Origin of the sequence: Modicisalibacter sp. MOD 31.J, assembly GCF_020147985.1 — a bacterium.
Lineage (GTDB): Bacteria > Pseudomonadota > Gammaproteobacteria > Pseudomonadales > Halomonadaceae > Modicisalibacter > Modicisalibacter coralii.
This window is the reverse complement of record NZ_JAGXFF010000006.1, coordinates 430,520-487,565: the sequence shown is the minus strand read 5'-3', so window position 1 is coordinate 487,565 and position 57,046 is coordinate 430,520. Positions and strand designations below refer to the sequence as shown.

Here is a 57,046-nt window from a genome sequence, read left to right as displayed (position 1 = left end):
TGATCAACCCCTTGGTCGTGCACGAACGAGACTGGCGCGACCTGCCGGTCCAGGCGCTGGAAACGTCGCCTGCACCAGCAAGGGCGCATCGCCTGCCACAGCTGGTCGCGCTTCAGGACTTGCCTCACGAGGTGTATGACGACCTGATCGCACGCATCCGGCGCTACCGCAAACGTGGCGTCCTGTTCTTCTCGGCGCTGATGAGCACACGCGCCGATCTCAATCGAACGGCCTGGCATCTGCGTCGTCAACTGTTGCAGCGACGTCCGGGCGATCGCCGCTATCACTGGTTTCGCTATTACGATCCACTCGTCTTCCGCCATCTGGCGTGGTTGCTGACACCGACGCAACTGGCCCGACTCCTGGGCCCCCTCGATCGATGGTCCTGGTTCGACGGCCAGGGCCAGTCTTATGTCCTGAAGCGTCCCGAGATCACGACGACCATCGATTGGTTGGAACTGACTCGCGGCCAGTGGTCGAGTATCGATCGCTTTGCGGACCTGAATCGCAGCCTGCGCCGTCTGGCCCTGCTGGCGCCCGACTGGCCGCAGGACACGACCCACTGGCAATGGCTGGATGACACCCTGCGTCATGCGCAGCGCTCAGGCCTATCGCCCGGGGATCAGCCGTTACTGGCAGAGCGCGCGGCCATGCACCTGCCGGGCCTGGCCGGACAGGACCTGGTGGAATCGTTCATGGCGCTGGCGACGCGGCGTTTATCCGACACTGGCGGCCATCTGGATGCATGGCATGACGCCGAATGGAATACCCTCATTTCAGAGTTAAGGAGCGGACATGAGTCGCGCCGATAGTCCTCGCCCCGATTGCAGCTTCTGTGGTGGCGGTGGCCTGCCGATCCTGCCCGTGCGCTATGCCGTGGCGCGTAGCGACGATGTCGGCCTCACCGCCCCCGAGTTGCCGGCGGATCTCGCGGATGATGCCGTCTCGCAGATTGCGCTCTCGGGAGGCCAGCACTACACCCTGAGGCTGCTGCGAGAAGGCTTTCTGTATGTCTTCAACGCGGCCAAGGGCAGCTGGCAGGGTTACAACGTGACCGATGAAGGCTTTCTCAGCCGCTACATCGAGATCACCAATGACGAGTTGCTGGCCCTCGACCCCGACGCGCCAGGACCGCTCGACGCTGACATCAATGCGCCGGTGGAGGATGACGAGTTCCCCTGCCGCGGCAATCCCGAGCATGTCTATCCAGGGCGTTGCATCACGGTACCCTCGGCCAAGGACGCCACGGAGCTGTATATCGCCTTCTCGGATGACCGCTGGACCAAACGCGTGTGGAAAGCACACGCCGCCAATACGGACGGCCGACGTGACGCCATGCGCAAGCTCTCCCTGACACAGTGGAAAGGCGGCGCGGCGGACTATACCCGCCCGCTGAGTGAACTCGGGGAGCTAGTGGCCGAGGCCAACTTCCCCTGGGTGCGTCGCCAATCGAGCGATACGGGCAGCCGCGACGCGAGCCAAAGTCCGGAAGTGAGTGCCCTGAGCCACAGCCTGGCGCCCGCCAACGGGATTCGCGACGATGTCGAGGGATTCATCGCGTGGTCGCAACGCCAGGCCCAGCAGAGTGACGAGCAGAGTGAGATGACACCGGCGCTGTTCGTGCTCGATGATCCGGCTGGCGTGACCAGCGATCTCGCCGCGTTACTCGCCGAGCGAGAAAATGAGTTCAACGAGCAGGAAGCGATCAAGCGCCCGTTCGTGACGGCGGGGGTCGTCAACGCGTTGCGAGACGGCTTTCGGGAGCGGGCGCGGATGCAGCGCGCGAACGAAATCGTCGAAGACCATCTACATGACAAATACTACAATGGCTATGGTCATCCCGGTTTCGAGCATGATTTTAAAGAAAATTTTGAGCGCCGTCAGCGAGAGGAACCTGCTTTTCGGCAAGAGGTAGATGCCTTTCGACGGGAGACGCTTCGAGGTATCAGCGAGGATGAACTCGAGGAGGCCGCCGACGACGCCTGGGACAAATATGGCGACAAGCTCCGCCCCGGCGAGCCCGATCACTGGATGGAAAGCACCTATCGCCCCCAGCTTTCGGCGTACGACAAAGCCAACATGCAGCCACTGGCATCGGCCTACGTGAGCTGGCTGACGGGCAATCCGCTGCTCATCTACCTCAACAGCCGATTCGATGATGCGAACATCGAGTCGGGTATCAATTTCGTTTCCGTGATCTCCTTCGTGCTGCTGGGCACCCAGAGCTACGCGCCCGCATTCAAGCAGTATGTCGAATGGCTGTCGGCGAGCGAGATCGACAATAGCAACCTGCTGCTGAGAGGCATGTGCCTCAATCAGCAAGCCCTGGTCGAACAGGTCATGGCAGCCAGCGATGCCGATTTCGGTGCCGCACCCAATAATCCCGCCGCCCTGCCCTGGGGGCCCTTGATAGCGGCGTATCTGGGGTTGACGGAAGATTATCCCGATGAGGTTGCCTCGCCCGCCAGAATGCTCGGTCATGTGCTCGGGCCGATGCAAAGTACCGTGGCCAACGCGCAGAACCCGGCTCCCCTTCTGCTCACGCTGGGGATGATCTCGGGACGCTCGATTCAGATCACCCAAGGCAGCGTGACGTTCGAGGAAGCCCTCTCCCGAACCCGCGAGCCGCTCAAGCGGATCCAGCCCGACTGGGGCGAGAGTGAGCGGCATCAGTTCCAGCAGAAGGTTCGGGTAGAGACGCGCTCGCTTATTCCCGCCAACGGGCAACCCGCAATCACGTTCGATGTTCGCCAGATCGATTTCGGCCCGCTCGATGACCTGCTTGACGACCCGGCACTCTCCGCACACTTATCCCGTCGCGCTCAACTGGAATTTTCGGCGGGCATCGTCGGGGTGGCGCTGGCCTGGGCCAGTCTGGACAGTCAACTCAAAGGCATGAACAGTATTCTGGAGGCGGGGCTCCGGGCTCAAGGCCGCCTGATGGGCATGAGCTTGATGCTGGCCGGCAGTGCCGCCGAACTGGTGGGCAAGGCGCTGGAGCATGGGCGCAAGGTGTTTGTCGCGTCGGATCATCTGCTGGCCGGGTCCAGCCGGTTTTTCCTGAGATGGGGAGCGAGGTTTGGTTTGGCGGGTGGGTTTATTCTTGGTGCCATGGATCTTTGGGAGGGCGGAGAAAGGTTGGCTGACGGTGAATGGACTCAGAAGCTGCATCCGCCTACTTTCCGGCTCATCCACTATAGGTGCCAGTATTGCTATATTTTCTATTAGTACTGGTTTGACCGGAATATTTTCAACCATTGCCCTGTGGTGGATAGCTGGGATTCTTGGCATTTTTGCCATTGCGGCAGCTATCGCCATTTTGTGGTTCACGGAAAACGATTTGCAAGAATGGCTGGCCGAATGGGCTTTTGGAGAACGCGGTGCGCCAAGTCCAGGCAATGCTGCCTTGGAAAAAGAAATGCAGCGCCTCAAGGCGATCACTCATAAGGAAGACTGAAATGCGGCCGTCTGCTAAGGATTATTATAATCTCTTTATAAAAGGGAATTGGGGGTTTTCCAGCACGACCTCTAGGCTCTTGAAAATAGTGGGCAAAACGGGCTTCCTTAACAAAAAAGACAAATCTCTGGAAGGGATAAAGGCGAACTTTAACGATGCGGTGATGAAAGTCAATTCATCTTTTATCGAAGTGGTAGATGCTGGCAATCGACTTCGTGGCGTACCTTCATTTTTCGGTCTTATGGGAGGCGTTCCATCTGCCTATGGCTTGGCGATAATAATTTATTACATAGTGAAAAAGGGTTCGGAAATCCCCTTTGTTGCGTACATACTATTTGCAATTTCTCTTGCCATCATCTTGTTGGTATGCTTTCCACTACTTAACTCCTTATTGCGCAGAGAGTTATTCCGCAAAACCCACTACCCCATGCGCTTCAATCGACGGGATAGAAAGGTCTATGTCTGGTCTCAGGATATGGGTGTCGTCACCATGAACTGGGATGACATTCAATTTTACACCAGCGAAGCGACGAAGTCCCAGGATCGTCGGGGCATGTCGCGTGAAGAGATTCGCGGATACGTGCGGGATCGCAACGGCAACATGCTTTATCACCTGGTTTTCTTCAAGTACGAAGGCCTCAAGGGGATGAAAGGCGTACTGGAAATCTGGGAGCTGGTGCGTCGCTACATGGAGGAGCCCGACGGCCATATTCAGGCCTATCAGGTCGACCAGCGCCTGCTGGATCTGGATGGCAAGCGTGAGAGTTTCATCCACTCGTTGATCCAGGCCACCCAGGTGATGGCTGATAGTCGTGCGGTCCAGCTGATTTTTGCCCCCATGGTCATGTGGGCCGGCACCGGCCGCCTCATAGCCAAGTGGACCTGTCGCGTGCCACGTTGGCCCGAGTGGGTCGAGGAAAAATGCCGAGTTGATCCAAACGACCCCTACGTTCGCAATCGCCACACCGAGCCTCCGCTGACCGCGAAGGAGATCCTCTGGCCGCTGTTCTGCTTCCTGCTGGGCTGGGCAGAGGTACTGGTGATTCTGTACTTCTGCTTTCGGGGATATGTTTAGTCAGCACTACACGCTGAGGCTGCTGCAAGAAGGCTTCCTGTATGTCTTCAATGCGGCCAGGGGCAGTCCCTGGCACGCCGTCAATACGGACGGCCGGCGTGACGCCATGCGCAGGCTCTCCCTGACACAGTGGAAGCGGCGCGGCGGACTATACCCGCCCGCTGCGTGAACTTGGGGAGCGGGTGGCCGAGGCCAACTTCCCCTGGGTGCGTCGCCAATCGGGCGATGCGGGCAGCCGCGACGCGAGCCAAGGCCAGGAAGTGAATGCCCTGAGACACAGCCTGGTGCCCATCAACGGGATTCGCGACGATGTCGACGGATTCATCGCGGGGTCGCAACGCCAGGCCAGCAGAGTGAGATGACGCCGGCGCCGCCCTGGCCTACGTCAGCGGCGGGCTGGATGCTGCTGTCGGCCAACAGGCAGTGCGCACCGGTGGCGGCATGACCGTGCGCGCCCTGGGGACCGCCGCCGTCGCCCTGTGGTGACCGGCCGGCTGACACCGCCTCGACCGAGACTGCCACGACAACCTTTCGGAGAGACCCCATGCAACCTCAGCAACTGAGCGCCGCCAACGACACCGCGCTCACCGTCGAAACGGACGATGGCGTGCTGTTCGCCATCGATATCGGTGTCACACTCTACTTCACCGGCTCCCAGCATCAGGCCAAGCGCGAGGCGATCCTGTCGATCTTCCGCGACTATCTCGACCTCGTCGGCGATCAGCTCACCTGGACCACCAACCCCCAGACCGGGCGCTGGAAAAAGCTCCAGGGCTGGGATAGCTACATCACCCCCTTCGACTGGCTGCCCAGTTACGGACGCGGCGAATGGGAGTTCACCTATCACGGCGGCAAACGGCGCACCGACGCCTCCTTCTACGGCTTCAGTGTGCTCGGTGTGCACGTCGATGAGATGCATCCACATCTGTCATCCATGCAGTGCTATTTTCCCATCGACTTTTTTATCGACCGTGAGGAGAAGCTGCCCGCGCTGCTGCAGCGCTGGTGCGAGGCGCTGGCGCCGGAGCACGGCTATGCCGGGCTCGCGCTTAACCGCGCCTATAGCCACCATCACCGTGATCAGGCGCAACTGCTCGAGTACCGCTACGCCCAGCGTTTTCCCGGCCTGCAGATCAACGATCCATCGGGACACCGGCTGAACCTAGCCCGCGGCCCCAAGGGGGTGGACTGGCTGACGGTGCTGAACGACGGCTGGCTGGAAAAGCTCGGCGGCCGCGAGGCGGTGCGCAAGCAGATGGGCGCGCTGCCGATGCTGGACTATTCCGACGGCGCCATCCTGCGCGCCGGCCCTATGCCGCAGTTGGGCGACAACGACAACCCCGAGACCCTGGCCGCCCTGCAGGACTACCGCCGCGTGGCGGCGATCATCGAGCCGGTGCGCATCAAGGATCATCAGGGGATTCACCGACGTTATACACCCAGCATGGCGCACGAACCTCGTCTGGATAAAGAAAACTACAGAGCATGGCTGGCACGCTTTAGGTTCTGTCTGAAAAGTCTGCACGCAAACAACGGTCTATGCAGGCCAGGCATACTATCGCCCGGAAGCTGCTGGCCAATTTGTCGTAACGGGTGCAAACCCGGCGTAGCTCTTTGATCCAACCGAAGCAGCGCTCAATGATGTTTCGCTCTCGATACCGGGGCTTGTCAAAGCCCCTTGGAGCGCCGGGGCGCGGTTTTCGCTTCATCTTGCGCCGGGCAATGATCGGCTTCATGCGATGCCGGTCGCAGTAGCGGCGAAGCGGTTCGCTATCGTAGCCCTTGTCCGCCACGATGAAACGGCAACGCTTGCGAGGTCTGCCTTTGGTTCCAGGCAGTTGCACATCCTCCAGGGTGGGAATGAAGTGCCGTGTATCCGAATCCTGCCCCGGCGACAGCGTGAAGGCCAGCGGCCAACCATGCCGGTCACAGAGCATATGGATCTTGGTCGTCAGACCGCCCCGACTCCGTCCCAGGGCATGGTCTACGGGCTCTACCTGTCCCCCTTTTTGCCGCCTCCTGAGGCGGCCCGAGTGGCGCGGATCGATGTCGAATCGATCATCCAGGTGTCCAGGTCCATCAGACCATCCTCTCGCAGGCGAAGTTGGAGGCGCGCCAGAATGGCCTCGAAGGTGCCATCATCGCGCCACTGACGGAAACGGTCATAAACGGTCTTCCAAGGGCCGTAGCGCTCTGGCAGATCGCGCCACTTGGCACCCGAGCAGAGGATCCAGAAGATGCCGTTCAATACCTGGCGGTCATCGCGACGGGGACGGCCTGACCTCTGCGGCGGCGAGACGATGTCTTCGATGAGGGCCCAGCCGTGGTCGGAGATCTCGTAGCGTCCTGCCATGGGTCACCTATGCAGTTGCAGCATGGGGCACATTAGCAAATCCGACTTTTCGGACAAAGCCTAGCCCGGGCCATGAACCGCAATCGAACAGGGAGTCATTAAAATGGACGATGCCCTGCTGTTCGACGTTTTCCCAACAGCCCTTTCCGGATAGCTCGGCGCTCTACCGGCGGCAAGAAGACGATAACTTATGTGGGCGACTCGACCATCCGGGACCCTACAGGTATGAATGAATGAACGGCGTCGCTTCGGACCTCATTCCTCCAGGCCCAGCGGTGGTGGCGCGTGCTTGACCGTCTTGGTGACGATGTAGGTGAAGTAGCGCTCGATGCCAAGATCGGACACCAGCCACTCGTCGATCAGCCGCTGGTAGGCATCGACCGAATCGGCCTCGACCTTGACCAGATAGTCGACGCCGCCGCCCACCGCGACGCACTCGGTGACCACCGACGTGTCGCGCATGGCGTTCTCGAAGCGCTGAAAGCTCTCGGCATTGTGCTGCTTGAGTTCGATCTGCATCCAGACCGGCGTGCGACGGACCAGCACACGGGCATTGATGCGCGCCGAGTAGCCCTCGATGATGCCGGCCTTCTCCAGCCGGCGCACCCGTTCCCAGCACGGGCTGACCGATAGATTGATCGCCTCGGCCAGTCGCGACTTGGTGATGCGGCCGTCCCTGGCCAGGATGTCGAGTATCTTGAGATCGTATCGGTCGAGCTTCATGCGGCTCCGTCGTCAGGTCGCCCAAGGCGGGCGACAGCCATTCGGTCCCTCGTGCGTCAGCCGTCGAGGGCATCCACCACTTCGCCGATCACCGCGATGGTATCGCCCATGTTGACCTGGGCCGGGAAGCGCCGCGCCAGCATCAGACCGCTGCGCTGGGCATGATACTCGACCGGATCGGCGCCGGTGCGGGTCATGTCGTAGACGCGGGCGATCACCTGCCCCTGTTCGACCGTGTCGCCCAGCGTCACGGTCAGCTCGAGCAGGCCGGTGTGTTCGCTCTGCACATAGCAGGAGGCATCGGGCATGTCGACGTAGACCTGTCCCTCGGCGGGCATCTCCGGGGTGCCGTCGATGAGCCCGTAGTGGATCAGGAAGTTGCGCACCCCGCGCTCGGCGATCATCAGGCGTTCGGGCGTCGTGGTGCCGCCACCGCCGAGTTCGGTAGCGACGAAGACCTTGCCCTGGCTCTCGACGGCGGTGTCGAACAGCCGGGCGGCGTCGAGCTCGAACATCATCATCGCGGTGGGCGCGCCGAAGGCCTTGGCGCCTTCCAGCGCCTGACGCTGCTGCTGCTTGTCGTCCAGGTGGTGCGAGGCGGCGAAGGGGATGATGTCCAGGGTACGCCCGCCGGAGTGCAGATCGAGCGCGACGTCGATCAGCGGCACCAGATAGCGGGTGAAGTAGTCGGCGATCTGCTCGGTGACGCGCCCGTCCGGATCGCCGGGGAAGCTGCGATTGAGGTTGCCGCCATCCATCGGCGAGGTGCGCCGGCCGGCCTGGGCCGCCGGCACGTTCATCATCGGCACGATGATCACCCGGCCGTGGACGTCCTCGGCGCGGAGGGTACGTGCCAGCTTGAGCAGCGCGGTGATGCCCTCGTACTCGTCGCCGTGGTTGCCGCCGGTCAGCAGCGCACTCGGGCCCTCGCCGTTCTTGACCACGGTGATCGGGATCATCACCGCCCCCCAGGCCGACTCGTCGGTGGAGATCGGCAGCTTGAGGAAGCCGTGCTGGACGCCGTCGGCATCGAAGTCGACGGTCGCGGAGATGGGGCTGGGGCGTTTGCTCATGTCGTGCTCCCTTCGTTACTTGACGAACAGCTGACGCGGGAAATCGGCCAGCGGTTCGGCACCGTTCTCGGTGATCAGGATACTCTCGGTGATCTCCAGGCCCCAGTCGTCCATCCACATGCCGGGCATGAAGTGGAAGGTCATGCCGGGCTCGAGGATCGTCTCGTCGGAGGGGCGCAGGCTCATGGTGCGCTCGCCCCAGTCCGGCGGATAGCTGATGCCGATCGGATAGCCGCAGCGCGCGCCGCCGCGGTCGAAGCCGTACTTGTCCATCGCCGCCCCCAGGGCCATGGCGATGTCGGCACAGCGGTTGCCGGGCCGAGCCACGGCCAGGCCGTTCTCGATCCCCTCGAGCAGGGCCGATTCGCCGCGCACGAACTCCTTGGGCGGCTTGCCGAGGTAGACGGTCCGCGACAGCGGGCAGTGATAACGCTTGAAACAGCCGGCGATCTCGAAGAAGGTCCCCTCGCCCTCGCGGAACGGCGTGTCGTCCCAGGTCAGATGCGGCGCCGCGGCATCACTGCCGGTGGGCAGCAGCGGCACGATGGCCGGATAGTCGCCGCCGTAGACCTGGCCTTCGCCGTCGGTCCAGCCCTCGATGCCCACGCGGTAGATCTCCGAGACCAGTTTGCTCTTGGCCAGCCCGGGCTCGATCATCTCGAGGATCCGCGAGTGCATGCCCTCGACGATGCGCGCGGCGGTGCGCATGTAGGCGATCTCCTGCGGCGACTTGATCGCCCGGCACCAGTTGACCAGCGAGTTGGCATCCTGAAAGCGCGCGTGGGGCAACTCCTTGACCAGGCACTGGAAGGCCTTGGCGGAGAAGTAGTAGTTGTCCATCTCCACCCCGACGACCCCCTCGTGCCAGTCATGCTCGGGCATGATCGACTGGGCGAGGTAGTCCATGGGATGCATGTCCGGATTCTGGACGTAGTAATCCGGGTAGTAGGTGATGTTCTCGGGGTCCATCCAGCAGGTACGCAGCGCCCCGTTGCTGTCCTGGCGTCGGCCGTACCAGACCGGCTCGCCCTCCAGGCCCAGCAGCACGCACTGGTGGACGTAGAACGACCAGCCGTCATAGCCGGTCAACCAGGCCATGTTGGAGGGGTCACTGATGATCATCACGTCGATGCCGCGACTGGCCATCGAGCGGCGCACCTTCCAGATGCGCTGGGCGTATTCCTCACGGGTGAACGGCAGGGAAACCTGGATCATGGGGCCTCGTCCCAAACACGAAATCGCCAAATCGACCATCCGGCATGGCGCGGGAAGTCGAGCCGCTACGTAGACGCTTCATAGAGCATGCCTGGCAGGCTGGCATCTCACTTTGTCATGATCATGAGTCATTGAAACCATGACAATTACCTGCCAATGTCCTGCTGCTGATACTAGCACCAGAGCCGAGCCGGCCGTCAAAGGCTTTATTGAATCATGACAATTGACCTGACGCCCTATCTCTCGCCGCACGGACCCAAGTTCCTGGCCATCGCCCGGGCGCTGTCCGAGGCGATCCGCCAGGGCGAGCTGACGCCCGGCACGCGACTGCCGCCGCACCGCCAACTGGCGGAGACGCTCGGCGTCAGCGTGCAGACGGTGTCGCGCGCCTACGCTCAGGCCGAGAAGATGGGCCTGGTGCAGGCGCGGGTGGGCAGCGGCACCTGGATCAACACCCTCGACGACAATCGCGAATCGGAATACCTGCGGGCCAGCGAGGCGCGGCCGGAAGCGGCCCTGATCGATCTGTCGATCGCCCATCCGGTCTGCCCGCCGACCCACCACCTGCGCTTTCGCGAGACGCTCGCCGAGCTCGCCGAACAGGCCTCGCCCGAGGTGATCTCGGCGTGCCGACCGATCGCCGGACTGCCCTACCAGCGCGAGCGCGCCGGCTACTGGCTGCGCGACCGGCTGGGCGTTCCCGGCGATGTCGAGGAGCGCATCCTCTGCAACGGCGGCGCCCACGGCCTGATGCTGGCGGTCGCCACCGTGGTTCAGCACGGCGACGTGGTGCTCACCGAAGCGCTCACCGACCACGGCCTGATCGCGTTGTCGCGGACTTTGGGCTTCCAGTTGCGCGGCATCGCCATCGACGCCGAAGGCGTGATGCCCGACGCCCTGGACACCGCCTGCCGCCGCTACCAACCGCGCGCGGTGTGCCTGACGCCGACCCAGCTCAACCCCACCGGCGCGACGATGAGCGAAGCCCGCCGCGACGCCGTGGCCGAGGTGCTGGCCCGCCACGGGGTGTGGCTGATCGAGGACGATGTCCAGGCCCTGCTCGAACCGCCCGGCCTGACCCCGCTGGCCGCCCGGCTGCCGCGTCAGGGCTTCCACGTCACCAGCCTCACCAAGGTCACCGTGCCGGGGCTGCGCGCCGGTTACCTGACGGTGCCGCGCGGTCAGCTGCACCATGCCTTGCCGCGCCTGCGCGCGACGAGCTGGATGGCCACGCCGCTGATCTTCGAACTCGCCGACCACTGGCTCGCCAATGGCACCGTGGAAACCCTGGCCCGCGAACAACGCGCCCTACTCGCCGAACGCCAGCGGCTGGCAGCGCACTACCTGAGCGGACACGACGTCACCTCGCGCGCGTCCAGCCTGCATGTCTGGCTGGCCCTGCCCGCCTCGTGGCGCGCCGAGGAGCTGCGCCAGCAGGCCGAGCAGGAAGGCGTGGCGATCACCGCCTCGCCGCCGTTCATGGTCGAGCAGACGCCGCCCCCGCGGCGGGTGCGCCTGAGCCTCGGCGCCGAACCCGATCTGGCACGCCTCGAACGTGGCCTGGAACTGGTGGCGCGCTTGCTCAACGAGTCACCGCCGCCCATGCTGGAGATCGTTTACTGACAGCCCCGCGGCCAAAGGAGCAACGATGCGAGTCGTAGTCCACACCGATGATGCCGATACCTGGTGCCAGGCGCTCGCCAGGCGTCTGCCCGATGCCGAGATCGTCACCAGCGAGGCGGCCGGCGATGCCCCCGCCGACTATCTGGCGGTCTGGAAGCCGCCCGCTTCGCTGTTCGAGGGGCAGTCCCGTCTCAAGGGCATCGTCAATCTGGGCGCCGGCGTCGACGCCCTGCTGCACAATCCGGGCCTGCCGCGCGGCGTCCCCATCGTCAAGCTGCGCGATGCCGGCATGGCACCGCTGATGGCCGATTACGTGCGCTTCGGGGTGCTCTACTTCCAACGCGACTTCGACCGTTACTTCGCCCAGCAGACCCACGGTACATGGCTCGAGCAGCCGCTGATCGACAAGGCGGACTGGCCGATCGGCGTGCTGGGGCTCGGCGCGATCGGCGCCCACGTCGCCCGGGCGCTGGCCGAGGACGGCTTCCCGGTGCACGGCTGGAGCCGCTCGGCCAAATCGCTCGACGGCGTGACCTGCCATCACGGCGAGGCCGGCCTCTCCGACCTGCTCGCCGGGGTGCGTACCCTGGTCACCCTGCTGCCCGACACCGACAGTACCCGCGGCATCGTCAATGCCGGGACGCTGTCACGGCTGCCCGAAGGCGCGACGCTGATCAATCCCGGTCGCGGCAGCCTGATCGACGAGGCCGCGCTGCTCGACGCCCTCGGCCCCGGCGACAAGGAGGGCCGGTTGCGCGGCGCGCTGCTCGACGCCTTCACCGAGGAGCCACTCCCCCGTGACAACCCGCTATGGGACCATCCGCGCGTGCGCATCACCCCGCACATGGCCGCGCCGACCCCGGTGCGCGATGCCGCCGACCAGGTCGCCGAGCTGATCCGCGCACTGGACGCCGGCGAGGACGTCGAGACCATCGACCCCGGCGCGGGGTACTGACGCCGCCGCGCCCCCCCGGGCAGTGGCGATGCCTCGCCACTGCCCCTGGCCATCTCGCCGCCTCGGCCACCCCACGATCAGTGAACGGCATCCTCGTAGACCAGCCGCGTCGCCGGAAAGCGGTTGAGCAGGCGATGCACCAGATAGGCGACCAGCAGGGTCACCAGCATGCCCACGCAGATCGAGCTGAAGCGATAGAGGTCGCTGTAGACCAGGTCCTGACCCGGCGACAGATACTGGCCGAACAGGATGCCCACCGTGGTCATGCCGCCGAATCCCGCGCCCGAGCCGACCCCTTCCTTGAGGTGCTCGCGGGCGAACAGCATGATCCCGATCCACAGCGGCAGAACCACCAGCCACAGGTTGCCGGAATGGTTGTAGAGGACCAGTTGCACCAGCAGACCGAAGCTGCAGCCCAGCAGTACCCCGGTGGCACGGTGTCTGGCCGCCACCACGGCCCCGTCGAAGGTCAGCGGGAAGAGGATCAGGATGGTCGCCACCTGGGCGGACAGCGAGTCACGCAGGTCGAAGACCTGAAAGACCACGAACGACAGCGTCGCCACGCTGGCCCCGAGCAGCGTCTCGTGGCGCTGGCGCGCCAAGGACTTGGTTCGCCGCGGTGGCGGGCGGCGCGGCTCGGCGTCAGGGATCAGCACGTAGACCACCGAGGCGATGGCCACCGTCAGGCTGCTGGCGACCAGGTTGCTGGCCAGCATGTCGTGCAGATCGGTGGAGGGGTAACTGGCGAAGTGGAACATCACGCTCAGGCTGACCATGCCCTGAGCGCCGAACAGGAACAGCGGCCCGCCGCTCATCAGCCGGAAGCGCCCGGCGAAGAGAATGAAGGCCAGGCACGTCATCACCAACGGCAGATGGCTGAACAAGCCGGCGATCAGCGCCACTTCCACGGTATTGATCAAGGCGCTGCCCAGGAACTGACGGATCACGTGGCCGTTGAGCGTCGGCACCAGCGCCAGCAGCAGCATCGGGTAGACGGTGAAGAAGACGCCGTAGTTCCAGCCGAACAGGTTGGAGATGGTGAACCCCAGCGTGCTGCCGAACGCGACGCGCAGGCATTGGCGGACGTCGTTGTCGTCGAGTTCCTTGAGGGGGTGGGCCGGCGCCGCGGGCCGGCGCCGCGTCCCCGGCCACCAGCGGCCGATCGCGAATCTGGGCATGGGGCGCCTCAATAGATGTAGTGCAACAGGCTGATCAGATCGATCTGCAGGCGACCCAACGCATCGAACAGGGGGTTGTCGCTCGGATAAAGCTGCACGGTCGCCCGGGCGCCGCTCGGCGGCACGTCCGGCACGCCCTCGTCCAGATCCACGTGGATGCGCATGCGCTGGGCATCACGCACCCAGCGATCCGACTCGACGGGATTCGCCAGTTCGCCGTTGGCGCTGAGCTGGCCATTGCGTACCCCACTGTCCAGGCTGGTGACGTGCCCCGCGAACACCTCGCCGGGCCGGCCATCGAAGACCACGGCGGCCGGGGTGCCGGCATGCACATGGCGCAGACTCTTCTCACGGAAGTCGGCAACCAGATCCGGCACGTCACCGACCAGCGCCAGCACCGCCTGCCCGGTCGCGGCATAGCTTCCCGCCTCGAGCTGCAGATTACTGATCGTACCGGCGATGTCCGCCCGCACCCGGGTGTGTTTCAGGTCCAGCTTCGCCTGGGCGAGAGCATTGCGCGCCTGGCGCAGCCGCAGGTTGGCCTCGCCCGGGTCGCCGCGCTCCACCTCCAGCTGATGCAGGCTCGCCCGGGCGGCCTCGACCTTGGCCTGGGCGGCCTGATAATGGGAACGCGTCGCATCGCGCTGCTGACGGGAGACGTTGTGCTGCTTGATCAGATCCTCGTAGCGCTCGAGATCGCGGGCGAGATTGTCGGCATCGGCGCGGGCCTCGCTCAGATCGGCGCGCGCCGCGGCGATCCGGGCATCGAGCTGGGCGTTCTCGCGCCGGGCCTGCTCCAGCGCCAGCTTGGCCTCGTCCACCGCCAGCCGGTAGCGGGACGGGTCGATGCGAAACAGCACCTCCCCGGCCTCGACATGCTGGTTGTTGGCCACCTCGACCGCCGTCACCTGCCCCGAGACCTGGGGCGCGACGCTGACCACCTGACGGATCAGGCGGGCCTGGGGCGTGAGGGGCATGTGCAGGTCGGCCACCAGGAAGTAGCCGAACAGCACCACGAAGGCCGCCAGCGCGACCTGTACCCAGCGGGCAAAGCGTTGTTCCGGTGTCATGGGTCTCTCTTGTGCAAGCGTCCTGCGAGGTATCAGTCGATTCGGTGGGTATTGAGAAAGATGCGTCGTGCCACCCGCTCGAAGGCGCGCAGGTCGTCGGCATCGACGTCCGCCAGCAGACAGCGACGCGCCGTTTCCACGCGCTCGCGCACCTGTTCGAGGGCGGTACGCCCCGCCGGGGTGAAGGTGACACTGCGTGCCCGACGATCCGCCTGGCAGCGCCGGCGTTCGAGCAACCCCGCCGCTTCGAGGTTTTCCAGGGTGCGCATCAGCGAGGGCAGCTCGATACCCAGGTCATTGGCAATGGCCGACTGGGTCGCCCCGTCACCGAGGCGTTCGAGGTGGAGCAGCACCGCCCAGCGCGACTGGGTCAGGCCCAGCGGCTGCATGGCCGCGTCGAGCTGAGCGCGCCAGTGACGGTCCAGGGAGGCGATCTTCAGCCCCAGGGGCAGGCGGTCGAAGCACTCAATACTTATCATGCTAGGTATTTTGCCAGATACTTAGCCTGATAATCAATAGCCCGACTCGTCCCCGCTCAGGGGAGACTGGCCATGCGGACCCCCAGCGCCACCAGCAGACCGCCGACGACTCGGTCGATGATCCCGGCGCCGCGGGCAATGGCTCGCGAAAAGGCGGGCAGAGCCAGCAGCCGGGCCACCAGGGCGAACCACACCAGATGCGCCAGCACGATGAAGACGCCGTAGCCGCAGCGCACGCCCCAGGTCGTGTCGGTGGCCACCACCTGGCTGAACAGCGCGACGATGAACAGCATCGCCTTGGGGTTGAGCAGATTGCACAGCAGCCCCTGCCGCCAGGCGGCAACCTGGCCACTGGCACGCTGGGCATCGCGAGTCTGCACGTTCGCGTCACCGCGATCGCGCGGCCACCAGGCACCCAGGCCCAGCCAGATCAGATAAGCCGCCCCCAGGTAGCGCACGATGTCGATCAGCCAGGCGTGCCGTGCCAGCACCAGTCCAAAGCCCAGCAGGGTATAGCTGACGTGGATGGCAATGCCGGTGGCGATCCCCGCCGCGCCCAGATACCCCGCCCGACTGCCACGCGTCACCACGCAACGCACGATGAACGCGAAATCGGGGCCGGGGCTGACGACCGCCAGCAGCGTGATGCCCGCCACGGCGAGCAATTCAACCGGAAGATGAAGCATAGTAAGCTGTCCTGAATGACCGCGATCCCGCGATTGTCGTCCGCCGTGGGCGGCGACGGAATCGACCGTTTTTCACCGCTGCCGTGAGCGACACTCACCGATGTCTCGCCAGCTCCCCCCGCTCGCCGCGCTGCCCGCCTTCGAGGCCGCCGCCCGGTTGGGCAACTTCACCCGTGCCGCCGAGGAACTGCATGTCACCCATGGCGCCATCAGTCGCGCGATCGCCCGGCTCGAGGAACGCCTGGGTGTCGCGCTGTTCGAACGCCACGCACGTCACGTCAGTCTGACGGCAGCCGGACGCCGCCTGCTGACGGCCACCGACAAGGCATTCGACGCCCTGGAATCGGGGCTCGAGCGACTCAATCGCGATGACGGCCCGGTCACGCTCAGCGTGTCCTGCGAACCATCGCTGGCCATGCGCTGGTTGATGCCGCGGCTCGACCACTGGCGCAGCACCCAGCCGTCGACCATGGTCGACCTGCATACCGCCGGTGGTCCCATCGACCTGCAGCGCTCGGCCTGCGACCTGGCGATACGCCGGCTCGACTTCCCGCGCCCCGACGGGGTGACGATCACGCCGCTGTGCCCCGAACTGGCCGGGCCGGTGTGCCACCCCGAATGCTGGCACGAGGTCCTGGGCCGCGATCTGTCCCGGGCCCGCTGGCTGCACAGCCGCACCCGGCCCGATGCCTGGGCCCAGTGGTGCCGGGCCAGCGAAACGCCCTACCGCAACGCCGGCGAGCAATACTACGACCACTTCTACTTCACGCTGCAAGGGGCGATCGACCGCCTGGGCACGGCCATCGGCCCGCTGCCGCTGGTCCACGACGATCTGCGCGACGCGCGACTGATCGCCCCGTTCGGCATGCGGCCCACGGGCGCCGAGTACGTCATCATCAGCCGCGAATCGCCCCTGGCGCAGGCGCCTTTGCAGGCGTTCGTCGACTGGCTGCAACAGCAGGCGGCACCGCTACGCCGCCTTGCCGACAGCGCCTAGCAGCCTGCCGACGGCGGCGATGTGCTAAGGTGCCGTCACCACGCCCACGCGGCGAGTCCCTACTGCGGAAGCACACCCATGACCGATATGCCGACCGCGACACAGCCGTCCCCCGCGACGGCGCCGGACACCGGACACGCGACGCCGATCATCCGGGTCGAGAACCTCACCAAGACCTATGCCTCGGGTTACCAGGCCCTGCAGCCCATCGACCTGGAGATCCGGCGCGGCGAGATATTCGCCCTGCTCGGGCCGAACGGTGCCGGCAAGACCACCCTGATCAGCATCATCTGCGGGCTGGTCAATCCCAGCGGCGGGCGGGTCTTCGCCGACGGCCACGACATCGTCCGCGACTATCGCGCCGCCCGCTCGCGGATCGGCCTGGTGCCGCAGGAGTTGACCTCGGACGCCTTCGAGACGGTGTGGAACACCGTCAGCTTCAGTCGCGGGCTGTTCGGCAAGCCGCCTAATCCGGCGCACATCGAGAAGGTGCTCAAGGACCTGGCCCTGTGGGACAAGCGCAACAACAAGCTGCTGACGCTGTCCGGCGGCATGAAGCGCCGTGTGCTGATCGCCAAGGCACTGTCCCACGAGCCGCAGATCCTGTTTCTCGACGAACCCACCGCGGGGGTCGACGTCGAACTGCGCCGCGACATGTGGAACGTGGTGCGCGGGCTGCGCGACGCCGGCGTGACCATCATTCTCACCACCCACTACATCGAGGAGGCCGAAGAGATGGCCGACCGTATCGGGGTGATCAACAAGGGCGAGATCGTGCTGGTCAGCGAGAAGCATGCGCTGATGCGCAAGCTGGGCAGCAAGCAGATGACCCTGCAGCTGCAGGCGCCGCTCGGCCAGGTGCCCGAGGCGCTGGCCGGCTACCCGCTGGAGCTCGCCGACGACGGCTATGCCCTGGTCTACAGCTACGATGCCAGCCGCGAGCAGACGGGGATCGCCGGGCTGCTCAACGCCGTGACCGGCGCCGGCATCGAGGTCAAGGATCTGCATACTCACCAGAGCTCGCTGGAAGATATCTTCGTCAACCTGGTCAGGGAGCGCCAATGAACCTCATCGCGGTACGTTCGATCTATCGCTTCGAGATGGCCCGGGCACGACGCACGCTGCTGCAGAGCGTGGTCTCGCCGGTGCTGTCCACCTCGCTGTACTTCGTGGTCTTCGGCGGCGCCATCGGTTCGCGCATCACCGAGATCGAGGGCGTCAGCTACGGGGCCTTCATCGTCCCCGGGCTGATCATGCTGATGCTGCTCACCCAGAGCGTGTCCAACGCCTCGTTCGCGATCTTCTTTCCCAAGTTCTCCGGGACCATCTACGAACTGCTCTCGGCGCCCGTCTCGCACTTCGAGATCGTGCTCGGCTACGTCGGCGCCGCGGCCACCAAGTCGCTCATTCTGGGGCTGTTGATACTGGGCACGGCGAGCCTGTTCGTGCCGCTGCAGATCGCCCATCCGCTATGGATGGTGCTGTTTCTGGTGCTCACCGCGGCCACCTTCAGCCTGCTCGGCTTCATCATCGGCATCTGGGCCGACAACTTCGAGAAGCTGCAACTGGTGCCGCTGCTGGTGATCACCCCGCTGACCTTCCTCGGCGGCACCTTCTACTCCATCGACATGCTGCCGCCACTCTGGCAGACGCTGACCCTGTTCAACCCGGTGGTCTATCTGATCAGCGGCTTCCGCTGGAGCTTCTTCAACCTCGCCGACGTCAGTCTGTTCGCCAGCCTGGGGATGATCCTGCTGTTCCTGAGCGTGTGCCTGGGCATCGTGGCGTGGATCTTCCGTACCGGTTATCGGATCCGGCCCTGATCCGGCGATAGCCAAGAAACGGGGCATCCTCCTGGATACCCCGTGAAAACGTCGTCTCTGCCGGCGCCTTCAGTCCAGCAGCGCATTGAACTGCTTGAGCCACTCCGGATGGGCCGGCCAGGCCGGGGCGGAGACCAGCTTGCCGCAGGTGACGGCCTGGTCCACGGCGATGTCGGCGTAGTCGCCGCCGGCCAGGCGCACCTCCGGCGCGCAGGCCGGATAGGCCGAGACCTTGCGCCCTTCCAGCGACACGGCGGCGGCCAGCAGCTGCGCGCCGTGGCAGATCGCCGCCACCGGCTTGTCGCCGTCCATGAAGTGGCGCACCACCTCGAGCACCCGCTCGTTGAGCCGCAGGTACTCGGGCGCGCGACCGCCGGGGACCACCAGGGCGTCATAGTCGGCGGGGTCGGTCTCGGCGAAGGTGGCGTTGAGGGTGAAGGCGTGACCGGGCTTCTCGCTGTAGGTCTGATCGCCCTCGAAATCGTGGATCGCGGTCTTGACGCTGTCGCCCTCGCGCTTGTCGGGGCAGATGGCATGCACGGCATGACCCATGGCCTGCAGGGCCTGGAACGGCACCATGATCTCGTAGTCTTCGACGAAATCCCCCGCGATCAACAGAATCTTGGCCATGACGGTGTTCTCCTGAAGGGTGAATGATGGGGTTCAACCGGTGGGCAGGCTTCAAGCCTAGCAGGCGCGCCGGCAAACGCCGAGTCGCAGCGACGGGAACACACCGACCGGCGCGGAGTCCCACCAGCATCGACGCATCGAGGAGCTGCCATGTCCGTTTCGTCGCTGGCCCGGTGGCGCAATCATGCCCTGGCAGTGGTTCTGCTGGCGTGCCTCGCGCTCCCCCAGGCCGTCCGGGCCGCCGCCTCGCTCGCGCCCTTTTCGGCGACCTATCGCCTGCATGTCGACGGCTGGCCGGACGTGACCCTCCACCATCGTCTGACTCATGACGGCGGTCAGTGGCAAAGCGCCATGCGGGCGAGCATCGCCGTCGCCGAAGGCCACGAGCTGAGCCGCTTTCGTCTCGCCGGCGACCATCTGGATGCGCTGTTCTACACCAGCGGCTATCGGCTGTTCGGGCTGGGCGACGACTATCGGCTCAGCGGCCGTGAACTCGATGACCTTCCGGATCGCCAGACGACATTGATCGTGCTGGCGCGCCGGGCGCCTGCGGCTTCCTGCGTGGGGGCGGACAGCGAGCCGTGTACGCTGCGCTATCTCGATCACCGGGGCGATACCGTCACCCTGGACTACCGCGTGACCGAACGCGGCGACACCCTCGCATCCGGCCATCGTTTCCCCAGCGTGCGAGTCGATACCTGGCGACCCGACAAGCCCGACCGCCACCTGCTGCTGCGCTTCACCCCCGAACTTCCGGGGTTGCTGCTGGGCGCCGAGTACCGGCGCGAGGGAAAGGTCGTCAGTACCCTGGAGCTGATCTCGCTCGACCGCTAGCATTGCCTGAAAACTGACTGTGCTCGACCATACTGCGTTAAAAATCAGCTCAAAATGCTCATTTACAGTGCGTAAACTCCGCTTTTTCACTAATTTTTGCCTTGTCTGGTCTTCGCTCGTCGACTTTTCAGGCAATGCTTGAGAATTCGACATCAGTCAGGCTGATACCCCATCAGCGATCGTCGTGCCGGCCACATCCGAAAGCCTTCCGCGCTCTGCTAGAGTAGGCGCCCCCTGTCATGGCGACCGCCCAAGGAGCGTGGATGCTTTCCGGCCTGTTCTGGATTCTGTTACCGCTGATTCTCGGCTATCTGGTGCCGGTGACCCACGACGGCGTGCAGCGGGCGATCGACCGCAGCGTCAACGGCTCGATCTACGCCATCCTCGGTCTGATGGGGATCAGCCTGACCGGCTTCGAGGATCTCGGCGGCCAGCTCGCCCGCATGAGCGGTCAGGCCGCGACGCTGTTCGCGGTGATCACCCCCGTCAACCTGGTGGCGCTCTATGCGCTGTCGCGGCGCAGCAAGCTGCATGCCGGCACCTCGCCCAGCGTGCCCAACGCGCCGACCAGCAAGCTCGCCGCGATGGCCGGCTCGCTGTCGCTGGCCGGCGTGGTGGTCGCCGGGATCGTCCTGGGCGTGGCCCTGAAGGCGCTGGGCTGGGCCGAGGCGCCCCAACTCGCCGAGCACCTCGCCACCTGGGTACTCTATGCCCTGCTCGCGCTGATCGGCTGCCAACTGCGCAACTCGGGCATGCCGCTCCGGCAGATTCTCCTCAACCGTCACGGTCTGGCGATCGCCCTCACGGTCGTAGCCAGTTCGCTGCTCGCCGGGCTGCTGGCCGCGCCGCTGCTCGATCTCGACTGGAACGAGGGGCTGGCGATGGCATCCGGCTTCGGCTGGTATTCGCTGTCGGGGATCTTGATCGGCGATCAATTGGGGCCGGTGCTCGGCGGCGCGGCCTTCTTCAACGACCTGGCCCGCGAGCTGCTGGCCTTCCTGCTGATCCCGCTGCTGATTCGTCGTGCCACGCCGCTGGCGATCGGCTTCGGCGGCGCGACCGCCATGGATTTCACCCTGCCGGCGATCCAGCAATACGGGGGCGTGGCCTGCGTGCCGATCGCCGTGGTCAGCGGCTTCCTGCTGTCGCTGCTCTCGCCGCCGCTGATCCTGTTGCTGCTGTCGTTGTAACCCGCAAAAAAGCCCGCCACTCAGGTGGCGGGCCAGGCTCGATCGATCATCGCGATGACGTGGCGCGTCTCAGAACCAGAGTTCCATCTGGGTGCCGAAGGTCCACTCACCGCCGTTGAAGGTATCGTCCCCCAGGGCGTCGTCGCCGGCGAAGTCGTTGAGCTCACTGTCCCAGTCGCTCCAGCTGGCGAACAGGCGAATTTCCGGCCGCTGCCAGAAGCCACCGACCTGGGGCTTGAAGGTGGGCGCCACGGTCAGCTTGGTATAGGCGCCATCCACCGCGTTGTGTCCCTGGTAGCCCTGCGGGTCGAGGTCCATCCACTGGTAGCTGGCCTCGTACTGCATCTCGAAGTTTTCGGTCAGTTCGTTGGCCAGGCGGGCGTTGAAGGTCGCCCAGTCGTAGCTGTCGCCACGCGCGTAACGATCCGCACTGTGCTGGGCGAGAACGGCCGGCGCCAGGCGCCAGCGGGGGGCCAGGTAGGTGGTGCCATACACCGCCAGTCGCGTGGTCTCGGCGTCATCGAGCAGGTTGCCGTCGGAACCGAGCGACTTGACCTCGGCGCCGAGACCCCGGCCATAGAGCGCCGCCGCCTTGAAGCTGCCCTCGCCGACCCCGAAGAAGCTGTCGCCGTGATAGGCCAGCATGGTGTGGAAGCCGCTGTCCGCCGCGGTGGCCTCGCTACCCGTATCGCGCTCGTCGTTGTCGTTGGCCGACAGGCCATTGACCATCCACTGCCAGTCGCCGATGTGGTTGTTGAGCGTGAAGATCAGGTTGTCGGTACTGCCCGTCAGCCCCGGGCTGTCGCTGCCGGTCACGGGGTAGTCGCTGAAGCTGCGCCCGTACAGCGAGACGTTGGTGGTCCAGGCGTCGCTGAGGCGAATGTCGTAGACCCCGGCGCCGGTGCCGGCGAGAAAGATGATATCGCTGTCGAGCCAGTGGATATCGAAGTTGTCCCGGTCGAAGCGCTTGCCGGCCCAGATCTTGGCATCCTCGAAGGCGCCGGTGAAGCTCGGCAGGTCACTGAACTGCGCATAGACCTGACGGACGTTGAGGTCCGACTCGTCGGCGGTCCAGTCGTTGCTGGTGGTGACCCCGTCGGCCAGCATGATCCGGTAGTGCGAGCGGGCCCCGTTGTCGAAGCGCTGCTTGTAGTTGAGGGTGGTCTCGACGTAGGTGTCCGGTTCGTTGCCCAGGCGCCCTACCGCGCCACCGGTACTCCCCGCCGGGGTCAGGTAGGGGCCGCCCGGGGCACTCTTGCCGTGGTTGTCCAGCAACAGTCCCGAGCGCGCATAGGCATTCAGCGACAGCCCCAGATCGCCGTCGGCATGTGCCTCGACATCGGCCAGGCGCTGCTCCAGATCGGCATCATCCAGGGCATCCAGCGCCGCCTCGGCCTGATCGGCGCGCCGTTCGGCGGCGGTGGCGCGCTGTTCGGCGGCGGCGATCCGCGCTTCCAGGGCGGCCAGCCTGGCCTCCAGGCTCTGGGGTTGGGCGACGGCGGTCGACACGACACTCAGCGATGCCAGGGCGACGGCAAGGGTCAGTGGCGTGCGAGTCGGAAAACGTGACATGGAATGACTCCCGTTGTGGTTGTTGTCATCGCCTCGCCCGGCAGGCGCCACGGCGAAGCGAGCTTAAACTTAAACGTTTAAGTTAAGAGCTTCAAAACCCACAACGCCAATTTTGACCAATGTCTAATTCCGTCCATGAACTCCGCCTTCACCCCACCAAAGTCTAGGTTGTCGGCAGGCGGCAAGGGCGACTAACGTTAACGAACTTAAACGTTTAAGACTCGATATGACGCAACGAGTATGAGGCAACGAGAGCGTCACTGACATGACTCGGGAGGCACGGGCTTCCCGCACAACAACAACCCATGCCGGAGGTATTCGCCATGATTCGCCAACTGATCCCTGCCATCGCACTGGCCGGCGCCACCGTCGGCCAGGCCCACGCCGCCGACCTGACCATATCCTGCGGTGCCGTAGGCGCGGAACTGCAACTCTGCAAGGAGGGCGTCGCCGCCTGGGAGAAACAGACCGGCCACAGCGTCGACGTGGTCTCCACGCCCAACTCCTCCACCGAGCGACTGTCGCTCTATCAGCAGATTCTTTCCGCGCATTCCAGCGATATCGACATCATGCAGATCGACGTGGTCTGGCCGGGCCTGCTGGCCAATCATCTGGTCGATCTGCGCAAGCTGGGCGGCGAGGACGTCGTCGATGGCAACTTCCAGGCAATCGTCGACAACAACACCATCGACGGCCGGCTGGTGGCGATGCCCTGGTTCACCGACGCCGGGGTGCTCTACTACCGCAAGGACCTGCTGGCCAAGTACGACCGGGACCTGCCCGAGACCTGGCAGGCCATGACCGATACCGCCGAGACGATCCAGCAGGGCGAGCGTCAGGCCGGCAACGACAGGATGTGGGGCTACGTCTTCCAGGGCCGGGCCTACGAGGGCCTGACCTGCAACGCGCTGGAGTGGGTAGCGAGTCACGGTGGCGGCACCATCGTCGACGACCAGGGCGAGATCACCATCGACAACCCGCACGCCGCGGCCGCCCTCGACCAGGCTGCACAGTGGATCGGCACCATCTCGCCCGACGGGGTACTCAACTACACCGAGGAAGAGGCCCGCGGCGTCTTCCAGTCCGGCAATGCCGTGTTCATGCGCAACTGGCCCTATGCCTGGTCACTGACCCAGAGCGAGGACAGCGACGTGCGCGGCAAGGTCGGCGTCACTACCCTGCCCCACGGCCCGGACGGCACCAGCGCCGCCACGCTGGGTGGCTGGAACCTGGCCGTCTCCCGCTACAGCGAGCACCCGGATCTGGCGGTGGAACTGGTCAAGTTCCTGACCTCCGAGGCGGAGCAGAAGCGCCGCGCCATCGTGGGGTCCTACAACCCGACCATCAAGTCGCTCTACCAGGACCCCGAGGTGCTCGCCGCGGTGCCCTTCTTCGGCAAGCTCTACGACACCTTCTCCCACGCCGTGGCCCGTCCCTCCGCCCCCACCGGCGACAAGTACGGTCGCGTCAGCAACGCCTTCTTCAATGCGGCGCACCAGGTGCTGGCCGGCGACACCAGCGGCGAACAGGCGGTCTCCGGCTTGCAGCACGAACTCGAGCGCATGAAGCGCCGCCGCTGGTAACCCGAGGTTGATCATGGCCACGAGCGACTCTCACTCGACTCCCACCCCGGCGCCGACGCGTCGGGGGGCTCAACGGGGCACCCAGGTTCGCCGGCAGCGCGTACGCGCGGCCTGGCTGTTCCTGGTGCCGATGCTGGTCACCCTGGCGCTGGTCGCCGGCTGGCCGCTGGTGCGCACCTTCTACTTCAGTTTCACCGATGCCTCGCTGGCGGACACCACCGGCGCCAGCTTCATCGGCCTCGAGAACTACCTGGTCCACGACGACGGGGCCTGGTACGGCCTGCTGACCGATCCCGCCTGGTGGCAGTCGGTGTGGAACACCCTGTTCTTCAGCGCCGTCTCCGTATCGCTGGAAACGGTCTTCGGGATCATCGTCGCGCTGATTCTCAATGCCGAATTCAAGGGACGCATGCTGGTGCGCGCAGCGGTGCTGATCCCCTGGGCGATCCCCACCATCGTCTCGGCCAAGATGTGGGCGTGGATGCTCAACGACCAGTTCGGGATCATCAACCACCTGCTGATGGCCCTGGGTCTGATCGACGCGCCCCTGGCCTGGACCGCCGACGCCGACCTGTCGATGTGGGCGGTGATCATCGTCGACGTGTGGAAGACCATTCCCTTCGTCGCGCTGCTGGTGCTGGCCGCCCTGCAGATGCTGCCCCGCGACTGCTTCGAGGCCGCCGAGGTCGACGGCATCCACCCGGTCAAGGTGTTCTTCCGGGTCACCCTGCCGTTGATCACCCCGGCGCTGCTGGTGGCGGTGATCTTCCGCCTGCTCGATGCCCTGCGGGTGTTCGACGTCATCTACGTCCTGACGTCCAACTCGACCAATACCATGACCATGTCGATCTACGCCCGCCAGCAACTGGTGGAGTTCCAGGACGTCGGCTACGGCAGCGCCGCCTCGACCCTGCTGTTCCTGATCATCGCCCTGGTCACCGTGATCTATCTCTACCTCGGCCGCCGTCAGCTGGGAGGTGATCCATGAGCGCCAAACACGCCAAGACCCTGATCAAGCGCACCGGCTTCTGGTTGCTGGTCGCCATCCTGCTCGTCTATGCGGTCTTTCCCTTCTACTACGCGGTGATCACCTCGTTGAAGCCCTCCAGCGAGCTGTTCCGGGTCGACTACTGGCTGAGCAGCGTGGACTTCAGCAACTACCGCACCATCTTTTCCCAGGACAGCTTCGTCCAGGCGATCGTCAACTCGATCATCGTCGCCGTCAGCGTGGTGGCCATCGCCCTGCTGCTGGGCATCACCGCCGCCTACGCCCTGGGCCGGGTGCGCTTTCGCGGTCGCACCACGGTGATGATGATCGTGCTCGGGGTATCGATGTTTCCCCAGGTCGCCGTGCTCTCGGGACTGTTCGAGGTGATCCGCACGCTGAATCTCTACAACAGTCCGGGCGGGCTTATCCTGAGCTACACCATCTTCACCCTGCCGTTCACCGTCTGGGTGCTGACCACCTTCATGCGCCAGCTTCCCCAGGAACTGGAAGAGGCGGCGATCATGGACGGCGCCACGCCCTGGGTGACCATCACCCGCGTGTTCCTGCCGCTGATGTGGCCGGCCATGGCCACCACCGGCCTGCTGGCCTTCATCGCCGCCTGGAACGAATTTCTCTTCGCCCTGACCTTCACCCTCACCAACGAGGAACGCACCGTGCCCGTGGCGATCGCGCTGATCTCCGGCGGCAGCCAGCACGAGCTGCCCTGGGGGCCGATCATGGCCGCCTCGGTCACCGTCACCGTGCCGCTGGTGGTGCTGGTGATGATCTTCCAGCGACGCATCGTCTCGGGCCTCACCGCCGGCGCGGTGAAAGGCTAACGCGGGCCTTCTCTCCACGAATTCAAGGACTCATACATGCAGGACAACCTGAACTGGTGGCGCGGCGGGGTCATCTATCAGATCTATCCGCGCAGCTTTCTGGACAGCAACGGCGATGGCATCGGCGACCTGCCGGGCATCACCGAAAGACTCGACTACGTCGCCTCGCTCGGTGTCGACGGCATCTGGCTGTCGCCCTTCTTTACCTCGCCGATGGCCGATTTCGGCTACGACATCAGCGATTACCGCGACGTCGATCCGATGTTCGGTACCCTCGACGACTTCCGGGCGCTACTCGCGCGCGCCCACGCCCTGGGCCTGAAGGTGATCATCGACCAGGTGATCAGCCACACCTCGGAAACGCACCCCTGGTTCCAGGAAAGCCGGCGCGATCGAACCAATCCCAGGGCCGACTGGTACGTGTGGGCCGACCCGAAACCCGACGGCACGCCGCCCAACAACTGGCTGTCGATCTTCGGCGGCTCGGCCTGGACCTTCGACTCCCGGCGCCGCCAGTACTACCTGCACAACTTCCTGGTCGAGCAGCCGGATCTCAACTTCCACAACCCCGAGGTACGCGCCGCCCAGCTCGACAACATGCGCTTCTGGCTCGACCTGGGCGTCGACGGCTTCCGCCTGGATACCGTCAACTTCTACTTTCACGATCCCGCGTTGCGCGACAACCCGCCCCTCGAACCCGGCGAGGCACGGACCCTGGGCGCCCCCGAGGCCAACCCCTACACCTGGCAGCGCCACGTCTATGATCTGAGTCGGCCGGAGAACCTCGATTTCCTCGTGCAGTTGCGGGCGCTCATGGACGAATACCCGGGCACGACCACGATTGGCGAGATCAGCGAGGACAAGCCCCTCGAGCGCATGGCCGAGTACACCGCCGGCGGCGACAAGCTGCACATGGCCTACACCTTCGATCTGCTCAACACCCCGCACACCCCGGGCTACATTCGCGAAGTGATCGCACGCTTCCAGCGCATCGCCGGCAATGCCTGGCCCTGCTGGGCGCTGTCCAACCACGACGTGGTCAGAAGCGCGACCCGCTGGGGCGGCGACGAGGACCCCGACGCCTATCCGCGGGTCGCGCTGGCCATGCTGCTGTCGCTGCGCGGCAGCGTCTGTCTCTATCAGGGCGAGGAACTCGGCCTGCCGGAAGCGGACGTGCCCTACGAACGTATCCAGGACCCGTACGGCAAGGTCCTGTGGCCGGAGTTCAAGGGCCGCGACGGCTGTCGCACCCCGATGCCCTGGACCGACGACGCCCGGGGCGGTTTCTCCCGGGTCGAACCCTGGCTGCCGGTGGACACGCGCCATCGGCGGCGCGCGGTGTCACGCCAGGAGGCAAGCGGCGATTCGTTGCTCAACGGCCTGCGTGCGTTGCTGGCCTTCCGCCGCCGGCAGCCGGCCCTGTTCGACGGCGATCTGCGGCTGGTCGACGTCGGCGACGAGCTGCTGGGTTTCGTGCGAGAACGGGGCGACGAGCGCCTGCTGTGCGTGTTCAATCTTGCCGGCGCCGCCCGGGATTGCCGTCTTCCCGAGGCGGGGCATCTGCTCGACGTGCCCGGCTTCACGGCAGAACTCGCGGAGCGCGACCTGCATCTGCCGGGCTACCAGGCCGCCTTCCTGCGCCTGGACTGATCTCACTTTGGACGACATGCCGCCGGTGCCGAAGCGCCGGCCAGGAGCATACTCATGGCAAGCGTGACGCTCGACAAGCTCAACAAGTCGTTTGGCGACACTCACATCATCAAGGACGTCGACCTGTCGATCGCCGACGGCGAGTTCGTGGTCTTCGTCGGCCCGTCCGGGTGCGGCAAGTCGACCCTGCTGCGGCTGGTCGCCGGGCTGGAATCGATCAGCGGCGGCGACCTGAAGATCGGCGAGCGCGTGGTCAACGACCTGCCGCCTCGCGAGCGGGGCGTGGGCATGGTCTTTCAGTCCTACGCCCTGTACCCGCACATGACCGTCTACGAGAACATGGCCTTCGGCCTCAAGCTCGCCAAGACCGCCGAGCAGACCGTGCGCGACCGGGTCATCGAGACCGCCCGCATCCTGCAGCTCGAGGAACTCCTCGAACGCAAGCCCAAACAGCTTTCCGGCGGCCAGCGCCAGCGCGTGGCCATGGGTCGGGCGATGGCCCGGGAGCCGCGCATCCTGCTGTTCGACGAACCGCTGTCCAACCTCGACGCCTCGCTGCGGGTACAGATGCGCAACGAGATCGCCCGGTTGCACCAGCGTCTCGGCTCGACGGTCATCTACGTGACTCACGATCAGGTCGAGGCGATGACCCTGGCCGACAAGATCGTGGTCCTCAACGGCGGGCGCATCGAACAGGTGGGCAGCCCCCAGACCCTCTACCAGCAGCCGGCCACCCAGTTCGTCGCCGGCTTCATCGGCTCGCCGACCATGAACTTCCTGCCCGCCACCTTGCGCGAGGGCGGTACCGACGGCTGCCGCGTCGACGTCGAGGGCATCGGCGAGCTGTCGTTGCCACAGTCCAGCCAGGGCCTTGCCCCAGGCACCGGGCTGACCCTCGGCATCCGCCCCGAACACCTGTGTCTCGCCCAGGCCCAGGGCGACAATGCCTTCGAGGTCGTCAACGTCGAATACCTGGGCAACGAGGTCTACGTCTATCTCGACGCCGGGCCGAACGAGGCGCTGCTGATCCATCGCAGCGACGCGCCGGGAAGCTGGGAAATCGGTCAGCGCGCCGCCCTCGCGCCGGCGCTCGAGAACGTGCACCTGTTCGACGGTGACGGCCGGGCGCTGCCCCTGGCACAGGCGCGCCATGCCGCCTGATCGATGGGCCCGGGTCGCGAGTCGAGCGTCGCCCATCGGGCCACTGAGGGCCCTAGAGAGTATGCGGGCAGACAGGTATTCTGCCCCTTCGACCCGCAACGAGACAGGCCGTGACCCCACCGAATCGCCGCATCACCATCAAGGATCTGGCCGCCCGGCTCGCGGTTTCCACCGCCACGGTGTCCAATGCCTTCAACCGCCCGGACCAGTTGTCGCCGGCGCTGCGCGACCGGATTCTCGGCGAGGCGCGGGCCGTGGGCTATCTCGGTCCCGATGCCCGGGGGCGCAGCCTGCGCACCGGGCGCTCGCGCATCATCGCGGTGGTCCTCGCCGACAGCTTGACCTATAGCCTCAACGACGCCGTGGCCAGCGAGTTTCTCGCCGGCGTCGCCGAAGTCCTGGACGCGCATGGCCATACCCTGCTGTTGCTGCCGAGTCGGGGGGGCTTGCGCCTGGAATCGGCCAGCATGGCCGACGGTTTCATCGTCTACGGCCTGCTGCCCGATCCGGAAATGCACCAGCAGTTGCCCTCTCAGCGGCCATTGATGTCCGTCGACTTCGATCTCGCCGGACAGGCCTCGGTGCACATCGACAACCATGCGGCCTGCCTGACCATCGCGCGGCACGCCTTGCGCCACCGACCGAGCCACCCGGCGATCATCAATCTGCGCTCGACCCTCGAACCCAGCAACGGCCGGGTCATCGACCAGCCCTTGCTGAGCGAATCGCAGACCATCACCCGGGTACGCCTGACCGGCTTCCACGAGGCCTTGAGCGAACACCACTTCGTGCCGGACGAGGTGCCCATGTGGAACATCGAGGAGAACACCTTCGATGTCTGCGCGCCGGTCATTGCCGAGATCCTCGACCTGCCCGACGACGAACGCCCCGACCTGCTGCTGTGCATGTCCGATCGCATTGCCCTGACCGTGCTGACGCTGGCGGAACAGCGCGGCCTGCGTATTCCCGAGGATCTGCGCATCACCGGCTTCGACGGCATCGCCGAAGGCCAGTACCGAGCCCCGCGGCTGACCACGGTGCGCCAGGACAGCGTCGAGAAGGGGCGCGTCGCGGCCTCGATGATCCTGGGCCTGACACCGCGCGAATCGCGGCTGCTGAAAACCGAGCTGATCGTCGGCGAGACCGCCCCCTGACGACTTCCATCGAGCTTGCACATTTACCGGCGACGCCCGGCACGCCGATCAGCGATGATGAAGGTTCGTTCGTCACCGCGTCACTCACATGCCCTCTTCGAACCCGCCGGTCGCGATTCACCCATGCACGGCCGAGGAGCCGCCGCGATGAAGCGCTTCGCCCGCCCCGGCCTCTCGCCGCTGGGCCTGAAACTCTTCGCCACCATCCTGCTGGTCAATGTGCTGACCTGCGGGCTGATCTTCCTGTTCGTCTCGCGCAGCCTCGACCAGGGCTTCCTCGACTATCTGGAGCGCAGCCAGGCCAACCGCGCGGAGACGCTGGCCACCGCGCTGGGCGAGGCCTATGCGAACCGCGGCGACTGGCAATGGCTGCGCGACAACCCGCGCGCCTGGTTTCAACTGGTGCATCGCCAATTGTGGCCGGGCGAGCGCCAGCCCTCGCAGGACCTGCAGCGCGAACTGGGCACACCCCGCGACTTCATCGTGCGCGATGCCCGGGGGCGCATCGTGATCGGCCCGCCAAGGCCCGGGAAACACGGCGGTCCGGAGGGCCCCGGCAGGCCGCAGGGCCCCAGTGACCCCGGTGGTCCGGATGGCCCTGGCGACCCGCCGGGTGCGTTCAAGCGTGTCCCCATCATCAGTCAGGGGCAGCCCGTCGGCGAGCTCGACTACCGTCCGCCGCGGGCCCTCATGGCGCGCATGGATCGCATCTTCCTCGACCGCCAGCAGCGCAACCTGTCGATCATCGTCGCCTCGCTGGCCCTGGCGTCGCTGCTCCTCGCCGGGGGGCTGGCATGGTGGCTGGGGCGCCGCACCCGGGGCATGGCGCTGGCGACGCGGCGGCTGACCGAAGGCGACTACAGCGTGCGTCTGGCCGAACGCGGTCGCGACGAGCTCGCCCGCCTGGCCCACGATTTCAACCTGCTCGCCGAAACGCTCGAGGCCAACCGACGCTCGCGCCAGCGCTGGGTGGCCGATATCGCCCATGAACTGCGTACCCCGCTGGCGGTGCTGCGCGGCGAGATCGAGGCGATGCAGGACGGCATCCGCCGCGCCGACGCCGAGAACCTGGGGTCGCTGAGCCAGGAAGTCGCGCAACTGGAGCGCCTGGTCAGCGACCTGCGCCTGCTCGCCGCCAGCGACGCCGGGACCCTGGAAGCCGACCGCCGGCCGCTGGATCTGGCCGAGAGCCTCGGCGCGCGTCTCGACGAGGCCCGCGGCTGGCTCGACGATGTCGGGCTGACCCTGGAAACCCGCATCGTCGGGCCGGCGCTGATCGAGGGCGACGGGCAGCGCCTGCGCCAGTTGTGGACCAACCTGATCGCCAACACCCTGGCCTATACCGACACCCCGGGGCGCTTGCGGGTGGCTCTGGAAAGCGACGAGATGGAATGCCGGGTGATCTGGGAGGACAGCGCCCCCGGGGTCGCCGAGGACGCCTTGCCGCGCCTCACCGAACGCCTGTACCGGGTCGAGGCCTCGCGCAACCGGCGCAGCGGCGGCAGCGGGCTGGGGCTGTCGATCGCCAGCGCCCTGGTCGCGATCCACGGCGGGCGCATGATCCCCTCCCGCTCGCCGCTGGGCGGACTACGCTGGACATTGCATTTCCCGCTCGCCACGCCCACGGCGAGCCACGCCGAACCCGACTGAGCCGGGTGGGGCGACGATGAACCGAGGAGACCGCGCGGTGAACGAACGCATCCTGATCGTCGAGGACGAACCCAAGATCGCCCGGCTGCTCGCCGACTACCTGGCCGGCAGCGACTTCGCCAGCGATCATCTGACGCATGGCGACGATGTCATGCCCTGGCTGGCGGACCGCCCCGGCGAGGCACTGCCGGCACTGGTCCTGCTCGACCTGATGCTGCCCGGCACCGATGGCCTGACACTGTGTCGCGAGATTCGCCAGCGCTGGCCACGGATGCCGGTGATCATGCTCACCGCCCGGGTCGAGGAGGTCGATCGCCTGCTGGGTCTGGAACTGGGCGCCGACGACTACATCTGCAAGCCGTTCAGCCCGCGCGAAGTGGTCGCCCGGGTCAAGGCGGTACTGCGCCGCGTCAGTCAGCCCGATGCCCCGGAGCCCTCCGGCGTGGCGGCGTCGCTGGTACTCGACGAGGAAGGCTGGCGCGCGCTCGCCGATGGCCGGGACCTGGGGCTGACCGCCGTGGAATTCCAGTTGTTGCGGGTGATGATGCACTCTCCGGGGCGGATCTTCTCCCGCGAGCAGCTGATGGACCACATGTACCGCGACCACCGCATCGTCTCCGAGCGCACCGTCGACAGCCACGTCAAGAAGCTGCGGCGCAAGATCGCCGAGATCTGGCCCGAGCGCGAGATCATCCGCTCGGTCTACAGCGTCGGCTACAAGTACCAGCCCGAGGAGTGACAGCCGGCCGCGCCGGAAAAACGAGCGATTGCGCAGGCAATGTGCAATCAATTGCACGGAATATGCGTGCTTCTTGCCCAGCGCCTGCACATCCCGGGCCGATACTGGCGGTGTCACTACTCAGGAGACGCCGTCATGCAAAAGACCCGCCTTACCGCTGCCCTGTTCGCCGCCCTGCTCGCCGGCGGCCCCATCGCCCTGGCCCAGGCCGCGCCGGTCGACGCCCCCTGTCCGCCCCCGATGGCCGGCCCCCAAGATCGGCTCGAGGTGTTGTTCGATAGCTGGCACCTCGACGATGCCACCCGTCAGGCCTTCGACGAGGCGCAGCGCCATTACCGCGAACAGCGCCAGTCACTCCGCCAGGCCCATCACGAACGACTCGCCGAGATTCTCTCCGCCGAGCAGCTCGCCGCGCTCGACACCTTCGCCGGGCCGCACCGCGACGGCCCCGGTTTCACGCATCGCGGGCCGCGCGATGCTCTCCGCGGCCCAGCTCCGGGCCCCGGTGCCGACCGGCGTGATCCCCAGGCACTGTTCGCCGCCCTGTTCAAGAGCTGGAACCTCAGCGACGACCAGCGTGCCCGGTTGCAGACCGCCCGTGACGATTTCCGCGAACGGGCCCAGGCTCTGCGAGCACGGGATTTCGACAGCCGCGACGCCCGCCATCAGGCCTGGCAACAGCTCATGCAGACCCAGCACGATACGCTCGCCGACGTCCTCGACGCCGATCAGATGGCGGTGCTCGAGCAGCTCCGCCCGCCCCATGACGGGCCCCGCCCCGGCGGCCCCACGAGACCGCCCAAGCCCGAGTGAGGCGCGGCCGGACCCCGGCCGGCCCCCGCAAGACAAAGCCCCCGTTCGTCACCGAACGGGGGCTGGGTGTCGTTCGCCGGGAAAGCGCGTTTCAGGGGTCGACGCCGGCCACCACCACGCACTCCATGCCCTGAGTGGCCAGTTGCCGGCAGGAGTGGCGCGCCTGATCCTCCTGAAGGTCGACGACGCGGGCGCGGTACACCGCCTGCTCGCCCTGGGCCTCGGTCACCGAGATCGTCGCCTGTCCCAGATCGGAAGCGAGGTAGTCGGCCGCCTGGCTGGCACGCAGACGCGCGCTGTTGCGGTTGCTGAAGGCACCGACCTGCACCGCCCAGCCCTGGGCCACTGCCGGCGATACGGCGGCGTCGCCCTGGGCGATCAGGCGGCGAATCGGGTCGTCGACCGGGGCTGACGCCCGCCGCGCACCGTCGCGAACCGACGCCTCGACCGGCGTCGCACCCCGGGCCACCGCCAGCGAGGTTCCCACCGCCTTGGTGGGACTCGCCGAGGCCCTGGCGGCAGCCGCCCCCCGGCCCTCGAAGAGGTCGGCCTTGGCGATCCAGTCGCCGCGATCGAGCAGCGAGGCGCGCACGAAACCGCGATCCAGCAACGACGCCATGTGGCTGTCCCGGGACCGGGCGGTGAAGCCGCCCATCACCACCGAGACCAGGCGCCGGCCGTCGTGGACCGCCGAGGTCGCGACATTGAAGCCCGAATCATCGATGTAACCGGTCTTGAGGCCATCCGTTCCCGGATAGCTGTCGAGCAGATTGTTGTGGCCCGGGATCGTCTTGCCCTTGTAGACGAACTGCGTCCGCGCGAAGTAGCCGTAGTACTGTGGAAAGTCCTGCATCAGATGGACCGACAGGCGGGCGATGTCGCGCGCCGTGGTCACCTGCCCCGCGTCGGGCAGCCCCGAGGCATTGCGAAAGGTGGTGTCCGCCATTCCCAGTTCGCGGGCCTTGGCGGTCATCTGATGGGCGAAGGCCGGCTCGCTGCCACCCAGGGCCTCACCCACGGCCACCGCCACGTCGTTGGCGGAGCGCACGATCATCGCCAGAATGGCGTCCTCCACCGGGATGCTGCCCCCCTTGCGGACCCACAGCTTGGAAGGCGGCTGGGCGGCGGCGTGCGCCGACACCGGAAGTTCGTCGTCGAGCGACAACCGGCCTTCATCGAGGGCTTCGAACAGCAGGTAGAGGGTCATCATCTTGGTCAGCGAGGCCGGATAGCGCGCGGCATCGGCATTGGCGGCGCTGAGGATGTCACCACTCTCGACGTCGACGACGATCGACGCATAGCGCGGATTGGGTGCGGCCTGGGCGGTGGCCACGACACAGAACATCGTGAGCAGGCACAACCCGAGCATGGCGAGACAGTTCGGCGCGCCGGGCCGATGGGGAGCGCTACGAGCAAGACCCTGGCAGACAGCGGTACGCCAGCACGAATCGGGGGCAGGGGTGGCCATCGACGTGTCCCTTGAGGTTATTGTTGCCGACAGACGTCCCGACTCGCGGGACGCAACGCACTTCGGAGTATGCGCCAGCCTCGGCCATGGCGCCGGGGTCGAGCGTCAACGGTATCGCCACGGCCGTGTCAGTGACTCATCACTCCGGTTGCAGCTCATTGTCCACGAGACGCCGCGTCCTGACCACCATCGGCAGGGGCGATTCATGCCGCGATCTTCGCACCGAGTCGTGGCCATTTCGACCGTTTACACAGCGTTGCTCACTGGCGATTGATCGTAAGGACACGATCATCGGCGCATGCTCAACTCTCGAACGCACAGGCCGATAAGACGAACGGGGTGTTAACTGACGCCCGTGGCAGGGAACATGCAACGCATTGAGGAGACAACGATGCAGGAGCCCAAGGTGCCGGAGCGCTCTGTCGAGCATCTGGTGGCCCTTCCCGTGGAACGGCTGAGCGCGGGCATGTACGTCGTCGATCTCGACCGTCCCTGGCTGGAGACACCGTTTCTGATCGAGGGCCTGCGGCTCGACAACGCCGAGGACATCGATACCCTCAAGCGCCTGTGCCGCACGGTGTACGTCGACCCGGACCGCTCGCACCCCGACCTGCTGACGAGCCTCGAGGCCCTGCGCGCCCCGCGCCCGCCACGACCCGCCGAGCCGGCCAACGACACGGGCTACCGGGTCTATCGTACCCATCGCATCCGGAGCCTCGCCGAGGAGGAACTCAAGCAGGTCTCGCCGGCCTTCGACGAGGCGCGCGAGATGTTTCATCGCATGATGCACGACGAGCAGAACTGGCATCGCAACGTGCCGCAGGTCAAGCACACCGTGAGCCGTTTCGCCGCGTCGATCCTCTCCAACCCCAGTGCCCTGAACTGGCTGACACGGATCAAGCACGAGAACGAGTACACCGCCGAACACTGCCTCAACGTGGGGGTGATGGCGATGATCTTCGCGCGCCACCTGGGTTACGACCGGGCACGGATCGAGGAACTCGGCCTGGCCGGCATGCTCCACGACGTGGGCAAGATGAAGCTCGATCAGCGAATCCTCGACAAGCCCGGCAAGCTGACCGCCGCGGAATTCGCCCATATCCGCACCCACGCCCTGGCGGGCTATCACATGATCGCCGAGGATCAGGCCCTGCCCCTGGCCGTCAAGCAGGCCACTCGCGACCACCACGAACGCCTCGACGGCAGTGGCTATCCCTATGGTATCCCCGGCGAGGAGATCGGCCTGACGGCCAAGATCATCGCCATCGTCGACACCTACGACGCCATCACCAGCGACCGCATCTACAGCAAGGCCAGGCCGCCCTCCGAAGCACTGCGCATTCTCTATCAGATGCGCGGCAAGCATTACGACGAGGCGCTGGTGATCCGCTTCATCGAGTGCATCGGCATCTATCCGCCCGGCTCCATCGTCGAGTTGAGCAATGGCATGATCGGCACCGTGCTCTCCGTGGACCCAGACCACCGCCTGCACCCGCGCGTGCTGGTCGCGCTCGACGAATATCAGGCGACGATTCCCGAACGGGTGGTGGATCTGGCCGAGAGCGCTCGACGCGGCGAGCCGCTGGAGATCGCCAGGGTGCATCCGCCCGGCGCCTTCGGGCTGAGCCTCGAGACGATCCTCGACCACCTGGTCTGAGCACGCACGACCGACCCGGGTCCGAACCGCCGGGTCGACGAGCAAGTGGCGACGACCCGCGCTCCCGTCAAAAAAAAGAGGCGTGCCTTGGCACGCCCCAGGGAGAGAGACGGTATCTATCGTCACCCCGCCATGTCGAGCACGACCCGCCCCTCTATCTGACCGGCGATCATGCGGTCGAAGACGGCATTGATGTTCTCCAGCTTGTCGGCATGCACCGTGGCCTTCACCTTGCCCTCGCCGGCGAAGTCCAGCGCCTCCTGCAGGTCGAGACGGGTGCCGACGATCGAACCACGCACCGTGGTGCCGTTGAGCACCATGTCGAAGATCGACAGCGGGAAGTCTCCCGGCGGCAGGCCATTGAGCGCCACCGTACCACCCCGGCGGACCATTCCCAGCGCCTGCTCGAAGGCCTTGGGCGAGACCGCGGTGACCAGAGCGCCATGGGCACCACCGATCGCCTGCTTGAGATAGGCGGCGGGGTCGTGCTGCTTGGCGTTGACGGTGACCGTGGCGCCGAGGCGCTCGGCCAGCGCCAGTTTGGTGTCGTCGATATCCACTGCGGCCACGTTGAGGCCCATCGCCTTGGCGTACTGCACCGCCATGTGGCCGAGGCCACCGATGCCGGAGATCGCCACCCACTGCCCCGGGCGGGTGTCGGTCATCTTCAGGCCCTTGTAGACCGTCACGCCGGCGCACAGCACCGGGGCGATTTCCAGGAAATCGACGTTATCGGGAATGCGGCCGACGTAGTCGGCCTGAGCCAGCGTATAGCCGGCGAAGCCGCCATTGACCGAGTAGCCGGTATTCTGCTGGGACTCGCACAGCGTCTCCCAGCCACCCAGGCAATGCTCGCAGTGGCCGCAGGCGGAATAGAGCCAAGGGATGCCGACCCGGTCGCCTTCCTTGACGTGCTTGACGCCATCGCCCACCGCCACCACGTGGCCGACGCCCTCGTGACCGGGAATGAACGGCGGCTCTGGCTTCACCGGCCAGTCGCCGTGGGCGGCATGCAGATCGGTGTGACAGACGCCGGAGGCGGCGATCTTGACCAGCAGTTCACCGGGGCCCGGGCGGGGTACCGGCGCTTCCTCGATGACCAGAGGTTCGCCGAACGCACGAACCACTGCGGCTTGCATGGTGGAATCCATGGCACGCTCCTTGGGTTTTCTTGTTGAAGGGCGACGCCGGCCCGACGGCCGGGGCCGCGGAACGCCGCGGGCGCGAGGCCCGCGGCAACGGGCTCAGAAGAAGCCCAGCGGATTGGTGTCGTAGCTGACCAGCAGGTTCTTGGTCTGCTGGTAGTGCTCCAGCGCCATCTTGTGAGTCTCGCGACCCACGCCGGACTTCTTGTAGCCACCGAAGGCGGCATGTGCCGGATACTGGTGGTAGCAGTTGGTCCACACACGTCCGGCCTGGATACCGCGGCCCATGCGGAAGGCCACGTTCATGTCGCGGGTCCACACCCCGGCGCCGAGACCGAACTCGGTGTCGTTGGCGATCGCCAGTGCCTCGGCCTCGTCCTTGAAGGTGGTAACGCCGACCACCGGGCCGAAGATCTCCTCCTGGAAGACGCGCATCTGGTTGTTGCCCTTGAGCAGGGTCGGCTGGATGTAGTAGCCCTTGTCGTAGGCCGGGTCGAAGCTCTCCTTGCCGCCGCCGGTGAGGAACTCGGCGCCCTCCTCGCGGGCCACGTCCATGTAGGAGAGGATCTTGTCGTACTGCTCCTGGCTGGCCTGGGCGCCCACCTGGACGTCGGTGTCCAGCGGATTGCCGCGCTTGATCGCCTGGGTGCGCTCGATCACCTTGGTCATGAAGGCGTCGTACATCGACTCCTGAATCAGTGCCCGTGACGGGCAGGTACAGACCTCGCCCTGGTTGAGGAACGCCAGCACCAGCCCTTCGACCGCCTTGTCGATGAACTCCGGCTCGGCGTTCATGATGTCGGCGAAGTAGACGTTGGGCGACTTGCCGCCGAGCTCGACGGTGGAGGGGATGATGTTCTCGGCGGCGCACTTGAGGATGTGCGAGCCGACCGGGGTCGAGCCGGTGAAGGCGATCTTGGCGATCCGCTTGCTGGTGGCCAGCGCCTGGCCGACTTCTTCGCCGTAGCCGTTGACGATGTTGACCACGCCGGGCGGCAGCAGGTCGCCGATCAGCTCCATCACCTTGAGGATCGAGACCGGGGTCTGCTCGGCGGGCTTGAGCACCACGCAGTTGCCCGCCGCCAGTGCCGGGGCGAGCTTCCAGGTGGCCATCAGGATGGGGAAGTTCCAGGGGATGATCTGCCCCACCACGCCCAGCGGCTCGTGGAAGTGATAGGCCACGGTGTTGGCGTCGATGTCGGCGGCGGTGCCCTCCTGGGCGCGGATGCAGCCGGCGAAGTAGCGGAAGTGATCCACCGCCAGCGGCAGATCGGCGTTGAGCGTCTCGCGCACCGCCTTGCCGTTGTCCCAGGTCTCGGCGACGGCGAGCATTTCCAGATTCTGTTCGATGCGATCGGCGATCTTGAGCAGGATATTGCTGCGCTCGGTGGCCGAGGTCTTGCCCCAGGTCGGGGCGGCCGCGTGGGCGGCATCCAGTGCCTTCTCGAGGTCTTCCTCGGTGGAGCGCGGGATCTCGCAGAACACCTCACCGTTGACGGGGCTGACATTGTCGAAGTATTGCCCCTTCACCGGCGCGACGAACTCGCCGCCGATATAGTTGCCGTAACGCTTGTCGAAGCTGACGACGGCGCCGTCGCTTCCGGGATTGGCGTAGATCATGGCTGTGCTCCTGACGTTATCGTTATGCGTGACACAGATCGAGTCTTGGTCACGACGCCAGGCTGCGACATACTCCCCAAGCAGGAAATCGTCTCATCCCTTGGGAGGAGGCATCACCACGGAGTCGACACCCATGTACACCCTGCTGGTCGCCGACGACCACCCGATGTTCCGTGAGGCCATGGTCGGTGCGATCGCCGCCGCCCTCCCCGACAGCCGCGTACTGGAAGCCGCGAGTCTGGCCCAGGCGAGCACCCTGGCCGAGGCACACGAGGAACTCGATCTGCTGCTGCTCGACCTGGCGCTGCCCGACAGCGAGGGTCTGGCCGGCCTGCGCCGGCTGCGCGAGACGTTGCCCTGGCTGCCGGTGGCGATTCTCTCCGCCGAGCAGGGTCGCGACACCGTGCTCGAGGCCCTGGGGCTGGGCGCGGTGGGCTATCTGCCCAAGTCGACCCCGCGCGACGACCTGCTGGCGGCGCTGCGCCAGATCCTCGACGGCCAGATCTATCTGCCGGCGGACATCCTGCGCCGCCCCGGCGCCACCCGCCATGCCCCGTCTCCCACGGCCGGCGATGCCCTGGAGACCGCCGTGTCCCAGCTCACCGCCAAGCAGTTGCAGGTGCTGGCCTGCCTGAGCCGCGGCGAGTCCAACAAGGCGATCGCCCGCGACCTGGCGATCGCCGAGACCACGGTCAAGACGCATGTCTCGGCGATTCTGCGCAAGCTCGGGGTGAACAGCCGGGTACAGGCGATTCTCACCGCCCAGACGCTGGATCTCGACGACCCTCGGCATCCGCCGCGCTAAGCAGCGACACCAGCAACATCTTCAAGCGCAGCGGCTTGACCGGCTTCAACAGGCAGGCATAGCCGCGCTCGCGAATCCGCGCCTTGAGCGCCGCGTCGTGATTGGCGGTGACCATCAGCACCGGCAAGCCGGGCTGCTCGCGCTGGAGCTGTTCGGCCACCGCCAGGCCGTCGTCGTCCCGCTCGTCGAGGTGGTAATCGATCACCAGCACGTCGGCACCGGACGCCTCGCCCGCCGCCTCGCGCAGGGTCGCCAGCGACAGCCCGCCCGTCACCCGACAGCCCCAGCCAGCGAGCAGCGCGCGCATGCCGTCGAGTACCGCCGGATCGTCATCGAGGACCCACACGTTGGCCCCCGCGAGCTGGTCGTTGCCCGGCATCACCTCCGCCGGAGGCGCGGGCCGCGGCGCGCGACAGGCGTAGGGCACGCGCACCGAGAAGGCCGAGCCCTGCCCCGGTCGCGAGCGCAGGGTGATCGGGTGACCCAGCATCGTGGCGATACGGTCGACGATCGCCAGGCCCAGGCCCAGGCCGCGCTGCTCGCGGTCGAGCCCCGCCGCCGCGCGCCGGAATTCGAGGAAGATCGCCTCGCGCTGATCGTCGGCGATCCCCGGCCCGGTGTCGCCGACCACGATCTCCAGCCCGTCGTGGCGCCGTCGGCAGCCCAGCAGCACGTGCCCGGTGGCGGTGTAGCGGATGGCGTTGGTGAGAAAGTTGCGCACCACCCGCGCCAGCAGCTGCAGGTCGGAGTCGACCACCGCGGTGCTGCGCACGTAGTGCAGGGTCAGCCCCTGGGATTGCGCCACCTGGCGATACTCCTCGGCCAGGGTATCGAGCAGCTCGTCGGCGCCGAAGGCAGCGATATCCGGCTTGAGCACGCCGGCATCGAGCCGCGAGATATCCACCAGCGTGCCCAGCAGCGCCTCGACATCCTTGAGCGAGCGACCGATCTGGCCGACCAGCGGCTTGGACGCCGCCGGCACCTCGTGCTCGTCGAGCGCGCTGGTGAACAGCCGCGCGGCGTTCAGCGGCTGCAGCAGATCGTGGCTGACCGCGGCCAGGAAGCGGGTCTTCGACAGATTGGCCGCCTCGGCCTCGCGCTTGGCTTCGCGCAGGCGCGCTTCGGCGGCCACGCGGGTGGCGATCTCGTCGCGCAGCTGATCGTTGACCTGGCCCAGCTCGTCGAGAGTACGGTGCAGCGCCTCGGTGCGCTCGCGTACCTGCTCGGCCAGCAGCACGGCGTGCTCGAAGGCGGCATAGGGGGCGCCACCGGCGACCCCGCTCGACTCCACGCGCTCGATCAGCGCCGCGCAGGTCCGCCGCAGGCGGGCGTTCTCCTCGGCCAGCGCGCGCTCACGCTCGCTCGCCGGCTCCCGCGTCTCGGCACTCGGGGCGTCCAATAGCCACCCCGGTGAAGGTCTGGTTGATGTGCATCCCATGGTGCTGCTCTCCATAGGTGTTGAAGCCGACCGTGCGATGGCGCCGCAACACCGCTTCCGCGGCCGCGACCGTTTCCAGCGCCTCGATCTCCAGGCGGCGCAGGAAGCAGTCGCAGCCGATCACCAGCGCCGGCGGCCCCAGGCGCGCTTCCAGCCCGGCGAACACGGTCTCGAGATCGTCGAGGATCGGCGCCGGGGTCATCGCGGTAAGCACGATGCCATTCTCCACCGCGCAGTAGAAGGTCAGGCTGCCATCGGGATTGACGCGCTGGATCGAACGCACGTAGTGCGCCTCGCCGATGCGTACCGCCAGCGGATGACGGGCGAAATCGGTCTCGTCGAGGGCGTCGACCGGGCGCCCCACCAGCCGCGCGTACTCCTCGGCGGCGGGCGCGGCGTTGAGTTCGAACACGGTGCGCCGCTGGCGGTCGGCGGCGGTGACCACCAGCTTCTCGCGCCGGGGCCGCAGATGGTGGGTGCTGAACACCTCGAACGGCAGCGACGTATTGACCATCACCACCACCGCCGCCTGATCGTGAAAGCGCCCCTGATGAAAGACATGGGTGTGCGCCAGGCGGTTGTCGTCGCCGGCCGAGCCGCCGAAGCTGGGGATGCTGCCCAGCGCCGCATCCAGCGTGGCCAGCACCTGCTCTTCACTGCTCGACAAGCCATCGAGCAGGGTCAGCGCGAAGCTGTGCCCGGCGATCGGCGCCACCGCCTGATGGCGGCACTCGTTGAGCAAGGTATCGGTGAGGCGCTGGGCGCGGATCAGATCGAAGTGCGCCAGATCGTCGATCAGCGCCGTCGACACGGCAAAATGCACCCGTTCGAAGCCGATCGCCACGATGCCCCCGCGGCCGTAGCCGTTCGGCGTGATCTCCCCGGCGGTGGTGCAGCCGCTGACCGGCACGCCCTCGAAGGCGGCGGTCAGCGCCTCGCCGAGGGCCGCCAGCGGGTACTCGGCACTGCAGAAGAACAGCACCGCGCCCAGTGACGCCTCACCCAGCGCTTCGGCCAGATCCGTCGCCGCCCGAAGCGGGTCGGGATCGTGACTGCAGGCGGTGTGCAACCCGGCGTGCGGAGACGGCACGCCAGCCGACTCGGCCACTGGTTCGAGCCATGGCGGTGTCGTCGAGGCATCGAGCATGGCGGCACTCCTGGCAAGGGGTATCTCGGCAGTGTATGTCGCCGCACCGGGCCATCACAACGCCGTCACCTGCCAGTATCGCAAGGTCGACGAAGGGCTATGCCACCAAAGTGGAGTTGTTTGAAAAGAAAGCACAATGGATCATGTGCCCATCGCAACGACGCACGGCGTCGGCAAGAAATACAAGGCGAATCGATGGCCGCGGTGAACAAGACCAACAAGCGGAAGGCCACCGACAGGCAAGAACAAGACGCAACAACGACAACTCGCGTCAGCACGAACAAGCCAGCCATACCACAGAACGAAAAAAAGTCCCCCGAAGGGGACTAGGTGGAGCACGCCAGCTCACTCTTGCGTCGCCGCCAGTCGAACGACTCGCGATGCGACGGTTCGGGCACCACGTTAACGTGGCGCTAACTACCCTAACAATAGCAACAACTACGCCAGCCCCTGTTAAAGTCCAACAAAAACAAGACTCAAGACAAAAAACACATATCGCCCAGCCCTTGTAACCAGGGGCTGGGCGCTCTCATTTGGGGCCTTGGATGCCTCTTTCGCCCCGCTCTGGTGCAACGCAGCATTTACTTTGCGCCAAACACCGGGCCGGCACCATGCGCGCCTCAATAATGTACCGCCAGCCAGATGGTCGTGACATCGGGATCGGTCCAGGCGACACGATGGCGCCTGTGCGCCGGAATGACGACGTGATCGCCGGGCGCCAGCGTCATGTCCGCACCCTGCTCGAACGCCAGAACGGCACGCCCCTGGAGCACCACGACCCACTCGTCGCGATCCTGATCGTACCAGCCGGACGCCGGCGAGCGATGTCCCTTCGAGACGATTCGCTCCACCGTCACGGCGCTGTTTTCCAGGATCGTCTCGAAGCACTCCTCGTCCAGGCGCTCGGGAACATCGGTAAACAGATTCTGCATGGAAGACCTCCCTGAAGGCATCGACCCCACCCAGCGTAGCAATGAGGTCACCGATTCGAAGGGCACTCCGACGGTCACTGCCGTAGCCCCGCTACCCGTTCCAACACCGAATACACGCCATGTAGTTGAACTACAACGCATCGTGCGGCTAATGGCGCTTTGTGAGATGCACCGCCCTGGCCCATAGTGAACTCACGGCGTCGGACAGGAATTCGCCACCGCGACTCACTGACCCGACGCCCGGCTACCACCCGAGCGCCATGCCTACTTTGATCCAGGCGCCGGAAGCGGAGGTCTTGGAAAACTTATGACCCTGACGCAGTGCAGCCGTGGGCGCTTATCCGGCCCGGCATGCGTAGCCAAGGCACCAGAACGCCATCGCAGATGGCAACCCGTGACGGGATCCTCCCCCGGGTAATGATGACCTTGCATGAGGATGGAACAATGAACTGCATCCAGTTGACCGAGCAAGCCGACCTTATCGCCAGCACCTTCAGCAAGCAGGACCTTGCCAAGGTCGTGGTCGCGCTGAAAGCCAACGGCCACTCCCTGCAGCATGCCGTCGAGGTACTCGACACCATCGATGCGTGTCAGGGTTACACGCTCGACCAGGCCTGGGACGAAGTCCTTGCCGGTGAGACGAACGTCGTCATCGCCGACGATGAATGATCCGTTCCACCGACAGCGAGCGGCCCCGCTGGATTCCACGGGCCCTTGCTTCCTTGGGCCGAGGCTGAAACGCCTCGGCTTTTTGCTGGATGGCGGTTAGCTCCTGACAAGCAATAAGAATGCATTTCCAAACCCTCTGATGATGGGTGCCGGTGGTAGAGCAAAGCGAGGGTCCTTTGCCATGGATGGCAAAGGTAGCGCCCAGGGAGGGGTTCACAGCGCCCTCGCGACGTCCTGCCGCCGAAGAAGCTCACTTCGTCTACCGGTTGTGAAAGGCGTTCTAAGAGGATGTTTACAAATTAGGCGAGCGAAGGCAAGACAAGGCAAAATCGGCCGAAAAAGCGGAGTTTACACAGAGTAAATGAGCATTTTGAGGCCGATTTTAACGCCGTATTGTCGAGCGCAGGCATTTTGTAAACACCCTCTAAGCCCAGCACTGGCTAACGACCGCTGCCGTCGATGCCCGCCATCAACGGGGTTTAATGCCCCCTCGATTCGTGGCGCATGCTCGCCAGCGGTTTACAGTTCGCCCACTGACGTATTCAAGGCCGACAAGAACATCCAGATGCCGACGCCCGCCAGCAAGGCACCATAGAACCGATTCTGGATTCGCAGGAATTTTTCATTCTTGACGACCTGACTCGATACTCGGCCGATGGCATTCCATAGCAAGTGCCCAACCACGCACACGAGAACGAAGGATACCGCCAGGACGAATGAAAAATACCTGTCATCGTTGGCGAATTGCGAATACATGGCAACCAGAACGGCGACCACCTTGACATTGAGAGAACTGATGACAAGCCCCGACCTGAATCCATACTGAACATCGTCGGCATTGTCCCCTGAAGACGCCCTTAGCAGCTTTACGCCCAGGAACACGACATAAAGAGCGCCAAGCAGCGTCAAGACGGGGGCAAGACGAGGGATGCTGTTCAACAGCGCCGCCAACCCGAACCCCGTCAAGAGGGCATAAACGAAGATCGGCACATTCAAGCCCAGGATAAAAGGCACCGACTCCTTGACCCCCTGCTTTGCGCCGATGGTCGCACACATCACGTTGTTCGGCCCGGGACTCCACACCAACGGGACCATCATCGCCAGGAAAAGCGTTGCCGTTGCAAGCATTTTACCTCCTACGAATTACCCACCACGGGCCCCATTATTGATGGCCCGAGCCGTCAGCCTTGCCGCTCTTGTTCGGCGGCCGAGTCCGCCTTGCCGGGCGATTTTCTCATTGCCGCCCGGGTCGCGAATATGACGATCCCAATGCCCAGCACAATCGTGAAAGCGATCAGAATGACCAGGGAACTCGACATGGCGGCAGGCGCATGGACACCACCGTTTGCCATGAAAATGGAGGCGAGCGATAGAACCATCAGCGGTATCGACAGGATGAGCCCGACGACCTCGATCCAGAACAACGCCCGCGGCATACTGTCTGGAGAGACTGGAAATATCTTGCCCAAGTCCAGGGCATACACGAAAAAGTACGCCAACCCAAAGAACGCGGCCACGATGAATGCCGGCCCGACCCCGACAATGGCAAAATAGACCAGTGCAAAACTGCCAATACCCAGAACCGTCAGAAACACGTTGAACATTGCCAGCTTCACGGGAGGTATATGCGAGAAATCCCTGTTCTCAATGGGACCGCCCGGGATCAAGGACCCGAGCAGAGCCGCTGACAGGACAAGCAGGCCCGCCACAGTGTATCCGATGATATCTTCCATAGGTTTTCCTCTCGCCTGAGGCCGCGCTTTGCAAACTTTTCCGCCAACAGTGCCTGGCAAGTTTAAACGACTGGCTCTCGATCAACTTCCGATAGATGATTGCCCTTAAAAGCAGCTACCAATATATTTCTTTGCTTTTCCATATCTTCGTCGGCCTCGATAAAACGAAGCTCTCGAGGATGGAGCAGCTTGATGACGAGGATACGAACCGAGCCCTCAGGCAGTTGAATATGGGGAGGTAAATTTTCATTAGGGAAGCCAAGCAAGACACCAACCTTGCCATCTTCGTTTTTCCATTCCTCTGGCAAACCATCCACCGAAACCACCGTAGACAACGTATTGTATTTGTTCTCCAACATCTCATGTACGTTGCCATGGTGTGCAACCAGCTGACTGACTTGGTAGACGATACCAAAAAGCCAACTACTCCGGATGTCTGGATAGGTTTCGGGAGCCTCGGCACACACCTCGACCTTATAACCCAGCGGAACCTTTTCGTCCTCGAACGGATCAGAAAGTCCGTCACTGACAACAATAGTAGAACCAGACTTCCTTATGACTCTCCATGATTGTCTCAGTGATGGCCAAGCAGGGCCTCCCATGAACGCAGGATTCACGAATGGTGCTATGACATCCGAATCGAGGTCACCCAGGGACGCTAAAACCAACTCTCTTGCCTCGCCCCCCTTTTCCAACATCTCCTGCATCTCAGGGTCGATTCCAGAAGACGAATCTACCCGCTCATCAACTCCTTCCACGTCGATCTCACTTTTTCTTCCAAATATTTTTTTAATCCATTTCATCGGATAACCTCGAGAATCTTGACGCGAAGCGCCTCGGTGGCCTTGACGTAGCTACGCGGAGACAAGGGCATCCGTATAACGCGGGTCATTGCTCCTTGAGTTCGACCTTTCTTCCATCAGGATCTCGCACGACGTAAACCTGGCTGCCATTGAATTCATATTGACTCGCAACTGCCACTTGCGAGAGAACTTGCTGCATGCCTTTTACGGAGAAACCTATCCTTGAATTGCCCGGTTCCTCATTCTCTTTCAATGGATAAAGCTCAAACACGAAGCCGGCATCTTGTGATGAATAGTGCAGCGGCCCGTCGCCGTGTCTCTCCTTGACAAAACCGAACCCGAGCAGTTCATAAAACTGCTTACTCGCTTCCAATTCTCTGCAGCGCAAGACGAGCAAGTTAATGTTCATGGTTCACCTGAAGGCCATAACGCGGGCTTTACGACGACCCGGAAGCCGCAACGCGATGGAAAACTACCCCACAACAGTATTCTGTCATGTGCTTTTACGTTGCGCAAACGCCCCCTTGATATAAATCGCATCAACCCTCAAAGAACATGCAGAAAAAAGAACCAACATTATCAGAGCAGGACCACCGGAGATATCCACGTCTTCAAGAGCCCATTACCAAAGCCTCTGACGATGGGCGCCGGGGGTAGGGCAAAGCGAGGGTCCTTTGCCTTGGATGGCAAAGGTAGCGCCCAGGGAGGGGTTCACAGCGCCCTCGCAACGGTCCGACGCCTCGGGCCTTGCCAACGAGGAAGCCCATCCCATCCACCGGTTATGAAAGAAGCTCTAAGCCCCGGCGTTCCATCGTCAAAAAAGCCATGGCCAATAAAGCCCGGGCAACGCTGAAGCCAAGCATCAAGCAAGCGACATGCCGTCCGGCCGTTCTACGCTGTGACCACGCGCCGTTACGAGGTTCCATGAGCCTACAGGTCGAGTCAGGACGGGATGACCGGAAAGACGCCAGAAGAGGCCCTTCATTACACTCGCACGGCGGCGGGCGCAGCCAAGTAGCCGCCCGTCGGGATGAAAGGTGGAGTCACGAACCAGAGCGCGCCGCCGAAGCCGTCATGATCCAAGCCCCAGCAGCTTGAAGCCCAACCCGTCGATGGCCATCTCGGTGACCGTCGACGGGTCGGGGATCGGACTCGCCACTCTCGGTTTGCCGATGGCGGCGGCCTTGCCGGTGGTCAGGCGCTGCGGCGGGTGCGGCGCCACGCGACAGCGCGCCGGGAACCAGCCGCGGCATTGAGCCACGGCGCCAGCAACCGCGTGGAGAGCGGAATGAACACGAACACCATCACCGGCGTGAGCATCAGAGTACTGGCGAGCACGCGCGGCACCAGCGGCAGGTCGGCGAGCGCATCGCCGAATAGCCATTGAAAGGTCAGCGAGACCGGGAAGAACGCCAGCCAGATCGCCACGGCCTGCTTCCAGCGCGGTGGCGTGTGTCCCTGGCCATGGCGGAACCAGCTGTCGAGCCCGGTGGCGCGATGCTCCTGCGGGGCCTCGAACAGGTCACGCCCCCGCACCAGCCAGGCGCGCCGCGAGGCGGAATGTTCCCAGGCGGTCAACGTGGCCTCGTCGGCGAAGCGGAAGACGATCTGGTATTCGTTGTCGCCGGGCGGCGGCGCAAGCACGCCGGAGCCCAGGTAGCCGGGAAAGTCGGCGGCCAGGTCGCGGCCCTCGTTGAGCCAGACGTTGAAATCGCGGTAACGCCCGCGAGCCACGCGGCGCGCCACCATCAGCGTGACGGGTGAAGTCGACATCGTGTATCTCCTCGTTCATCCGGCGTCCCGGGTAGGGTGCCGTTCAGACGGGGGCCGGGGTAACGGCCCGCCGCTTCAAAGGATGCAAAAACTACACCATCGATGTCGATCCGGCTACTGCCGTTGCCCACTGGACGACTTTTCCTGGCCCGCGACCGAGGCAGCAGGGACGCCGACCGTGGCTATCGATACCCTGAGGCTGCACACCTGAGCGGCTCTGTGTGCCCTGCGTGCCTTCCTTGCAGCAACTGCGTACCGCTCTCCTCGAGCAGCCGTGCCTGCAACCGCGTCTGTTCGATGGCCTCGCCCAGCACACCGTCGAGTGTCGGAAGCGCGCAGAGGGTACGCAACTCGCTGTAGAACCGCTGCGCCGCGTGCTCTTCGGCGAGCATGCAGGCCATGATCTCGGCGGCGGCTTCCTCGTCGGTGACGAAGAAATGGCGTCGCTGGCCGTCGCTGATTGGCGGCGCCGCCGCGGGCAGTTGCTCGAGTTTCCCCAGCCGCTCGGCCGTTTCCGTCAGGTTCTGCAGACGCAGTTCCGCCTCGCCGGCGAGCGCTTCGAACAGCCGGCTCAAGGCAACACTGAACGGCAGAAATCGCAGTGATACCCACCGGTAGCGGTTGATGGCCAGGTGTTCATGCGTCATCGCCGCAGCGAGTACGTCGTCCAGCGAGAGAAGATCGTTGCGAGTTGCGTCATCGGTTCTTGTCATTGCTGTCATCGCCCTGTCTCCCTGAGCGCGGCCGTCCATTGCCTGGACGCCCGTCCCGATTAATGACGTCTTGCTACCCGAATCACGAAGCGGATCAGGCGGCGGGAGCCCTTCCTGCTCGATCGCACCGCGACCCTCCCACCGGTTGGCGCCTCATCCCTGAAGCCCTGACCCCTTCGAAATATAGTTAGGTCGCGAGTCTTGCGCAGGCAACCCATGTTATGGAACCGCGTAATTTTTTGTTCGCCAGGCGTCGCAATACACAAAAACGCCACCGGGAACCCGGTGGCGTTGCAGAGGCGGAGACCGCCCGAGGCGTTGCCGGTGAAGCAGCGCGGGCCGTCAGGCCTGTGAGGCGGCTCCCACCGCGACCTCTTCGCCGTGTCGCTTGATGGCCGCATAGCCCAGGCCGGTGACCAGCGCCCCCGCGACGATCGCCAGCAGATACGGCAGCACCGGGGTGATGGCATTGGGGATCAGCAGCACGAAGATCCCGCCGTGGGGCGCCATCAGCTTGGCGCCGAAGAACATCGACAGCGCCCCGGTTACCGCGCCGCCGACCATGCAGGCAGGAATCACCCGCAGCGGGTCCTTGGCGGCGAAGGGGATCGCCCCCTCGGTGATGAAGCACAGCCCCAGCACGAACGACGCCTTGCCCGCCTCGCGCTCCGGCTCGGAGAACTTGCTCTTCGCGATGAAGCTGGCGATCCCCATGCCCAGCGCGGGGACCATGCCCGCGGCCATGATCGCCGCCATCGGCGCATAGGTCTCGGAGGCCAGCAGGCCCACGCCGAAGGTGTAGGCGGCCTTGTTGACCGGCCCGCCCATGTCGAAACACATCATCGCGCCGAGCAGGATGCCCAGCAGCACGGCGTTGGTGGAGCCCATGGTCTCGAGGAAGTGGGTCAACCCGGCGAGGATGCCCGCCACCGGCTGGCCGACGATGTAGATCATCACCAGACCGGTCACCAGGCTGGCGATCAGCGGGATGATCAGGATCGGCTTGAGCGACTCGACGCTCGCCGGCAGCTTGAGTTTCTGGGTCACCAGCTTGGCGGTATACCCGGCCAGGAAGCCGGCGAGGATGCCGCCGATGAAGCCCGAGCCGATGTCCGCGGCCAGCCAGCCGCCGATCATCCCCGGGGCGATGCCCGGCCGGTCGGCGATCGAATAGGCGATGTAACCAGCCAGCACCGGAATCATCAGCTTGAAGGCGCTGCCGCCGCCGATCTGCATCAGCGCGGCGGCCAGCGACCCTTCGTTCTCGTAGGCCTTGATGCCGAAGACGAACGACAGCGCGATGCACAGACCACCGGCGACCACCATCGGCAACATGAACGACACCCCGGTGAGCAGGTGCTTGTAGACGCCCTTCTCCTTGACGCTCTTCTTGCGCTCGCCGCCCGCGGCACCACCGCCGGCACTTTCCATCTCGGCGCCCGTCAAGGCCTCGTCGATGGTCTGCTTGGGCTTCTTCAGCGCGTTGCCGGTGGAGGTGCGCCAGATGCGCTTGCCGGCGAAGCGGGTCGGGTCGACCTCGATGTCGCAGGCCAGGATCACCACATCGGCGTCGCGGATCTCGTCGTCGGTCAGGGCATCCTGGGCGCCCACCGAGCCCTGGGTCTCGACGCGGATCGCATGCCCCATGGCACGCCCCGCCTCGGCCAGCGATTCGGCGGCCATGAAGGTGTGCGCCACCCCGGTCGGACAGGCGGTGACGGCGACGATGCGGCGGCCGCCCTCGCCGGCCGTGGCTAGAGGAGCGGTCGCGGCGCCCGATTCGTTGCCGGGTTCGAAGACCTCGGCCTCGCGCTCGGCGCGCTCCAGGAAACCGACCGGATCGGGCAGCGCCTGATTGATCGGCGCCCGGAACAGCCGCTTGCCGGCGAAACGCTGCGGGTCGGGCACGTGCTCGGCGGCGACGACGATCAGGTCGGCGGCGTCGATGTCGGCCGGATCGACCGGCGTCACCGGCTCCAGCTCGCCGTGCATCTCCAGCGAGAATCGCCAGTCGAGCCGCCCGGCCGCCTGCTCGAGGCGGCGCGCGGCGAGGAAGGTGGTAGCCATGCCGCTGGGGCAGGCGGTTATCAGGATCACGTTCATGCGAAGGCTCCCCCTGCGTGGTCGTCGCCGTCGAGGCGCTGCACGCGAGTCTGTTGTTGGAGATCGGCGAAATCGGTGGCCTGCGGGTCGCCCACCCCGACGTGACGCACCGATTCCGCGGACAGCGCGGTGGCCAGGCGTAGCGCCTCGTCGGCCGGCAGGTCGCCGAGGACGCCGTGCAGCAGCCCGGCGACCAGGGTGTCGCCGGCGCCCACGGTACTCACGACGCCGACACGCGGCGGTGTGGCCTGCCAGACACCGCGCCGGCTGACCCACAGCACCCCGGCATCACCGGCCGAGATCACCGCCTCGTCGATACCCGCGGCATGCAGTCGCTGCGCCGCACGACGGCGAGCGGCGATGTCCTCCAGCGCTTCGCCCGCCCAGGCGGCGAGCTCGTGCTCGTTGGGCTTGACCGCCGTCGGTGCGGCGTCGATCGCCGCCTCGAGCGCCGCGCCGCTGGTATCGACCCACACCGGAACGCCGCTCTCGCCGAGGCGGCGCACCAGCGCGGCGAGATCGGCCGGAGCCACGCCCGGGGGCAGGCTGCCACCGATCAGCACCGCATCGGGACGCCGCCGGGCGTCGTCGAGACGCAGCGCCAGGGCCTCGCCGAGTTGCGCCAGATCCTCGGGAGCGATCATCAGCCCCGGGCCGTTGATATCGGTGACCCGCCCATCGTGCTCGGCGACCTTGGCGTTGATGCGCGTCTCGCCGGGCACGCGATGGAAGGCGTCCTCCACGCCGATATCGGCGAAGGCACGCACGAAGGCGCCGTCGTTGGCCGCGCCCAGAAATCCGGAGACCGCGACCTCGTGACCCAGCGCCACCAGCACCCGCGCCACGTTGACGCCCTTGCCGGCGGCTTCCAGCCGGGTCGACTCGGTGCGATTGACCTCGCCCAGCGTCAACTGCGGCAGGCGGACCGACAGATCCAGCGCCGGATTGAGACTGACGGTGAGAACGCGCGCCATTACAGCGCCTCCAGCGCTTCGCGCACCGCCTCGGCGGTGGGCTGGGCAAGCGCGGTCTCGGCATGCCGGCGCGCCTGGTCGAGGGTCAGCTCGCGCAGCCGCGCCTTGACCATCGGCACCTGGCGGATCGACACCGACAGCTCGTCGACACCCAGCCCCACCAGCACCGGCACCGCCTGGGCGTCGCTGCCCAGCTCGCCGCACACGCCGACCCACTTGCCCTTGGCGTGGGCCGCGTCGACGGTCATCTGGATCAGCCGCAGCACGCCGGGATGCAGGCCGTCGGACTGCGCGGAAAGCTCGGTGTGGCCGCGATCGATGGCCAGGGTGTACTGGGTCAGGTCATTGGTGCCGATGGAGAAGAAATCGACCTCCTCGGCCAGACTCGGCGCGAGCAGCGCGCAGGAGGGAATCTCGATCATCACCCCGAGCTGCACGTCGGATGCGCCGACCTCCGCCTGGACGCGATCGAAGATCTCGCGGGCGGCACGGAACTCGGCGATGTCCTTGACCATCGGGAACATGATCCGCAGCGGCTTGTCGCCGGCGGCGGTAAGCAGCGCCCGCAACTGGGTCTCGAGTACCGTCGGCCGGGTCAGCGCCAGGCGCAGGCCGCGCAGCCCGAGGAAGGGATTGTCCTCCTGGGGGATCGGCCAGTAGGGCAGCGGCTTGTCGCCACCCACGTCGAGGGTGCGAGCGACCAGCGGGCGGCCGTCGAGGGCCTCGATCGCCTGACGGTACTCGGCAATCTGGGTGTCCAGATCGGGTTCCTCGGCATGCGCCATGAACACGAACTCGGTACGCAGCAGGCCGACGCCCTCGGCACCGTGCTCGACGGCGTCCCCGGCATGCGCGGTATTGCCCAGGTTGGCGGCCACCTCGATACGGTGACCGTCCTGGGTGTGGGCGGTGTCGAAGCGATGGTCGTAGGCGTCGCGTTCGCGGGCCTCGCGCTCCTTGAGGCGCAGTTCGGCACGGTCGCGGCGTTCCCGCGAGGGCGCCGGAATCACCCGGCCGCGCTCACCGTCGAGGATCAGTTCGGTGCCGTTGTCGAGGGTCATCACCCGCTCGCCGGCGCCCACCACCGCGGCGATCCCCAGCGCCCGGGCGAGGATCGCGCTGTGCGAGGTGGCCCCGCCACGGGCGGTGAGCAGGCCGCGCACCTTGCTGGTATCCAGCTGGGCGACATCGGAGGGGCCGACATCCTCCATGACCAGGATGTAGGGCGTCTCCGGCGGGGTCGGCATCTCCACCCCGCACAGCAGGCTCAGCACGCGGCGGCCGACGTCGCGCAGGTCGGCGGCACGCTCGGCGAGCAACCGGTCGGCGAGGACTTCCTGGGCCCGCGCCGCGGTATCCACCGCCTGCCACCAGGCCGCCTCGGCGGAGAGCCCGTCGCGGATCCCCTCGAAGGCGGCCTCGTGAAGCTCGGGGTCGTCGAGCATCTCTTCGTGCATCGACAGGATCTCGGCGACCTCGCCGCCCTTGGCCTGACGGATCAGCGCCCCGAGCTGATCGGCCGCCCCGGCCAGCGCCGCTTCCAGCCGGGCCTTCTGGGCCGCGGCATCGCCGGCACGCTCGCCGGTCAGCTCACGGGCGCGTTCGGGATACTCGAAGCGCGGCAGGCGCATCACGAAGGCCGGGGCGATGGCCATGCCCGGCGAGGCGGCCACCGCCGGATGCGGGGTATCCGCCGGCAGCGGCTCCACCACCGCGGTGGGCTGCTGGATATCGTCGACGTCGCGACGCTCCTCGAACGGCGCCACCTTCTCGCCGAGCCCGTCGCGAACCGCCTCGGCCAGCGCCTGGACGGCCGCCGCGGCGCCTTCGCCCTCGGCGGAGAACACCAGCGTCTGGCCACGCCGCGCGCCGAGGCCGATGACCTTGGTCAGGCTCGCCGCCGAGACCGCCTCGGCGCTGCCCTCGAGCAGCCGCACCTTGACCGGCAGCCCCTGCTCGCGAGCGACCTGCACCAGTTGCTTGGCCGGCCGGGCGTGCAGGCCATGGGCATTGAGGACCCGGGCCCGCCGCGTCTCGGCCGCCGCGGACTCACCGGAAAGCCGCGCCAGCACGGTGGCGGCGTCGGCATCGGCGAGCGATTCGCCCTCGCCGCTGTCGAGCAGCCCGGCCAGGCGGTCGAGCAGCCCCAGGTGCGCGTCGCCCTGCCCGGCCAGGCAGAACACGCCATTGACCGGCCCCAGCGGGCCGCTGAAGGCGCGCTCGGGGGTCGCCAGCGACAGTGCCGGTACCTGCACGCCACGGCTACTGCTGGCCAGCCACAGCCCCTGACCGAGGGCGACCGGCTCCTGCTCGACGATCGCCGCGATGTATTCGCCGTCCACGCAACCCGCCTGACGCAGCCTGGCGGCGCCGGCCAGGGCCAGCTCGAAGCGGTCGCGGGCGGGCACGTTGAGACACAGGGTGTCATTGTCGACCCGCGCCACCACCGGCGCCTTGGAAAGCTGGGCGATCACCTCGGCGGCCGTGTCGGCCCGGGCGAGGCGCTGGGCGACGCCCTCGCGGTCGAGCACGTGGGTCAGCGCGCGCAGAATGTCCAGATGCTCGTCGCTCTGGGCGGCGATGGTCACCAGCACGTGGACCCGGTTGCCGTCGTGCCACTCGACCCCGGCGGGAAACTGCAGCACGCGCACCCCGGTCTCCAGCACCTGTTCGCGGCTGGCCGGCGTGCCGTGGGGAATGGCGATGGCATTGCCCAGGTAGGTCGACGACTGCGCCTCGCGCTCGTGCAGGCCGTTACGGTACTCGGGGGTCGCACGACCGGCGTCGACCAGCGACTGGGCGGCCTGATCGAGGGCGTCGCGCCAGTCGTCGGCCCGACAGCCGAGCAGCACGTCATCGGGTTGGAGCGTCAGCATCTCAAGTCTCCTCGCTGCACATCGGGGGTGACTGTTCGAGTCTAGTTGCGATGCCTTGTGCAACGAAGCTGAATCGTGTCACCTTGTTCATGTCGCCATGCTGAAACGATCCACTCGATTTGGCAAGCGGCTCGGCCTACGACCTTAGCAGGGGGCGAGGGTCGCGCGTCTCTCGTAGAATGTTCCCCGACAACCCCGGGAGGTGCACGACCTCCCCAACGACGGAGCCGAACGCAGACCATGGCCATGACTCTCGCCGAAATCGCCCGCCTCGCCGGCGTCTCGCGCACCACCGCGAGCTACGTGATCAACGGCAAGGCCGAGGAGCGGCGCATCAGCCGCGAGACGGTCGAGCGGGTGATGGATATCGTCGACCGCCACCAGTATCGGGTCGACGCCCAGGCCGCCGCGCTGCGCCGCGGCCAGAGTCGTACCCTGGGGCTGATCATCCCCGACCTGGAAAACGCCAGCTACGCACGGCTGGCCAAGTGTCTCGAGCGCGGCGCCCGCGAGCAGGGCTTCCAGTTGCTGATCGCCGGCTCCGACGACGAGCCCGGCACCGAGCGCGAACTGGCCCGGGCCCTGCGCGCCCAGCGCTGCCAGGCGCTGATCGTCGCCACCAGCCTCGCCGCCGACGATCCCTTCTACGTCGAAATGATGGCCGGCGGGCTGCCGATCATCGCGGTGGACCGAGCCCTCGACCCGTCGCGCTTCGTGTGCATCCTCAGCAACAACGTCGCCGCCGCCGAGGCCCTGACCGGCTCGGTGATCGACGATTCGATCCGCCGCATCGCCTGGTTCGATGCGGTGGGCGAGCTGTCGATGACCCAGGAACGCCGCCGCGGTTTCCAGCGCGCCCTGGCCGGCCACGACAGTGAACCGTGGGTGTACACCGCCGCACGCTACGACCGGGTCGACGGCGCGGCCCTGATGCGCCGGCTGCTCGACGAGCGCGGTCGCCCGGACGCCCTGGTGACCGCGTCCTACACGCTGCTCGACGGCGCCCTCGACGTGCTGCTCGATCGCGGCGGCCTGCCGGAAGACCTGCGCCTGGCGACCTTCGGCGACGCCCGATTGCTCGATTTCCTGCCGCAACCGGTCAACGCCCTGCCCCAGGACCATGCGCGCATCGCCGAGCTCACCCTGGCCCGGGCCCTGGCGGCGGCACGCGGCGACTACCAACCCGGGGTCGACATGGTCGAGCGCTCGCTGCACGACCGCCGGGCCAGGAAGGCGACTCACCCGACGGTTTCGTGACCGGCGACATTGACCCCGCCACGCGTCGGTGACCACGCTTGCTTCAGGTGTTCCGACCCGCGAAGGAGCCAGCCATGAACGACCTGCCACTGCGGGACCGCCGCGATGCCGGCGAACGTCTCGCCAAGCGGCTACGGGGCAGCGTCGACGCCTCGGCCCTGGTACTCGGCCTGCCGCGCGGCGGCGTGCCGGTCGCCGCCGAGATCGCCCGAGCCCTGGGCGCCGAGCTCGACGTGATGGTGGTGCGCAAGCTGGGCGTGCCGGGCCACGAGGAGTTCGCCATGGGCGCCATCGCCAGCGGCGGCGTGCAGGTCCTCGACGAGCCGTTGATCCACCGGCTGGGACTCGACGATCGGGCCCTGCACACGGTCGTCGCCCGCGAGCAACGCGAACTCGAGCGACGCGAGCGCGTGTTTCGCGGCG

General features: G+C 65.8%; 52 protein-coding genes (2 of these 52 cut by a window edge). 26 read left to right on the top strand and 26 right to left on the bottom strand.

Features of this window, described 5'->3' with window-relative positions:
* From KGR00_RS22025 to KGR00_RS22005, 5 genes are all read left to right on the top strand, one after another.
* Positions 1-812, top strand: partial view of a DUF4123 domain-containing protein gene (locus KGR00_RS22025; RefSeq protein ID WP_224419904.1) — the 3' portion only. The gene continues 85 nt to the left of window position 1, outside the view; only the last 812 of its 897 coding nucleotides appear in the window; its start codon lies beyond the left edge, outside the window; it ends in the stop codon at positions 810-812.
* Complete coding sequence (locus KGR00_RS22020; protein WP_224424526.1) at positions 796-3,228, top strand: T6SS effector BTH_I2691 family protein; 2,433 nt, start codon at positions 796-798, stop codon at positions 3,226-3,228. The genes KGR00_RS22025 and KGR00_RS22020 overlap by 17 nt, the downstream gene beginning before the upstream one ends.
* 7 nt (positions 3,229-3,235) lie before the next feature.
* Positions 3,236-3,457, top strand: a complete 222-nt coding sequence (locus KGR00_RS22015; RefSeq protein ID WP_224419908.1) for a hypothetical protein — start codon at positions 3,236-3,238, stop codon at positions 3,455-3,457.
* Position 3,458: 1 nt separating this feature from the next.
* A complete protein-coding gene (locus KGR00_RS22010; protein ID WP_224419909.1) occupies positions 3,459-4,532 on the top strand; it encodes a DUF6708 domain-containing protein in 1,074 nt (357 codons plus the stop codon).
* A gap of 544 nt (positions 4,533-5,076) precedes the next feature.
* Positions 5,077-6,150 carry a type VI immunity family protein gene (locus tag KGR00_RS22005; protein WP_224424525.1) on the top strand — a complete coding sequence of 358 codons (1,074 nt, stop codon included), beginning with the start codon at positions 5,077-5,079 and terminating at the stop codon, positions 6,148-6,150.
* Here KGR00_RS22005 and KGR00_RS22000 read toward each other — a convergent pair.
* The 4 genes from KGR00_RS22000 to doeA all read right to left on the bottom strand — a co-directional run bounded on the left by KGR00_RS22000 (position 6,032) and on the right by doeA (position 9,896).
* Positions 6,032-6,885 (bottom strand): IS5 family transposase gene (locus KGR00_RS22000; protein ID WP_224417144.1). Its coding sequence is split into 2 segments (ribosomal slippage): positions 6,032-6,543 and positions 6,543-6,885, totalling 855 coding nucleotides; the frame shifts between segments, so codons are not numbered across the junction. The two genes, KGR00_RS22005 and KGR00_RS22000, sit on opposite strands and share 119 nt — an antisense overlap.
* A gap of 255 nt (positions 6,886-7,140) precedes the next feature.
* A complete protein-coding gene (locus tag KGR00_RS21995; protein ID WP_224419346.1) occupies positions 7,141-7,608 on the bottom strand; it encodes an Lrp/AsnC family transcriptional regulator in 468 nt (155 codons plus the stop codon).
* Between the two features lie 56 nt (positions 7,609-7,664).
* Complete coding sequence (doeB, locus tag KGR00_RS21990; protein ID WP_129141830.1) at positions 7,665-8,681, bottom strand: N(2)-acetyl-L-2,4-diaminobutanoate deacetylase DoeB; 1,017 nt, start codon at positions 8,679-8,681, stop codon at positions 7,665-7,667.
* Between the two features lie 15 nt (positions 8,682-8,696).
* On the bottom strand, positions 8,697-9,896 hold the full coding sequence (gene doeA, locus KGR00_RS21985; RefSeq protein WP_129141829.1) for an ectoine hydrolase DoeA: 1,200 nt from the start codon (positions 9,894-9,896) through the stop codon (positions 8,697-8,699).
* 216 nt (positions 9,897-10,112) lie between these two features.
* On the opposite strand from doeA, the gene KGR00_RS21980 reads away from it, so the two are divergent.
* Together KGR00_RS21980 and KGR00_RS21975 are read left to right on the top strand one after the other, a co-directional pair.
* Positions 10,113-11,519, top strand: coding sequence for a PLP-dependent aminotransferase family protein (locus KGR00_RS21980; RefSeq protein ID WP_224419345.1), 1,407 nt, complete (start codon positions 10,113-10,115; stop codon positions 11,517-11,519).
* Positions 11,520-11,544: 25 nt separating this feature from the next.
* Entirely contained in the window at positions 11,545-12,474 is a 930-nt protein-coding gene (locus KGR00_RS21975; RefSeq protein ID WP_224419344.1) for a glyoxylate/hydroxypyruvate reductase A, read from the top strand.
* A gap of 77 nt (positions 12,475-12,551) precedes the next feature.
* Here KGR00_RS21975 and KGR00_RS21970 read toward each other — a convergent pair whose 3' ends face one another.
* The 4 genes from KGR00_RS21970 to KGR00_RS21955 are packed head-to-tail and all read right to left on the bottom strand — an operon-like array spanning position 12,552 to position 15,887.
* A complete protein-coding gene (locus KGR00_RS21970; protein ID WP_224419343.1) occupies positions 12,552-13,652 on the bottom strand; it encodes a DUF2955 domain-containing protein in 1,101 nt (366 codons plus the stop codon).
* Positions 13,653-13,660: 8 nt separating this feature from the next.
* Positions 13,661-14,722: an HlyD family secretion protein gene (locus KGR00_RS21965; RefSeq protein WP_129141825.1), complete on the bottom strand. Its 1,062-nt coding sequence runs from the start codon at positions 14,720-14,722 to the stop codon at positions 13,661-13,663.
* A gap of 32 nt (positions 14,723-14,754) precedes the next feature.
* A complete protein-coding gene (locus tag KGR00_RS21960; protein WP_129141824.1) occupies positions 14,755-15,201 on the bottom strand; it encodes a MarR family transcriptional regulator in 447 nt (148 codons plus the stop codon).
* A gap of 56 nt (positions 15,202-15,257) precedes the next feature.
* Positions 15,258-15,887 carry a LysE family transporter gene (locus KGR00_RS21955; protein WP_224419342.1) on the bottom strand — a complete coding sequence of 210 codons (630 nt, stop codon included), beginning with the start codon at positions 15,885-15,887 and terminating at the stop codon, positions 15,258-15,260.
* Between the two features lie 100 nt (positions 15,888-15,987).
* Between KGR00_RS21955 and KGR00_RS21950 the strand changes: the two genes are divergently transcribed.
* The 3 genes from KGR00_RS21950 (at position 15,988) to KGR00_RS21940 (ending at position 18,707) form a co-directional block, all read left to right on the top strand.
* Positions 15,988-16,884 (top strand): LysR substrate-binding domain-containing protein, encoded by an 897-nt coding sequence (locus tag KGR00_RS21950; protein WP_224419341.1) that lies wholly within the window; start codon positions 15,988-15,990, stop codon positions 16,882-16,884.
* An 87-nt stretch (positions 16,885-16,971) separates the two neighbouring features.
* Positions 16,972-17,949 (top strand): ABC transporter ATP-binding protein, encoded by a 978-nt coding sequence (locus tag KGR00_RS21945; RefSeq protein ID WP_129141842.1) that lies wholly within the window; start codon positions 16,972-16,974, stop codon positions 17,947-17,949.
* Positions 17,946-18,707, top strand: a complete 762-nt coding sequence (locus tag KGR00_RS21940; RefSeq protein ID WP_129141821.1) for an ABC transporter permease — start codon at positions 17,946-17,948, stop codon at positions 18,705-18,707. Before KGR00_RS21945 ends, KGR00_RS21940 begins: the two co-directional genes overlap by 4 nt.
* 69 nt (positions 18,708-18,776) lie before the next feature.
* Here KGR00_RS21940 and KGR00_RS21935 read toward each other — a convergent pair whose 3' ends face one another.
* Positions 18,777-19,337: a DJ-1/PfpI family protein gene (locus KGR00_RS21935; protein ID WP_224419340.1), complete on the bottom strand. Its 561-nt coding sequence runs from the start codon at positions 19,335-19,337 to the stop codon at positions 18,777-18,779.
* 150 nt (positions 19,338-19,487) lie between these two features.
* Between KGR00_RS21935 and KGR00_RS21930 the strand changes: the two genes are divergently transcribed.
* Together KGR00_RS21930 and KGR00_RS21925 are read left to right on the top strand one after the other, a co-directional pair.
* Complete coding sequence (locus KGR00_RS21930; RefSeq protein ID WP_224419339.1) at positions 19,488-20,171, top strand: hypothetical protein; 684 nt, start codon at positions 19,488-19,490, stop codon at positions 20,169-20,171.
* Between the two features lie 263 nt (positions 20,172-20,434).
* Positions 20,435-21,361: a lysine exporter LysO family protein gene (locus tag KGR00_RS21925; RefSeq protein ID WP_224419338.1), complete on the top strand. Its 927-nt coding sequence runs from the start codon at positions 20,435-20,437 to the stop codon at positions 21,359-21,361.
* Between the two features lie 69 nt (positions 21,362-21,430).
* On the opposite strand, the gene KGR00_RS21920 is transcribed toward KGR00_RS21925, so the two are convergent.
* Positions 21,431-22,933, bottom strand: a complete 1,503-nt coding sequence (locus KGR00_RS21920; RefSeq protein WP_224419337.1) for a carbohydrate porin — start codon at positions 22,931-22,933, stop codon at positions 21,431-21,433.
* A 323-nt stretch (positions 22,934-23,256) separates the two neighbouring features.
* Here KGR00_RS21920 and KGR00_RS21915 point away from each other — a divergent pair, with 323 nt between their 5' ends.
* The 9 genes from KGR00_RS21915 to KGR00_RS21875 all read left to right on the top strand — a co-directional run bounded on the left by KGR00_RS21915 (position 23,257) and on the right by KGR00_RS21875 (position 33,510).
* Complete coding sequence (locus KGR00_RS21915; RefSeq protein WP_224419336.1) at positions 23,257-24,516, top strand: ABC transporter substrate-binding protein; 1,260 nt, start codon at positions 23,257-23,259, stop codon at positions 24,514-24,516.
* Between the two features lie 13 nt (positions 24,517-24,529).
* Entirely contained in the window at positions 24,530-25,504 is a 975-nt protein-coding gene (locus KGR00_RS21910; RefSeq protein WP_224419335.1) for a sugar ABC transporter permease, read from the top strand.
* Entirely contained in the window at positions 25,501-26,343 is an 843-nt protein-coding gene (locus KGR00_RS21905) for a carbohydrate ABC transporter permease (protein WP_224419334.1), read from the top strand. The genes KGR00_RS21910 and KGR00_RS21905 overlap by 4 nt, the downstream gene beginning before the upstream one ends.
* 36 nt (positions 26,344-26,379) lie before the next feature.
* Positions 26,380-27,993 carry an alpha-glucosidase gene (locus KGR00_RS21900; RefSeq protein ID WP_224419333.1) on the top strand — a complete coding sequence of 538 codons (1,614 nt, stop codon included), beginning with the start codon at positions 26,380-26,382 and terminating at the stop codon, positions 27,991-27,993.
* Positions 27,994-28,047: 54 nt separating this feature from the next.
* Positions 28,048-29,154 (top strand): sn-glycerol-3-phosphate ABC transporter ATP-binding protein UgpC, encoded by a 1,107-nt coding sequence (ugpC, locus tag KGR00_RS21895; RefSeq protein ID WP_224419332.1) that lies wholly within the window; start codon positions 28,048-28,050, stop codon positions 29,152-29,154.
* Positions 29,155-29,264: 110 nt separating this feature from the next.
* Positions 29,265-30,308 carry a LacI family DNA-binding transcriptional regulator gene (locus tag KGR00_RS21890; RefSeq protein ID WP_224419331.1) on the top strand — a complete coding sequence of 348 codons (1,044 nt, stop codon included), beginning with the start codon at positions 29,265-29,267 and terminating at the stop codon, positions 30,306-30,308.
* A gap of 147 nt (positions 30,309-30,455) precedes the next feature.
* Entirely contained in the window at positions 30,456-31,958 is a 1,503-nt protein-coding gene (locus KGR00_RS21885; RefSeq protein WP_224419330.1) for an ATP-binding protein, read from the top strand.
* A 16-nt stretch (positions 31,959-31,974) separates the two neighbouring features.
* Positions 31,975-32,697 (top strand): response regulator, encoded by a 723-nt coding sequence (locus KGR00_RS21880; protein WP_224419329.1) that lies wholly within the window; start codon positions 31,975-31,977, stop codon positions 32,695-32,697.
* A 135-nt stretch (positions 32,698-32,832) separates the two neighbouring features.
* Positions 32,833-33,510 (top strand): hypothetical protein, encoded by a 678-nt coding sequence (locus KGR00_RS21875; RefSeq protein WP_224419328.1) that lies wholly within the window; start codon positions 32,833-32,835, stop codon positions 33,508-33,510.
* A 91-nt stretch (positions 33,511-33,601) separates the two neighbouring features.
* Here KGR00_RS21875 and KGR00_RS21870 read toward each other — a convergent pair whose 3' ends face one another.
* Positions 33,602-34,879: a D-alanyl-D-alanine carboxypeptidase gene (locus KGR00_RS21870; RefSeq protein ID WP_224419327.1), complete on the bottom strand. Its 1,278-nt coding sequence runs from the start codon at positions 34,877-34,879 to the stop codon at positions 33,602-33,604.
* A 490-nt stretch (positions 34,880-35,369) separates the two neighbouring features.
* On the opposite strand from KGR00_RS21870, the gene KGR00_RS21865 reads away from it, so the two are divergent.
* Positions 35,370-36,635: an HD-GYP domain-containing protein gene (locus tag KGR00_RS21865; RefSeq protein ID WP_224419326.1), complete on the top strand. Its 1,266-nt coding sequence runs from the start codon at positions 35,370-35,372 to the stop codon at positions 36,633-36,635.
* 122 nt (positions 36,636-36,757) lie between these two features.
* Here KGR00_RS21865 and adhP read toward each other — a convergent pair whose 3' ends face one another.
* Both adhP and KGR00_RS21855 read right to left on the bottom strand, forming a co-directional pair.
* Positions 36,758-37,786, bottom strand: coding sequence for an alcohol dehydrogenase AdhP (gene adhP, locus KGR00_RS21860; RefSeq protein WP_224419325.1), 1,029 nt, complete (start codon positions 37,784-37,786; stop codon positions 36,758-36,760).
* 93 nt (positions 37,787-37,879) lie between these two features.
* Entirely contained in the window at positions 37,880-39,400 is a 1,521-nt protein-coding gene (locus KGR00_RS21855; protein WP_224419324.1) for an aldehyde dehydrogenase family protein, read from the bottom strand.
* A 133-nt stretch (positions 39,401-39,533) separates the two neighbouring features.
* Between KGR00_RS21855 and KGR00_RS21850 the strand changes: the two genes are divergently transcribed.
* Complete coding sequence (locus tag KGR00_RS21850) at positions 39,534-40,205, top strand: response regulator transcription factor (RefSeq protein WP_224419323.1); 672 nt, start codon at positions 39,534-39,536, stop codon at positions 40,203-40,205.
* Here the strand turns inward: KGR00_RS21850 and KGR00_RS21845 are convergent.
* From KGR00_RS21845 to KGR00_RS21835, 3 genes are all read right to left on the bottom strand, one after another.
* Positions 40,156-41,643, bottom strand: coding sequence for a hybrid sensor histidine kinase/response regulator (locus KGR00_RS21845; RefSeq protein ID WP_224419322.1), 1,488 nt, complete (start codon positions 41,641-41,643; stop codon positions 40,156-40,158). The genes KGR00_RS21850 and KGR00_RS21845 overlap by 50 nt on opposite strands.
* On the bottom strand, positions 41,558-42,790 hold the full coding sequence (nosP, locus tag KGR00_RS21840) for a nitric oxide-sensing protein NosP (protein ID WP_224419321.1): 1,233 nt from the start codon (positions 42,788-42,790) through the stop codon (positions 41,558-41,560). The genes KGR00_RS21845 and nosP overlap by 86 nt, the downstream gene beginning before the upstream one ends.
* Positions 42,791-43,410: 620 nt before the next feature.
* Positions 43,411-43,722: a cupin domain-containing protein gene (locus KGR00_RS21835; RefSeq protein ID WP_224419320.1), complete on the bottom strand. Its 312-nt coding sequence runs from the start codon at positions 43,720-43,722 to the stop codon at positions 43,411-43,413.
* Between the two features lie 444 nt (positions 43,723-44,166).
* Between KGR00_RS21835 and KGR00_RS21830 the strand changes: the two genes are divergently transcribed.
* Complete coding sequence (locus KGR00_RS21830) at positions 44,167-44,391, top strand: hypothetical protein (RefSeq protein ID WP_129140779.1); 225 nt, start codon at positions 44,167-44,169, stop codon at positions 44,389-44,391.
* Between the two features lie 519 nt (positions 44,392-44,910).
* Here the strand turns inward: KGR00_RS21830 and KGR00_RS21825 are convergent.
* The 10 genes from KGR00_RS21825 to ptsP all read right to left on the bottom strand — a co-directional run bounded on the left by KGR00_RS21825 (position 44,911) and on the right by ptsP (position 55,366).
* Positions 44,911-45,519, bottom strand: a complete 609-nt coding sequence (locus tag KGR00_RS21825) for a LysE family translocator (protein WP_224419319.1) — start codon at positions 45,517-45,519, stop codon at positions 44,911-44,913.
* Between the two features lie 53 nt (positions 45,520-45,572).
* Entirely contained in the window at positions 45,573-46,124 is a 552-nt protein-coding gene (locus KGR00_RS21820) for a hypothetical protein (protein WP_224419318.1), read from the bottom strand.
* Positions 46,125-46,186: 62 nt separating this feature from the next.
* On the bottom strand, positions 46,187-46,927 hold the full coding sequence (locus KGR00_RS21815) for a hypothetical protein (RefSeq protein WP_224419317.1): 741 nt from the start codon (positions 46,925-46,927) through the stop codon (positions 46,187-46,189).
* Positions 46,928-47,012: 85 nt separating this feature from the next.
* On the bottom strand, positions 47,013-47,336 hold the full coding sequence (locus tag KGR00_RS21810; RefSeq protein ID WP_224419316.1) for a VOC family protein: 324 nt from the start codon (positions 47,334-47,336) through the stop codon (positions 47,013-47,015).
* 663 nt (positions 47,337-47,999) lie between these two features.
* Entirely contained in the window at positions 48,000-48,149 is a 150-nt protein-coding gene (locus tag KGR00_RS21805; protein WP_224419315.1) for a hypothetical protein, read from the bottom strand.
* Positions 48,122-48,700 (bottom strand): antibiotic biosynthesis monooxygenase, encoded by a 579-nt coding sequence (locus KGR00_RS21800; protein WP_203234872.1) that lies wholly within the window; start codon positions 48,698-48,700, stop codon positions 48,122-48,124. Before KGR00_RS21800 ends, KGR00_RS21805 begins: the two co-directional genes overlap by 28 nt.
* A gap of 182 nt (positions 48,701-48,882) precedes the next feature.
* Positions 48,883-49,413, bottom strand: coding sequence for a hypothetical protein (locus KGR00_RS21795; RefSeq protein ID WP_224419314.1), 531 nt, complete (start codon positions 49,411-49,413; stop codon positions 48,883-48,885).
* Positions 49,414-49,755: 342 nt separating this feature from the next.
* A complete protein-coding gene (locus KGR00_RS21790) occupies positions 49,756-51,516 on the bottom strand; it encodes a PTS fructose-like transporter subunit IIB (protein ID WP_224419313.1) in 1,761 nt (586 codons plus the stop codon).
* Entirely contained in the window at positions 51,513-52,490 is a 978-nt protein-coding gene (gene pfkB / locus KGR00_RS21785) for a 1-phosphofructokinase (RefSeq protein WP_129140772.1), read from the bottom strand. Before pfkB ends, KGR00_RS21790 begins: the two co-directional genes overlap by 4 nt.
* Positions 52,490-55,366 carry a phosphoenolpyruvate--protein phosphotransferase gene (gene ptsP, locus KGR00_RS21780; protein ID WP_224419312.1) on the bottom strand — a complete coding sequence of 959 codons (2,877 nt, stop codon included), beginning with the start codon at positions 55,364-55,366 and terminating at the stop codon, positions 52,490-52,492. Before ptsP ends, pfkB begins: the two co-directional genes overlap by 1 nt.
* A gap of 246 nt (positions 55,367-55,612) precedes the next feature.
* On the opposite strand from ptsP, the gene cra reads away from it, so the two are divergent.
* Together cra and KGR00_RS21770 are read left to right on the top strand one after the other, a co-directional pair.
* On the top strand, positions 55,613-56,623 hold the full coding sequence (gene cra, locus KGR00_RS21775) for a catabolite repressor/activator (protein ID WP_224419882.1): 1,011 nt from the start codon (positions 55,613-55,615) through the stop codon (positions 56,621-56,623).
* Positions 56,624-56,697: 74 nt separating this feature from the next.
* On the top strand, positions 56,698-57,046 hold the 5' portion of the coding sequence (locus tag KGR00_RS21770; protein WP_224419311.1) for a phosphoribosyltransferase family protein. The gene runs 314 nt beyond the window's last position; the window shows 349 of its 663 coding nt (coding positions 1-349); it begins with the start codon at positions 56,698-56,700; its stop codon lies off the right edge, out of view.

Excerpts from the sequence above, each read along its gene's own strand:
- KGR00_RS22020 (WP_224424526.1), top strand. The coding sequence starts at position 796 with ATGAGTCGCGCCGATAGTCCTCGCCCCGATTGCAGCTTCTGTGGTGGC.
- KGR00_RS22010 (WP_224419909.1), top strand. The coding sequence starts at position 3,459 with ATGCGGCCGTCTGCTAAGGATTATTATAATCTCTTTATAAAAGGGAAT.
- KGR00_RS22005 (WP_224424525.1), top strand. The coding sequence starts at position 5,077 with ATGCAACCTCAGCAACTGAGCGCCGCCAACGACACCGCGCTCACCGTC.
- KGR00_RS21995 (WP_224419346.1), bottom strand. The coding sequence starts at position 7,608 with ATGAAGCTCGACCGATACGATCTCAAGATACTCGACATCCTGGCCAGG.
- doeB (WP_129141830.1), bottom strand. The coding sequence starts at position 8,681 with ATGAGCAAACGCCCCAGCCCCATCTCCGCGACCGTCGACTTCGATGCC.
- doeA (WP_129141829.1), bottom strand. The coding sequence starts at position 9,896 with ATGATCCAGGTTTCCCTGCCGTTCACCCGTGAGGAATACGCCCAGCGC.
- KGR00_RS21980 (WP_224419345.1), top strand. The coding sequence starts at position 10,113 with ATGACAATTGACCTGACGCCCTATCTCTCGCCGCACGGACCCAAGTTC.
- KGR00_RS21975 (WP_224419344.1), top strand. The coding sequence starts at position 11,545 with ATGCGAGTCGTAGTCCACACCGATGATGCCGATACCTGGTGCCAGGCG.
- KGR00_RS21970 (WP_224419343.1), bottom strand. The coding sequence starts at position 13,652 with ATGCCCAGATTCGCGATCGGCCGCTGGTGGCCGGGGACGCGGCGCCGG.
- KGR00_RS21965 (WP_129141825.1), bottom strand. The coding sequence starts at position 14,722 with ATGACACCGGAACAACGCTTTGCCCGCTGGGTACAGGTCGCGCTGGCG.
- KGR00_RS21960 (WP_129141824.1), bottom strand. The coding sequence starts at position 15,201 with ATGATAAGTATTGAGTGCTTCGACCGCCTGCCCCTGGGGCTGAAGATC.
- KGR00_RS21955 (WP_224419342.1), bottom strand. The coding sequence starts at position 15,887 with ATGCTTCATCTTCCGGTTGAATTGCTCGCCGTGGCGGGCATCACGCTG.
- KGR00_RS21950 (WP_224419341.1), top strand. The coding sequence starts at position 15,988 with ATGTCTCGCCAGCTCCCCCCGCTCGCCGCGCTGCCCGCCTTCGAGGCC.
- KGR00_RS21945 (WP_129141842.1), top strand. The coding sequence starts at position 16,972 with ATGCCGACCGCGACACAGCCGTCCCCCGCGACGGCGCCGGACACCGGA.
- KGR00_RS21940 (WP_129141821.1), top strand. The coding sequence starts at position 17,946 with ATGAACCTCATCGCGGTACGTTCGATCTATCGCTTCGAGATGGCCCGG.
- KGR00_RS21935 (WP_224419340.1), bottom strand. The coding sequence starts at position 19,337 with ATGGCCAAGATTCTGTTGATCGCGGGGGATTTCGTCGAAGACTACGAG.
- KGR00_RS21930 (WP_224419339.1), top strand. The coding sequence starts at position 19,488 with ATGTCCGTTTCGTCGCTGGCCCGGTGGCGCAATCATGCCCTGGCAGTG.
- KGR00_RS21925 (WP_224419338.1), top strand. The coding sequence starts at position 20,435 with ATGCTTTCCGGCCTGTTCTGGATTCTGTTACCGCTGATTCTCGGCTAT.
- KGR00_RS21920 (WP_224419337.1), bottom strand. The coding sequence starts at position 22,933 with ATGTCACGTTTTCCGACTCGCACGCCACTGACCCTTGCCGTCGCCCTG.
- KGR00_RS21915 (WP_224419336.1), top strand. The coding sequence starts at position 23,257 with ATGATTCGCCAACTGATCCCTGCCATCGCACTGGCCGGCGCCACCGTC.
- KGR00_RS21910 (WP_224419335.1), top strand. The coding sequence starts at position 24,530 with ATGGCCACGAGCGACTCTCACTCGACTCCCACCCCGGCGCCGACGCGT.
- KGR00_RS21905 (WP_224419334.1), top strand. The coding sequence starts at position 25,501 with ATGAGCGCCAAACACGCCAAGACCCTGATCAAGCGCACCGGCTTCTGG.
- KGR00_RS21900 (WP_224419333.1), top strand. The coding sequence starts at position 26,380 with ATGCAGGACAACCTGAACTGGTGGCGCGGCGGGGTCATCTATCAGATC.
- ugpC (WP_224419332.1), top strand. The coding sequence starts at position 28,048 with ATGGCAAGCGTGACGCTCGACAAGCTCAACAAGTCGTTTGGCGACACT.
- KGR00_RS21885 (WP_224419330.1), top strand. The coding sequence starts at position 30,456 with ATGAAGCGCTTCGCCCGCCCCGGCCTCTCGCCGCTGGGCCTGAAACTC.
- KGR00_RS21880 (WP_224419329.1), top strand. The coding sequence starts at position 31,975 with ATGAACCGAGGAGACCGCGCGGTGAACGAACGCATCCTGATCGTCGAG.
- KGR00_RS21875 (WP_224419328.1), top strand. The coding sequence starts at position 32,833 with ATGCAAAAGACCCGCCTTACCGCTGCCCTGTTCGCCGCCCTGCTCGCC.
- KGR00_RS21870 (WP_224419327.1), bottom strand. The coding sequence starts at position 34,879 with ATGCTCGGGTTGTGCCTGCTCACGATGTTCTGTGTCGTGGCCACCGCC.
- KGR00_RS21865 (WP_224419326.1), top strand. The coding sequence starts at position 35,370 with ATGCAGGAGCCCAAGGTGCCGGAGCGCTCTGTCGAGCATCTGGTGGCC.
- adhP (WP_224419325.1), bottom strand. The coding sequence starts at position 37,786 with ATGGATTCCACCATGCAAGCCGCAGTGGTTCGTGCGTTCGGCGAACCT.
- KGR00_RS21855 (WP_224419324.1), bottom strand. The coding sequence starts at position 39,400 with ATGATCTACGCCAATCCCGGAAGCGACGGCGCCGTCGTCAGCTTCGAC.
- KGR00_RS21850 (WP_224419323.1), top strand. The coding sequence starts at position 39,534 with ATGTACACCCTGCTGGTCGCCGACGACCACCCGATGTTCCGTGAGGCC.
- KGR00_RS21845 (WP_224419322.1), bottom strand. The coding sequence starts at position 41,643 with ATGGGATGCACATCAACCAGACCTTCACCGGGGTGGCTATTGGACGCC.
- nosP (WP_224419321.1), bottom strand. The coding sequence starts at position 42,790 with ATGCTCGATGCCTCGACGACACCGCCATGGCTCGAACCAGTGGCCGAG.
- KGR00_RS21835 (WP_224419320.1), bottom strand. The coding sequence starts at position 43,722 with ATGCAGAATCTGTTTACCGATGTTCCCGAGCGCCTGGACGAGGAGTGC.
- KGR00_RS21830 (WP_129140779.1), top strand. The coding sequence starts at position 44,167 with ATGAACTGCATCCAGTTGACCGAGCAAGCCGACCTTATCGCCAGCACC.
- KGR00_RS21825 (WP_224419319.1), bottom strand. The coding sequence starts at position 45,519 with ATGCTTGCAACGGCAACGCTTTTCCTGGCGATGATGGTCCCGTTGGTG.
- KGR00_RS21820 (WP_224419318.1), bottom strand. The coding sequence starts at position 46,124 with ATGGAAGATATCATCGGATACACTGTGGCGGGCCTGCTTGTCCTGTCA.
- KGR00_RS21815 (WP_224419317.1), bottom strand. The coding sequence starts at position 46,927 with ATGAAATGGATTAAAAAAATATTTGGAAGAAAAAGTGAGATCGACGTG.
- KGR00_RS21810 (WP_224419316.1), bottom strand. The coding sequence starts at position 47,336 with ATGAACATTAACTTGCTCGTCTTGCGCTGCAGAGAATTGGAAGCGAGT.
- KGR00_RS21800 (WP_203234872.1), bottom strand. The coding sequence starts at position 48,700 with ATGTCGACTTCACCCGTCACGCTGATGGTGGCGCGCCGCGTGGCTCGC.
- KGR00_RS21795 (WP_224419314.1), bottom strand. The coding sequence starts at position 49,413 with ATGACAAGAACCGATGACGCAACTCGCAACGATCTTCTCTCGCTGGAC.
- KGR00_RS21790 (WP_224419313.1), bottom strand. The coding sequence starts at position 51,516 with ATGAACGTGATCCTGATAACCGCCTGCCCCAGCGGCATGGCTACCACC.
- pfkB (WP_129140772.1), bottom strand. The coding sequence starts at position 52,490 with ATGGCGCGCGTTCTCACCGTCAGTCTCAATCCGGCGCTGGATCTGTCG.
- ptsP (WP_224419312.1), bottom strand. The coding sequence starts at position 55,366 with ATGCTGACGCTCCAACCCGATGACGTGCTGCTCGGCTGTCGGGCCGAC.
- cra (WP_224419882.1), top strand. The coding sequence starts at position 55,613 with ATGACTCTCGCCGAAATCGCCCGCCTCGCCGGCGTCTCGCGCACCACC.